Annotated in this window: 57 protein-coding genes and 1 pseudogene (2 of these 58 only partly in view); 7 read left to right on the forward strand and 51 right to left on the reverse strand. The window is 47.0% G+C overall.

The features are described from left to right. The 9 genes from ilvA to EBB54_RS11845 form a co-directional block, all read right to left on the reverse strand. On the reverse strand, positions 1-781 hold the 5' portion of the coding sequence (ilvA, locus tag EBB54_RS11805; RefSeq protein WP_004080953.1) for a threonine ammonia-lyase. 434 nt of this gene lie to the left of the window's left edge; 781 of the gene's 1,215 nt are visible here — the first part of the coding sequence; the start codon lies at positions 779-781; its stop codon lies off the left edge, out of view. A 25-nt stretch (positions 782-806) separates the two neighbouring features. Next, the gene (gene ftsY / locus EBB54_RS11810) at positions 807-1,757 is read right to left on the reverse strand and encodes a signal recognition particle-docking protein FtsY (protein WP_004080955.1); all 951 of its coding nucleotides are present in this window, start codon (positions 1,755-1,757) and stop codon (positions 807-809) included. Positions 1,758-1,916: 159 nt separating this feature from the next. Then, a complete protein-coding gene (gene smc / locus EBB54_RS11815; protein ID WP_125127570.1) occupies positions 1,917-5,477 on the reverse strand; it encodes a chromosome segregation protein SMC in 3,561 nt (1,186 codons plus the stop codon). Positions 5,478-5,491: 14 nt separating this feature from the next. Beyond that, positions 5,492-6,217 carry a ribonuclease III gene (gene rnc, locus EBB54_RS11820; RefSeq protein ID WP_125127571.1) on the reverse strand — a complete coding sequence of 242 codons (726 nt, stop codon included), beginning with the start codon at positions 6,215-6,217 and terminating at the stop codon, positions 5,492-5,494. Between the two features lie 59 nt (positions 6,218-6,276). Further along, positions 6,277-6,507: an acyl carrier protein gene (gene acpP, locus EBB54_RS11825; protein ID WP_044984316.1), complete on the reverse strand. Its 231-nt coding sequence runs from the start codon at positions 6,505-6,507 to the stop codon at positions 6,277-6,279. A gap of 88 nt (positions 6,508-6,595) precedes the next feature. Continuing rightward, a complete protein-coding gene (gene plsX, locus EBB54_RS11830; protein WP_125127572.1) occupies positions 6,596-7,609 on the reverse strand; it encodes a phosphate acyltransferase PlsX in 1,014 nt (337 codons plus the stop codon). 54 nt (positions 7,610-7,663) lie between these two features. Continuing rightward, positions 7,664-8,830, reverse strand: coding sequence for an ABC transporter permease (locus EBB54_RS11835; RefSeq protein ID WP_125127573.1), 1,167 nt, complete (start codon positions 8,828-8,830; stop codon positions 7,664-7,666). Continuing rightward, positions 8,817-9,941: an ABC transporter permease gene (locus EBB54_RS11840; protein ID WP_125127574.1), complete on the reverse strand. Its 1,125-nt coding sequence runs from the start codon at positions 9,939-9,941 to the stop codon at positions 8,817-8,819. Before EBB54_RS11840 ends, EBB54_RS11835 begins: the two co-directional genes overlap by 14 nt. Positions 9,942-9,953: 12 nt before the next feature. After that, the gene (locus EBB54_RS11845) at positions 9,954-10,883 is read right to left on the reverse strand and encodes an ABC transporter ATP-binding protein (RefSeq protein WP_125127575.1); all 930 of its coding nucleotides are present in this window, start codon (positions 10,881-10,883) and stop codon (positions 9,954-9,956) included. 354 nt (positions 10,884-11,237) lie between these two features. On the opposite strand from EBB54_RS11845, the gene EBB54_RS11850 reads away from it, so the two are divergent. The 3 genes and pseudogenes from EBB54_RS11850 (at position 11,238) to EBB54_RS11860 (ending at position 15,110) form a co-directional block, all read left to right on the forward strand. Continuing rightward, on the forward strand, positions 11,238-12,293 hold the full coding sequence (locus tag EBB54_RS11850) for a sensor histidine kinase (protein ID WP_243127632.1): 1,056 nt from the start codon (positions 11,238-11,240) through the stop codon (positions 12,291-12,293). 2 nt (positions 12,294-12,295) lie between these two features. Beyond that, positions 12,296-12,930, forward strand: a pseudogene (locus EBB54_RS11855) (response regulator). 83 nt (positions 12,931-13,013) lie between these two features. Beyond that, positions 13,014-15,110, forward strand: coding sequence for a glycogen debranching protein (locus tag EBB54_RS11860; RefSeq protein WP_125127577.1), 2,097 nt, complete (start codon positions 13,014-13,016; stop codon positions 15,108-15,110). Positions 15,111-15,220: 110 nt separating this feature from the next. Here EBB54_RS11860 and dnaJ read toward each other — a convergent pair whose 3' ends face one another. From dnaJ to hrcA, 4 genes are all read right to left on the reverse strand, one after another. Continuing rightward, positions 15,221-16,399, reverse strand: a complete 1,179-nt coding sequence (gene dnaJ / locus EBB54_RS11865; RefSeq protein WP_004080976.1) for a molecular chaperone DnaJ — start codon at positions 16,397-16,399, stop codon at positions 15,221-15,223. 114 nt (positions 16,400-16,513) lie between these two features. After that, a complete protein-coding gene (dnaK, locus tag EBB54_RS11870; protein ID WP_004080978.1) occupies positions 16,514-18,379 on the reverse strand; it encodes a molecular chaperone DnaK in 1,866 nt (621 codons plus the stop codon). A gap of 44 nt (positions 18,380-18,423) precedes the next feature. Continuing rightward, on the reverse strand, positions 18,424-19,110 hold the full coding sequence (gene grpE, locus EBB54_RS11875; RefSeq protein ID WP_125127578.1) for a nucleotide exchange factor GrpE: 687 nt from the start codon (positions 19,108-19,110) through the stop codon (positions 18,424-18,426). Between the two features lie 29 nt (positions 19,111-19,139). Next, positions 19,140-20,180, reverse strand: coding sequence for a heat-inducible transcriptional repressor HrcA (gene hrcA / locus EBB54_RS11880; RefSeq protein ID WP_331496144.1), 1,041 nt, complete (start codon positions 20,178-20,180; stop codon positions 19,140-19,142). 290 nt (positions 20,181-20,470) lie between these two features. Between hrcA and EBB54_RS11885 the strand changes: the two genes are divergently transcribed. Then, complete coding sequence (locus tag EBB54_RS11885; RefSeq protein WP_243127634.1) at positions 20,471-21,019, forward strand: chromate transporter; 549 nt, start codon at positions 20,471-20,473, stop codon at positions 21,017-21,019. Continuing rightward, positions 21,016-21,570, forward strand: coding sequence for a chromate transporter (locus tag EBB54_RS11890; protein WP_004080986.1), 555 nt, complete (start codon positions 21,016-21,018; stop codon positions 21,568-21,570). Before EBB54_RS11885 ends, EBB54_RS11890 begins: the two co-directional genes overlap by 4 nt. 74 nt (positions 21,571-21,644) lie before the next feature. On the opposite strand, the gene EBB54_RS11895 is transcribed toward EBB54_RS11890, so the two are convergent. The 6 genes from EBB54_RS11895 to EBB54_RS11920 all read right to left on the reverse strand — a co-directional run bounded on the left by EBB54_RS11895 (position 21,645) and on the right by EBB54_RS11920 (position 29,089). Beyond that, positions 21,645-22,811: a M20 family metallopeptidase gene (locus EBB54_RS11895; protein WP_125127579.1), complete on the reverse strand. Its 1,167-nt coding sequence runs from the start codon at positions 22,809-22,811 to the stop codon at positions 21,645-21,647. Between the two features lie 30 nt (positions 22,812-22,841). Further along, positions 22,842-24,092 (reverse strand): coproporphyrinogen-III oxidase family protein, encoded by a 1,251-nt coding sequence (locus tag EBB54_RS11900; protein ID WP_125127580.1) that lies wholly within the window; start codon positions 24,090-24,092, stop codon positions 22,842-22,844. Further along, complete coding sequence (lepA, locus tag EBB54_RS11905; RefSeq protein WP_004081000.1) at positions 24,093-25,907, reverse strand: translation elongation factor 4; 1,815 nt, start codon at positions 25,905-25,907, stop codon at positions 24,093-24,095. Between the two features lie 78 nt (positions 25,908-25,985). Beyond that, complete coding sequence (gene holA / locus EBB54_RS11910) at positions 25,986-26,963, reverse strand: DNA polymerase III subunit delta (RefSeq protein WP_125127581.1); 978 nt, start codon at positions 26,961-26,963, stop codon at positions 25,986-25,988. 27 nt (positions 26,964-26,990) lie between these two features. Then, a complete protein-coding gene (locus tag EBB54_RS11915) occupies positions 26,991-27,341 on the reverse strand; it encodes a type II toxin-antitoxin system HicB family antitoxin (protein WP_125127582.1) in 351 nt (116 codons plus the stop codon). Then, positions 27,338-29,089, reverse strand: a complete 1,752-nt coding sequence (locus EBB54_RS11920) for a ComEC/Rec2 family competence protein (RefSeq protein ID WP_243127635.1) — start codon at positions 29,087-29,089, stop codon at positions 27,338-27,340. The genes EBB54_RS11915 and EBB54_RS11920 overlap by 4 nt, the downstream gene beginning before the upstream one ends. Positions 29,090-29,721: 632 nt before the next feature. Between EBB54_RS11920 and EBB54_RS11925 the strand changes: the two genes are divergently transcribed. Further along, the gene (locus EBB54_RS11925) at positions 29,722-30,636 is read left to right on the forward strand and encodes a hypothetical protein (protein WP_125127583.1); all 915 of its coding nucleotides are present in this window, start codon (positions 29,722-29,724) and stop codon (positions 30,634-30,636) included. 342 nt (positions 30,637-30,978) lie between these two features. Here EBB54_RS11925 and EBB54_RS11930 read toward each other — a convergent pair whose 3' ends face one another. The 9 genes from EBB54_RS11930 to EBB54_RS11970 form a co-directional block, all read right to left on the reverse strand. Further along, complete coding sequence (locus EBB54_RS11930; RefSeq protein ID WP_125127584.1) at positions 30,979-31,503, reverse strand: hypothetical protein; 525 nt, start codon at positions 31,501-31,503, stop codon at positions 30,979-30,981. Positions 31,504-31,537: 34 nt separating this feature from the next. Further along, on the reverse strand, positions 31,538-32,542 hold the full coding sequence (locus EBB54_RS11935) for an amino acid--tRNA ligase-related protein (protein WP_162307121.1): 1,005 nt from the start codon (positions 32,540-32,542) through the stop codon (positions 31,538-31,540). Between the two features lie 33 nt (positions 32,543-32,575). Continuing rightward, positions 32,576-33,736 carry a hypothetical protein gene (locus EBB54_RS11940; protein WP_125127586.1) on the reverse strand — a complete coding sequence of 387 codons (1,161 nt, stop codon included), beginning with the start codon at positions 33,734-33,736 and terminating at the stop codon, positions 32,576-32,578. Positions 33,737-33,740: 4 nt separating this feature from the next. After that, positions 33,741-34,760 carry a S66 family peptidase gene (locus EBB54_RS11945; protein ID WP_162307122.1) on the reverse strand — a complete coding sequence of 340 codons (1,020 nt, stop codon included), beginning with the start codon at positions 34,758-34,760 and terminating at the stop codon, positions 33,741-33,743. A 794-nt stretch (positions 34,761-35,554) separates the two neighbouring features. Continuing rightward, positions 35,555-35,824 (reverse strand): hypothetical protein, encoded by a 270-nt coding sequence (locus tag EBB54_RS11950; protein WP_125127588.1) that lies wholly within the window; start codon positions 35,822-35,824, stop codon positions 35,555-35,557. A 501-nt stretch (positions 35,825-36,325) separates the two neighbouring features. Continuing rightward, the gene (locus EBB54_RS11955; protein WP_125127589.1) at positions 36,326-36,715 is read right to left on the reverse strand and encodes a DUF6262 family protein; all 390 of its coding nucleotides are present in this window, start codon (positions 36,713-36,715) and stop codon (positions 36,326-36,328) included. Further along, complete coding sequence (locus tag EBB54_RS11960) at positions 36,690-38,204, reverse strand: tyrosine-type recombinase/integrase (RefSeq protein WP_125127590.1); 1,515 nt, start codon at positions 38,202-38,204, stop codon at positions 36,690-36,692. The genes EBB54_RS11955 and EBB54_RS11960 overlap by 26 nt, the downstream gene beginning before the upstream one ends. Next, the gene (locus EBB54_RS11965) at positions 38,194-40,161 is read right to left on the reverse strand and encodes a tyrosine-type recombinase/integrase (RefSeq protein ID WP_125127591.1); all 1,968 of its coding nucleotides are present in this window, start codon (positions 40,159-40,161) and stop codon (positions 38,194-38,196) included. Before EBB54_RS11965 ends, EBB54_RS11960 begins: the two co-directional genes overlap by 11 nt. A 13-nt stretch (positions 40,162-40,174) precedes the next feature. Then, positions 40,175-41,332: a tyrosine-type recombinase/integrase gene (locus tag EBB54_RS11970; protein WP_243127636.1), complete on the reverse strand. Its 1,158-nt coding sequence runs from the start codon at positions 41,330-41,332 to the stop codon at positions 40,175-40,177. Between the two features lie 159 nt (positions 41,333-41,491). Between EBB54_RS11970 and EBB54_RS11975 the strand changes: the two genes are divergently transcribed. Beyond that, a complete protein-coding gene (locus EBB54_RS11975; protein ID WP_125127593.1) occupies positions 41,492-42,181 on the forward strand; it encodes a helix-turn-helix domain-containing protein in 690 nt (229 codons plus the stop codon). A 277-nt stretch (positions 42,182-42,458) separates the two neighbouring features. On the opposite strand, the gene EBB54_RS11980 is transcribed toward EBB54_RS11975, so the two are convergent. From EBB54_RS11980 to EBB54_RS12080, 23 genes are all read right to left on the reverse strand, one after another. Further along, the gene (locus EBB54_RS11980; protein WP_125127594.1) at positions 42,459-42,965 is read right to left on the reverse strand and encodes a helix-turn-helix domain-containing protein; all 507 of its coding nucleotides are present in this window, start codon (positions 42,963-42,965) and stop codon (positions 42,459-42,461) included. A gap of 480 nt (positions 42,966-43,445) precedes the next feature. Next, positions 43,446-43,610: a hypothetical protein gene (locus EBB54_RS30155; RefSeq protein ID WP_154677788.1), complete on the reverse strand. Its 165-nt coding sequence runs from the start codon at positions 43,608-43,610 to the stop codon at positions 43,446-43,448. 34 nt (positions 43,611-43,644) lie between these two features. Next, positions 43,645-45,027 (reverse strand): phosphoadenosine phosphosulfate reductase domain-containing protein, encoded by a 1,383-nt coding sequence (locus EBB54_RS11985; protein WP_125127595.1) that lies wholly within the window; start codon positions 45,025-45,027, stop codon positions 43,645-43,647. 23 nt (positions 45,028-45,050) lie between these two features. Further along, complete coding sequence (locus EBB54_RS11990) at positions 45,051-45,284, reverse strand: hypothetical protein (protein ID WP_243127637.1); 234 nt, start codon at positions 45,282-45,284, stop codon at positions 45,051-45,053. Between the two features lie 112 nt (positions 45,285-45,396). Continuing rightward, positions 45,397-46,404: a DUF5688 family protein gene (locus tag EBB54_RS11995; RefSeq protein WP_125127597.1), complete on the reverse strand. Its 1,008-nt coding sequence runs from the start codon at positions 46,402-46,404 to the stop codon at positions 45,397-45,399. A 105-nt stretch (positions 46,405-46,509) separates the two neighbouring features. Continuing rightward, positions 46,510-46,932, reverse strand: a complete 423-nt coding sequence (locus tag EBB54_RS12000) for a hypothetical protein (RefSeq protein WP_125127598.1) — start codon at positions 46,930-46,932, stop codon at positions 46,510-46,512. Positions 46,933-46,950: 18 nt separating this feature from the next. Continuing rightward, positions 46,951-47,295 carry a hypothetical protein gene (locus tag EBB54_RS12005; RefSeq protein ID WP_125127599.1) on the reverse strand — a complete coding sequence of 115 codons (345 nt, stop codon included), beginning with the start codon at positions 47,293-47,295 and terminating at the stop codon, positions 46,951-46,953. A gap of 33 nt (positions 47,296-47,328) precedes the next feature. Next, complete coding sequence (locus EBB54_RS12010; protein ID WP_125127600.1) at positions 47,329-49,497, reverse strand: PcfJ domain-containing protein; 2,169 nt, start codon at positions 49,495-49,497, stop codon at positions 47,329-47,331. A gap of 17 nt (positions 49,498-49,514) precedes the next feature. Then, the gene (locus EBB54_RS12015; protein WP_330554488.1) at positions 49,515-50,060 is read right to left on the reverse strand and encodes a DUF7666 domain-containing protein; all 546 of its coding nucleotides are present in this window, start codon (positions 50,058-50,060) and stop codon (positions 49,515-49,517) included. Continuing rightward, the gene (locus tag EBB54_RS12020; protein WP_125127601.1) at positions 50,032-50,853 is read right to left on the reverse strand and encodes a Cas9 inhibitor AcrIIA9 family protein; all 822 of its coding nucleotides are present in this window, start codon (positions 50,851-50,853) and stop codon (positions 50,032-50,034) included. The genes EBB54_RS12015 and EBB54_RS12020 overlap by 29 nt, the downstream gene beginning before the upstream one ends. A 100-nt stretch (positions 50,854-50,953) precedes the next feature. After that, positions 50,954-51,379: a hypothetical protein gene (locus EBB54_RS12025; RefSeq protein ID WP_125127602.1), complete on the reverse strand. Its 426-nt coding sequence runs from the start codon at positions 51,377-51,379 to the stop codon at positions 50,954-50,956. A 17-nt stretch (positions 51,380-51,396) separates the two neighbouring features. Then, the gene (locus EBB54_RS12030; protein WP_125127603.1) at positions 51,397-51,987 is read right to left on the reverse strand and encodes a hypothetical protein; all 591 of its coding nucleotides are present in this window, start codon (positions 51,985-51,987) and stop codon (positions 51,397-51,399) included. Between the two features lie 4 nt (positions 51,988-51,991). Further along, entirely contained in the window at positions 51,992-52,297 is a 306-nt protein-coding gene (locus tag EBB54_RS12035) for an RNA polymerase sigma factor sigma-70 region 4 domain-containing protein (RefSeq protein WP_125127604.1), read from the reverse strand. A gap of 88 nt (positions 52,298-52,385) precedes the next feature. Beyond that, the gene (locus EBB54_RS12040) at positions 52,386-52,694 is read right to left on the reverse strand and encodes a hypothetical protein (RefSeq protein WP_125127605.1); all 309 of its coding nucleotides are present in this window, start codon (positions 52,692-52,694) and stop codon (positions 52,386-52,388) included. Positions 52,695-52,743: 49 nt separating this feature from the next. Continuing rightward, positions 52,744-53,013, reverse strand: coding sequence for a hypothetical protein (locus tag EBB54_RS12045; protein ID WP_125127606.1), 270 nt, complete (start codon positions 53,011-53,013; stop codon positions 52,744-52,746). Next, a complete protein-coding gene (locus EBB54_RS12050) occupies positions 53,006-53,470 on the reverse strand; it encodes an RNase A-like domain-containing protein (protein ID WP_044984539.1) in 465 nt (154 codons plus the stop codon). The genes EBB54_RS12045 and EBB54_RS12050 overlap by 8 nt, the downstream gene beginning before the upstream one ends. 510 nt (positions 53,471-53,980) lie before the next feature. Further along, on the reverse strand, positions 53,981-54,565 hold the full coding sequence (locus EBB54_RS12055) for a nuclease-related domain-containing protein (RefSeq protein WP_125127607.1): 585 nt from the start codon (positions 54,563-54,565) through the stop codon (positions 53,981-53,983). Beyond that, positions 54,566-55,096, reverse strand: coding sequence for an O-acetyl-ADP-ribose deacetylase (locus EBB54_RS12060; RefSeq protein ID WP_125127608.1), 531 nt, complete (start codon positions 55,094-55,096; stop codon positions 54,566-54,568). A 33-nt stretch (positions 55,097-55,129) separates the two neighbouring features. Continuing rightward, complete coding sequence (locus EBB54_RS12065; protein WP_125127609.1) at positions 55,130-55,360, reverse strand: purine biosynthesis protein PurH; 231 nt, start codon at positions 55,358-55,360, stop codon at positions 55,130-55,132. Positions 55,361-55,429: 69 nt separating this feature from the next. Beyond that, complete coding sequence (locus tag EBB54_RS12070; RefSeq protein ID WP_125127610.1) at positions 55,430-55,840, reverse strand: peptide deformylase; 411 nt, start codon at positions 55,838-55,840, stop codon at positions 55,430-55,432. Beyond that, complete coding sequence (locus EBB54_RS30770) at positions 55,834-55,974, reverse strand: hypothetical protein (RefSeq protein WP_205128754.1); 141 nt, start codon at positions 55,972-55,974, stop codon at positions 55,834-55,836. The genes EBB54_RS12070 and EBB54_RS30770 overlap by 7 nt, the downstream gene beginning before the upstream one ends. Beyond that, entirely contained in the window at positions 55,975-56,151 is a 177-nt protein-coding gene (locus EBB54_RS12075) for a hypothetical protein (RefSeq protein WP_125127611.1), read from the reverse strand. A 61-nt stretch (positions 56,152-56,212) separates the two neighbouring features. Then, a protein-coding gene (locus tag EBB54_RS12080) for a hypothetical protein (RefSeq protein WP_125127612.1) crosses the window boundary here: on the reverse strand, positions 56,213-57,671 show its 3' portion. 2,240 nt of this gene lie beyond the right edge of the window; 1,459 of the gene's 3,699 nt are visible here — the last part of the coding sequence; the start codon falls outside the window, past its right edge; its stop codon occupies positions 56,213-56,215.

Genomic DNA, 57,671 nt, shown 5'->3' on the forward strand with positions numbered 1-57,671 from the left:
CGATCAGCTCGTCGTCCTCCACCAGGAGCATATCGTCCACATTTTCTTTCACATAGGGGAATACATTCTTTCCCACGGCCTTTACGGCAGTACCGTCGGCGATCGTGTTGGCTGTTTCCAGTTCCACCACTTCCCCGGCTTCTAACGCCGCGCTCATGCTGGCCGCTTCGATGGGCTCCACACCCACCACCTTGATCTTCGGATTCAGCATTTTGGCCAGCGTGGACACCCCGCTGATCAGCCCGCCGCCGCCCACCGGGACAAGGATATAGTCTACCGTCGGCAATTCCTGCACAATCTCCATGGCAATGGTGCCCTGTCCGGTTGCCACGTCCAGGTCGTCGAAGGGGTGAACGAAGGTATACCCTTTTTCCTCGGCCAGTTTTGTAGCATACTCACAGGCATCGTCGTACACATCCCCGTACAGGATCACTTCCGCGCCGTAGCTCTTGGTCCGGTTCACCTTGATCAGCGGCGTCACCGTCGGCATGACAATCGTAGCCTTACAGCCAAACGCATTGGCCGCATAGGCCACACCCTGGGCATGGTTTCCGGCGGAGGCGGTGATCAGCCCCCGGCTCCGCTCCTCCTCAGTCAGCGTGCTGATCTTGTAGTAGGCTCCCCGCAGCTTGTAAGCCCCGGTGTGCTGCATATTTTCCGGCTTTAAGAACACCCGTCCGCCGGTCTGCTCGCTCAGATAATCGCTGTATACCAGCTTGGTGGAACTGGTGACCCGCTTCACCACTTCCGTGGCGTCTTCAAATTTTTCCAATGTCATCATTCTGGCATTCTCCTTTCTTTTCCGCTTAATCTTCCGTCTCTTTCTGCTCCTCCTTGTAGAACAAAGCGTTCACAAATTCATCCGCGTCAAATTTCTGCAGGTCGTCAATGGACTCTCCCACGCCGATATATTTCACCGGAATGCCCAGCTCCGCCTGGATTGCCACGGCGATTCCGCCTTTTGCGGTTCCGTCCATCTTGGTCAGGATCACGCCCGTAATGTCCGCCACTTCGTTAAATTCTTTTGCCTGAGCAAGGGCATTCTGCCCTGTGGTCGCGTCCAGTACCACCAGTGTCTCATGATAGGCTTCCGGGTACTCCCGCTCAATGACCCGGTAGATCTTTTTCAGCTCTTCCATCAGGTTCTTCTTATTGTGCAGCCGCCCCGCCGTATCGCACAGCAGGATATCCGCCTTTCTGGCCTTCGCGGCAGCCACCGCGTCAAATACCACCGAAGCAGGGTCCGCCCCTTCCTGGCCGCCGATCATATCCACCTGGGCGCGGTTCGCCCATTCCTTTAGCTGCTCGCCTGCTGCCGCGCGGAAGGTATCCGCCGCCGCCAGAACCACCTTTTTGCGCTCCGCCCGGAACTTCCCCGCCAGCTTCCCGATAGTGGTGGTCTTTCCCACGCCGTTGACGCCGATCACAAACACCACGGACTTCCGGTCCTCAAATTCATAGGCCGTCTCGCCCACGTCCATCTGCTCCTTGATGCTGTCGATCAGAAGCTGCCGGCATTCCATCGGTTCCTTGATGTGTCTCTCCCTGACCTTGGCCTTCAGATCTTCTATGATCTCTTCCGTCGTCCGGACTCCCAGGTCGCCCATGATCAGCGTCTCTTCCAGCTCCTCGTAAAAATCATCGTCGATCTTTGAAAAACCGTGGAAAATGCTGTCCATCCCGGACACGATATTGTCCCTGGTTTTCGTAAGGCCGGACACCAGCCGCTTAAAAAAACCCTGTTTCTCTTCTCCCATCGCATATACCTCCATCTTGTAACCAATTTGCACAGCAAATTGATTGCCTGCTTGCCCGCCATCTGCGAAGCAGATTTTAAATGCGGGCAATACCCGTATCATTTTTTAATCTGATTCTTCCTAAATATAATATCCGGCTTTTAGCCGCTTAAAACAATGCTATTTATCCAATTCATCCTCCAGAAGATCCACCGACACCAGCGTGGACACGCCCTTTTCCTGCATGGTGATCCCATACAGGCGGTCCGCCGCCGTCATAGTCCCTCTTCGGTGGGTGATCACGATAAACTGGGTATTCTCCGTCAGCTTGTGGAGATACTGGGCAAACCGCCCCACGTTGCTGTCGTCCAGAGCCGCCTCAATCTCGTCCAGCAGGCAAAAAGGCGACGGCTTCAAGTTCTGGATCGCGAACAGCAGGGAGATGGCTGTCAGCGCCTTTTCCCCACCGGAGAGCTGCATCATATTCTGCAGCTTCTTTCCCGGCGGCTGGGCGATGATCCGAATGCCTGCCTCCAGGATATCCTCATCCTCCATCAGCTCCAGGGTGCCCTTTCCTCCGCCGAACAACTGCTTAAATACCTGGTCAAATTCCGTGGAGATCAGCGCGAACTGCTCCTGGAACTGCTTTCGCATGGCAATGTCCAGCTCTTCGATGATCTTGATCAGCGTTTCCTCCGCCTCTGCCAGATCGTCGTGCTGGCCTTTGAGAAATTCATAGCGCTCCGAAACCTCTTTAAATTCTTCAATTGCGTTGACATTGACGTTGCCCAGCTTCTTGATCTCGGCTTTCAGGTTCTGAATCTGCCGCTTCATATATCCCAGGTCTGTCAGGTTCGGGTTGCGCAGCTCCCTGGCCCGGCGCAGCGTCAGCTCGTATTCCTCCCACATGTAATTGATGTGTTTCTCCGCAGCCTCGTCATAGGATTCCTTCCGGCTGTTCAGACGGAAGCACTCCTTGTCCAGCTCGGACATATGCTTTGACAAGTCCTCCCGTTTTCCCAAAAAGGTCTTGTGCTTCTGATTCAGCTCGTCCCGCTTTGCCACCTGGCTTTTGATCTCCGCCTGGATCTCGGCAAACAGTTCCCCGGAATTTTCGATGGTCTCGGTCAGCTCCCGGATCTTCTCTTCCTTCTCCTGGATTTCCCCGGACGCGTTTCCCTTGCTGATGTCTACCTCTTTTAACTCTTCCTCGAATTTTGCCGTTTCCTCTTCAATTCTGCTGATATTCTCCAGGATAAATACATTCTGCTGCTCCAGGCTTGCGTAGGAGAGATGCACTTCCTCGGATTTTTTAAGCTGTACGCCCTCCTGCTCCTTGTCCGCCTCCAGTGTCCTCTGAAGCCGTTCGATCTTCTCATTCAGTTCCTGCTCCAGGTTTTTAGACGTCTCCAGCTCCAACTGGATGGATTCCTCATTGTCCCGGATCTCCCCAAGACGCGCTTCCAGAGTCTCCTGCTCCGCCTGATACGTCCTGCGGCGCTCTGAAAGCTCCTTTCGCTTGCCCTGAACCTGCTCCATATTCATCTTGACCGTATTTTCCGCAATGGACGCCTTGCTGAGCCGGTGCTGGATCCGGTCGATCTCGTTGTAGCAGGCGCCCCGGTTCTGCTTGATCTCGTTGACCTCCCGCTCCATCTGGTCCATATCCCGCTTGAGCATGGCGACCGTCTCTTCAAACTCCTGGATCTCCCGCCGCCGGCTTAACAGGTTGCTGGAATTTTTGAACGCCCCTCCGGTCATGGCCCCGCCGGGATTGATCAGATCTCCTTCCAGCGTCACGAGACGTAAGGACTGGCGGTACTTTCTGGCGATGGCGATCCCGGTGTCGATGTGGTCCACCACGATGGTCCTGCCCAGAAGCTGGTCTGCCAGACCCTGAAAACGCTTCTCCACATGGACCAGCGTATTTGCCAGGCCGATTACCCCCTTCTCCTGCAGCGCCTTCTCATCCCGGATGCCGGCATTCCCATGCATGCTGGTGAGGGGAAGAAATGTGGCGCGGCCGAATTTATTGCTCTTTAGAAACTGGATCATCCTCTTGGCCGTTTCCTCCGTATCCGTCACCACGTTCTGGATACTGCCGCCTAAGGCGGTCTCAATGGCAATCTCATATTCCTTTTCCGCCTGGATGATATCCGCCACAACCCCAAGGAGCCCCGGCTCTTTGTCCCGGTTTGCCATCACCTTGCGGATGCTGTTCCCATAGCCGTCGTAGCGCTCGGTAATATTTTTCAGAGATTCCAGCCGGGAAGATTCCCTGTGGTAGGCGGTCTGGCCGAGACGCAGCTTTTCCTGCTTCTCGTTGAGCTCTGTCTGATACGTCTCGATCTTCTGCTCCGTATCCTGGATCTGCCCGGAAAATTCCGCGATCTCCTTCCTGACCCCTGCAAGCTCCGCTTCATAGGCGGCCATGACCTGCTGCTGTTTTTCGCCCTCTCCCAGCGTCTCCAAAAGGAGCCTGTCCAGCTCTGCCTTGCGGACCCGGATCTGTTCCTGGGTGGTATCGTAATGCTGAATCTTGGCCCGGGTAGAGGCACGGTTGTCCAGAAGCTCCATGATCTCCTGCTTGCTGGACTCCACCTCCGCCGTCTGTCCGGCAATCCGGCTCTGCACCGCAACCAGGGCTTCCTTCGCCTCCTGATCCTGTCTGGCCACCTCCAGCAGCCTGCCCCGGACTTCCTCCTGTTCCCTGGAGAGTTCCTTCATCTGGCCCTGCCTGGCCTCAATCTCGATGCGGATGGTATGGAGACGGTTGTCATAGTGCTCGTCGTTCATCCGAACCGTGTTGATCTGCTCCTTTAAGACATTGATCTGGCCTTCCAGCTGCTGCTTTAACAGGGTGGTCTCGTTGAGCTGGCTTTTGGCCTTCTCAATCGAAAAATCAATGGCGTCCACCTCTTCCTCAATGGCGTCATACTCGGCCTTCATCTCTTCATAGCGGGTTTTCGCCTCACCCAGCTCGTCCTCCGCGATCTGAAGCTGCCCTTCGATCTCCTGGGTCTGTTCCTTGATCCGCTCTGTCTCCAGCAGAAACATGTTGATGTCAAAGGTCTTTAATTCTTCCTTTTTTTTCAAATATTCCCTGGCCACCTCGGACTGCCTGGACAGCGGCCCGATCTGTTTTTCCAGCTCGGACAGGATGTCGCTGACACGAAGCAGGTTCTGCCGCTCCTCCTCCAGCTTCTTTAAGGACAGGTTCTTGCGCCGTTTGAATTTTACGATCCCCGCCGCCTCGTCGAAGAGCTCCCTTCTCTCCTCCGGCTTGCCGCTCAAGATCCGGTCGATCTGCCCCTGCCCGATGATGGAATAGCCTTCCTTGCCGATTCCGGTATCATAGAACATCTCGTTGATATCCTTGAGGCGGCATGACGTTCCGTTGAGCAGATATTCACTTTCACCGGAACGGTATAATTTTCTCGTCACGGTGACTTCCTCGTATTCCACCGGAAGCCGGTGGTCCGCATTGTTCAGCGTGATCGCCACAGACGCATAGCTGAGGGCCCGCCTGTTTTCCGTCCCCGAAAAGATCACGTCCTGCATGGTGCCGCCCCGAAGCTGCTTCACACGCTGCTCCCCCAGCACCCATCTGACGGCGTCCGCCACATTACTTTTCCCGCTTCCGTTAGGCCCCACGATCCCCGTGATCCCCTCGTGGAAATCAAACCGGATCCGATTTGCAAAAGATTTGAATCCTTGTACCTCAATGCTTTTTAAATACATGTTCCACCCCTGCTTCAATTGTCACCGGTCTGCCCGGCAAATTGGCTGTCTCCCCGTCCGTCCTTCAGCTTTAATATAGCCTGGTAAGCCGCCTCCTGCTCCGCGGCTTTTTTCGTGCGTCCCTTTCCCGCGCCGCAGCAGGTTTCCCCAATGCGTACTTCCACCCGGAATGCTTTGTTGTGGTCGGGCCCTTCTTCTCCCACCAGGCGGTAGGTGATGCTTTCTCCCATATCCGCCTGGACGATCTCCTGCAAAATGGTCTTGCTATCAAAAAAGAGCTTTTTGTGTTCTAAATCCGACAGGATAAATCTGTGGATAAACTCTTTCGCATTAGTAAAACCACCGTCCAGATAGATCGCCCCGATCAATGCCTCCATGGAATCCGACGTGATGGAATCCCTTCCTCTCCCGCCGGTAGCCTCCTCGCCTTTTCCCAGGAGCAGGTATTCTCCCAGCTGAAGATCACGGGCGCAGAACGCCAGCGACGGCTCGCACACCATGCTTGCCCTGGTCTTCGTCAGTTCCCCTTCGGATATCTTGGGATTCTCCAGAAACAGGAACTCACTGGATACCAGCTCCAGCACCGCATCCCCAAGAAACTCCAGCCGTTCGTTGCACTGGAACTTCGGCAGATGCTTTTCATTGGTGTAGGAACTGTGCATCATGGCCCTGCGCAGCAGAGAGAAATCCCGAAATTCATAGCCGATCTTTTTTTCCAGTTCTTTTAATTTGTCCTTCATCCGTTCCCTTTCTCTGAACAACGAAAAAGCCCGCAAAGGGCTTTCTCACGCTTCGATGACTACTCCACAACCTTTTTGATCTGATCAACCGCATCCTGCACTGTTACAATCTTGTCGGCATCTTCGTTGTCGATCTCGATGTCAAATGCCTCTTCAAGCTCTGTGATGATCTGAAGGATATCCAGCGAATCGGCTGACAGGTCCTCCACAAACTTTGTCTCCGGCTGTACATCGTCCTTCGTAACATTCATAACATCTGCAATAATTTCCTGCAATTTTTCAAATTCCATAATCATCCTTTTCCTTTCTTATCTTTTCCATATCCAGATCTCCTTTGTCTGCCCGGTGCAGCCGCGCTTTCTCTGCAGACTGCCGCTGTTACTCGCCGGCTGCCTGGATGGCCTCCTGGATCTTACCGCTGATCTGCTGTTCCCGGAAGGTCACGCACTGAATAATGGATGTGCATACTTCTGTGGAAGTCGAATTGCCATGGGTCTTCACTACCAGGCCCTTCAGCCCCAGAAGCGGCGCCCCGCCGTACTCGCTGGCATCAAAGTCCTTCAAAGTGGCCTTCAATGCCGGCTTTACAAGGAGTGCCCCCACTTTCGAACGCAGGGAGGTCATCATACCGTCCTTGACCTTGCGGATCAATGTGCCGCCCACGCCTTCGTACAGCTTCAGGATCACATTTCCCACAAATGCCTCGCATACTACGACATCCACTGCGCCGGAGGGTATATCTCTTGCCTCCACGCTTCCTACAAAATTGATATTTCTGCATGCCTTGAGGAGCGGAAAAGTCTCTTTGACCAGTGCGTTTCCTTTTTCTTCCTCCGCGCCGATGTTCACGATCCCTACCTTCGGATTCTTCCTGCCGACGATATGCTCCATATAGATCGAACCCATCTGCGCAAACTGAACCAGATGGGAGGGTCTTGCGTCCACATTGGCTCCGCAGTCGATCAGCAGCGCAGCGCCCTTTGCCGTGGGAATCAGAGGCGCAAGCGGAGCACGCTCCACTCCCTTGATCTTCCCCACCAGAATCTGGCCTCCCGCCAGCACCGCGCCGGAATTGCCTGCAGACACAAAGGCGTCTGCCTCCCCCCGCTTCACCAGCTTCAAAGCCACTACGATCGAGGAGTCCTTCTTGCTGCGGATCGCTGCCACCGGCGGCTCCGCGGTCTCGATCACTTCGGACGCATTTACGATCTCAATCTGCTCCCTGGGGTATGTGTATGCGGATAATCCCTGCCGCAGAACCTCTTCCCGGCCTGTCAGCAGAACCTTGATATCCTTCCGCTTCTGCACGGCTTCTACCGCGCCTTTGATCATCTCCCCCGGCGCGTTGTCGCCGCCCATGGCATCCAGGGCAACCCTTGTCATCTCGGACATATCCATCCCTCCTTGCATTGCTGTTATACATTCTACTAAACATCCATCCAAAAATCAAGAAGAAAAGTGGCCCCTCTTCCATTTTGATATCGCCAGGGTCAGGCACACCAGCGCCGCGACAAACGCCAACTGCATCCCCAGCCCCTGGAGCACGGCCTGTTTTGCTTCCCCTGTCACATTTCCAAATTCCACGATGTAATCATTGACCACCTCATACCAGTACACCGGCAGAAACTGGGACACCGTCTTTACACTCCGGTTCAGCAGTTCCAGAGGCACATATACCCCGCACAGAAAGCACATCCCCATGGACAGGACGGTAACGATTCCGTTCAGCACATTGGCCGAATTTTTCCCGTGCACGAACATGCCCACCAGATAGGAAATGGTCAGAGCGACCAGCATCATCAGCAGGGTATTCAGAAAGAAATATCCCACTCCGCCGCGTTCTGAAAGGATCTCCCGGTACCAGAAAAACGCCCCTGCAATACTCAGCGCCCACAGGCAGATCCCAAACGTGGCAGCCGCTAAAAGCCCTTCCATGTTCTGTCTCCGCCCGGAAACGGCACAGGCGCACATCCGTTTGGGCAGATCCCCTTTGTGGAAGGCGGAGATCACATACCCCATCCCATAGCAGACCACCGACAAAAACAGGTAGGGGATATATCGGAAATAATACCCGTAAGTGGACGTCTCCCCCGATGCCCTGCCGTTATCCAGGACCTCCACTTCGGCCGGCTTTAGCTGTTTCAGAGACTCTGCTGTCTCTTCCTGGGTAAATCCGGCGGCATGGCAGACCCTGGCATCATTCAGGTAGCTGCTGATCTGCTGATCCACGTAGAACGCGGTATAGGAACCGGGCACCTGGGTGACGGAAAGTGATTCTTCTCCCACAATACAATTTTCAAAAAAATCCTCCGGAATCCATACGATATATTCCACGTCCCGGTAAAACAGCGCTTCCTGCAGACGGGCTTTGTCCTGTTTCATCACAGTCACCTCATGGAACTGCTCCAGGTATGCTTTGAGGCCCTGCGCCAGGCTGCCTTTGTCCTCGTCAATGAAGGCGATTCTCACGCTTCGGGCCTGGTAGCCTCCTGCTGCGTCCCCGCCTGCAAGCTTCTGGAACAGCATGGTGAACCCTACAAAAATCACAATATAGAGGAATACCATCCCCAAATTCCGTTTCATGATCTTCATATATCCTTTATATACTGTCATAACGTTCCCTCCTGATCAGTAAAAATGATGCCAACGTCAGGACTGCACATGTCACGACCAGAGTGGCAAGGCATCTGCCAAACCGCACCGGATCGTCATATACGTTGATACAGTAAAGCGCGTCCGTGATCACTGCAGCCGGGTTGATCCTGTTCACAAGCGGCGCATTTTGGTCCACCAGGTACTTCATATCCGCGCTCATCAGGCCGGCCAGGAAGCTGCCGGTCATGGAAATAGCCAGCAGGATGCCCACCTTTACCCCTTCTTTCATCTTTCCAAAGCTTCCGACGGAAATACCCATGGACACGCCGATCATACTGCCGATCAGGGTAACCAAAAGCATCCGGGGCATCTGTCCGTAAAACTCCTGTTTGAGCACAAACCGCAGATATGCCAGTAAAATCAATACATTCAGATAATGCAGAAGAAAACAGGACAGCATTTCCGACAGGATCAGCTTCAATTTGTGAGTAGGTGTCACGCACCGTCTGGCGGCCAGCGTCGTCAGGTTTGCCTGAATCGTAAATACCGCGTCCATCCCGATAAATGCCCCGTACAGGCAGGCCATCGCGATGAGGGCATAGAAGAGCTGTGCATTGTCGTTGGTGGTCCTGCCTCCCAAGGTAACCTGCTCCACCAGCGCCTCATAGTCCCCGATCTGCTCCATAGCCTTCTGCATCCCCTCCGGATGCTTTTCGGCCACAAACTGAAACGTCTGTTTTCCGTTCTGGTAGCTTTCCAGGATGGACTGCAGGATACTCTCGGAAATCCCGCTGCCGGCCACGGTCAGGGTGGGCGTCTCCCCTACGAAATAGATTCCCGACGCCTGTTTCTCATCCAGCGCCCGGCGGGCCTTTTCTTCAGACATCTTCCGGATTTCCACAAACCGGCCCTCGCCCTGTTCCATGGCTTCCAGAAATTCCAGAAATACAGGGTCAGCGTCCGCTTCCTCCACAACGATGGTCTGCACGGTTTCAAAATCTGCCTCTTCGATGTTTCCGAAGGCAACATAGAACAATGTGGCCAGGATCAGCGGGAAAACCAGCGGCCAGAAAACGACATCCATACACTTGATTTTCACAATCAGATGATATTTCATTAAATGCAGCATATTTTTCCCCTCCTAATCCCGAAGCTGCTTCCCTGTGATCTCCAAAAATACGTCGTTGAGCGTGGGAAGCTCGGAAAATACCCTGCCGAACAGGATTTCCTGCTCCTGCAGATAGTTGAGTATGCGGATCAGGTTGTGCTTTGCCCTGGTGCAGCGCACGGTCAGGAGCTGTCTCTCATAATCCACGGCGAATACATGGGGCAGCTCCTCAATGGCATGGAGCTGTTCCTCTGTCAGGGCCACCGCCTCGATGGTCACGGTCTCCCCGGTCTTGATCATCATTTTCAGTTCTTCCTTTGTCCCTACGGCAATACTCCTTCCATGATCCAGGATGGCGATCCGGGTACAGATCTGCTCCACTTCTTCCATGTAGTGGGAGGTATAGATGATGGTGGAGCCCTGCCGGTTCAGCTCCTGGATTCCCTCCAGGATCTTATTCCTGCTCTGAGGATCTACCGCCACCGTAGGCTCATCCATGATGATCAGCCTGGGCTTATGGGCGATTCCGCAGGCAATGTTCAGCCGCCTGAGAAGTCCCCCGGATAATTTGCGGGGCCGTACCTTCCGGTAGTCCTCCAGCCCTGCGAATACGACGGCCTCCTCCACCAGTTCCCTGCGGCGCTGCTTCTCTTTTATGTAGAGTCCGCAGAAGTAATCAATATTTTCGTAGACCGTCAGCTCGTCGAACACCGCCACGTTCTGAAGGACGATCCCGATCTGCTGTTTTATATGATAGCTCTCCGGCGTCATCTCTTCCCCGAAGATACGGATTGTTCCCCTGTCATACTTCAAAAGCGCCAGCATACAGTTGATGGCCGTGGTCTTGCCTGAGCCGTTTGGCCCCAGCAGGCCGAATACCTCCCCCTCCCTTACCTGCAGGTTCAGGTGGTCGAGGGCCAAAAGGTCCCCGTAACGTTTCACAAGGTTTTTGATCTCTACCATAGCTTCACATCCTCCTAATATCTCATTGGCTCACGGCGCTCTGAACCGGGAGCTGTTTCTCACTTTTTGTTTCCATGTAATCAGTATACTCTGTCCTCCACCCGGACAGAAGTGTGCATTGTCACCATTTCCATATGACAGATGTCATATGATTGTTACGTCCGGCCAATAAAGTAACATATGATTTAGTGACTGCCGGCAATCCCTTCATTTTTTCTTTGCCTGATCCCCTGTTTTGTATTATAATAGGAGCATAGCAGGCAGCAGGATACTGACTAACATAAAAGGAGCCGCCTCGTCGGCGGAAGAATGATGCGCTATTTTCATGACACCGGATTATTACTATTATACTGTATGGCTTCCATACTATACTTTCCCGCGAATCCCTTGTTCGTGCTGTCTTTTTTATGCGCCCTGATTGTCTGCTGCGCCTGTTTTTTTCTGGACTCCCCCCTGCTGCGCCTGGGATTGGGAATCCTTTTTCTTTCTGCCTCCCTGCTGTTTCCTCCTTTTTTCTGTTTTTATCCGGTCCTGTCCTATCTGTTTCTGCGTGAACGCCGCTGGCTCTGCCTGTCCTGCATCTGCCCGCTTTTTTTGTACCACCTGGCCTGCTCGATGGACGATGTCATGCTTCCTTTGGGGATGGGCATTTTCGGTTTCCTTCTGGCCGCCCTTTTACAAATCCATACGGCACAGTATGAACGGCTCAGCTTGCAGTACAGGCAGAGTCAGGACGACAGCCGGGAGAATCAGCTCCTCCTGACAGAAAAGAACAAGGCTCTTATAGAAAAGCAGGACTACGAGATCTATACCGCGACCCTCCGGGAGCGAAACCGGATCGCAAGGGAGATCCACGACAATGTGGGCCATGTCCTGTCCCGTTCCATCCTGCTGCTGGGCGCCGCCAGGGCGGTGAACCGTCAGACGGAGCTGCACCCCATGCTGGATCATCTGGACGATTCCCTCAATTCCGCCATGGACAGCATCCGCAGCAGCGTACACGACCTGCACGATGATTCCGTGAATCTGGAGGATACGATCCGCGGCCTGGCCCACGGTTTTACCTTCTGCCCGGTTCTCATACACTACGACATGAGCCTTCTGGTTCCCCGGGAAATCAAATACTGCCTGATCAGCATCACAAAGGAAGCCCTTTCCAACGTGATCAGGCACAGCAATGCCAGCCAGGTCCGAATCACCCTCCAGGAGCATCCTGCCCTCTATCAGCTCTGTGTGGAGGACAACGGAACCCGGATCGCCCCCGGATGCCTGAAGGCCGGAAGCAGCCAGAGCGGGATCGGCCTGACCAACATCCAGGAGCGCATCCAGGCGCTGAACGGAAATCTGCAGATCTCGGCAGATTCCGGATTCCGAATTTTTATTACGATTCCAAAGAAGGAGGATTTATAATCATGAAGCTTGTGATCGTGGATGACGACTGTCTTGTATCCAGCTCCTTAAAGACCATTCTGGAGGCAGGGGGGGGGAAATCACGGTATCCGCCACCGGCACGGACGGAACCGACGCTGTGAAGCTGTATCGGGAGCACCTCCCGGACATCCTCCTGATGGACATCCGGATGAAATCCATGAACGGCTTAGAGGCCACCGCCGAAATACGAAAAGAATTTCCTGACGCAAAAATCCTTTTGCTTACCACCTTTTCTGACGATGAATATATTGTAAAAGCACTGCAGGCAGGCGCAAAAGGGTATCTTTTAAAGCAGGATTACACCAGTCTCCTCCCTGCTCTCAGCGCCGTGGCATCCGGGCAGACCGTGTTCGGCTGCGAAGTCGTTTCCAAACTTCCCGGCCTGTTCCGCAAAGCAGAATACTTTGATTATGCCGCCGCACAGATCAGCGCGCGGGAGCTGGAGATCATCCGTCTCGTTGCGGACGGCCTGAGCAACAAAGAGATTGCGTCAGAATTATTCCTCAGTGAAGGGACCGTTCGGAATTATCTCAGCGATATCCTGGATAAATTAAACCTCCGGGACCGGACACAGGTCGCCGTATTTTATTACCAGCATCAGTCAAATACCCCGTAGCAAATTGACGGGGCATCAAAATTCCGGCGCAGAAGGCTGCGGGTATTTGGCCCTCAAATATACACAAATGAAAGGAGTTTTTTATGAATTCATCAGAAATGACACACATTCACAATGTGCCTTTGGAGCCGCTGGACATCATATCCGGCTTTGAAGTCCGGCCGGGATTTTTCGGCACCATGGGCGCAACCCTCATCCCCTGCGGCGTAAGCTTTACGATCCAGTCTCACGGGGCCACCTCCTGCGAGCTGCTTCTGTTCCACAAGTCAGAGGACGAACCCTACGCCGTCCTGAAATTTCCGGAAAACTACAAGATCGGCTGCGTCTATTCCATGATCGTATTTTACCTGGACATAACGGATGTGGAATATGCCTACCGGCTGGACGGCCCCTTTGACGAAAAGAAGGGATACCGTTTTGACTCCAAGAGAATCCTTCTGGATCCCTATGCCAAGGCCGTATCCGGGCAGAGCAACTGGGGATACAATACGAATTACAACCGCGGATACCGCGCCCGCGTAGTACGAAGCAACTTTGACTGGGGTACCGCATATCATGCCAGCATTCCCATGGAAGACCTGGTGATCTATGAAACCCATGTCAGAGGCTTTACCAAGGACAGCTCCTCCGGAGTCTCCCATCCCGGAACGTTCCGCGGGCTGAGGGAGAAGATCCCCTACCTGAAAGAACTGGGCATCAATGCCGTGGAGCTGATGCCGATCTTTGAATTTGACGAGATGCGGGATGTGCGTGTCGTAAATGACAGAAAACTCCTGGATTACTGGGGGTACAATCCGGTTTGCTTCTTTGCGCCGAATACCAGCTATGCCGCGTTCTCCGAAGACAACCAGGAGGGGCGCGAGTTAAAGCTTTTGATCAAGGCGCTGCATGATAACGGCATGGAGATCATACTGGACGTGGTGTTCAACCACACCGCCGAAGGAAATGAGATGGGCCCCTGCTTTTCCTTCAAGGGCTTTGACAACAATATTTATTATCTGCTGACTCCCGACGGCCATTATTATAATTTCAGCGGCTGCGGAAATACTCTGAACTGCAACCATCCGGTTGTCCAGCAGTTGATCCTGGACTGCCTGCGCTACTGGGCCACCGAGTACCGGATCGACGGTTTCCGGTTCGACCTTGCGACCATCCTGGGCCGCAATGAGGACGGCTCCCCCATGAACCAGCCGCCCCTTCTGCGAAGCCTGGCTTTTGATTCCATCCTTGGAAATGTAAAGCTGATCGCGGAAGCCTGGGATGCCGGCGGCCTCTATCAGGTCGGCTCCTTCCCGTCCTGGAAGCGCTGGGCGGAATGGAACGGACGGTACCGGGATGATATGCGCAGGTTCCTGAAAGGGGATTCCGGCTGCGCGGCCATCGCCGCACAGAGGATCATCGGTTCGCCGGATCTGTATGATCCCATCAACCGCGGGCTGAATGCCTCCATCAACTTCCTGACCTGCCACGACGGCTTTACGCTGTATGACCTCTACAGCTATAACGCGAAGCACAACGAGGACAACGGCTGGAACAATACGGACGGTACGGACGACAACAACAGTTGGAACTGCGGCGCCGAAGGGGAGACGAACGACGAGGGAGTCCATTCCCTGCGTATGCGGATGATCAAAAATGCCTGCGCCGTTCTGCTCTGCAGCCGCGGCACGCCCATGTTCCTTTCCGGAGACGAATTTGGAGATACCAGGTTTGGAAACAACAACCCCTACTGCCAGGACAACATCATTTCCTGGCTGGACTGGACGCTGCTTAAGAAAAATCAGGACTTATTCGGATTTTTCCAGTATATGATCCAGTTCCGGAAGAACCACCCTGTGATCCGCAGGAACCTGGAAGCCAGCCTGACCGGATTTCCCTATGCGAGCATCCACGGTGTCCGTCCGAATGAGCCTGATTACAGTGTGGATTCCCATGTAATCTGTGTCCTGTATGCGGGCTATGATCCTGCAGACGAAAAAGAAGATCTGGTTTACCTTGCCGTAAACACCTACTGGGAGCCTGTTACCCTTACCCTCCCGCCGCTTCCAAACGGTATGAGCTGGAAGATCGCGGTCAACACCGGAGATCCGGGACAGAATTATTTTTCAAAGGGGAATATGCCGGATGCCGGAAATCATATTCTGATGAAAGAACGCTCTGTCATCGTATTGGAAGCCTGACGACGGAACCTGGCGGCGGCAGTGTTTTCTGCGCTGCTATATATAGTGACGGCATGCCCGTCATACCGAAACAGGGGGGCTTTTCACCCCCCTGTCCTGTTATCTTCCTTCTATTCTTCAAATACTTCTTTCATCTTATCCTTAAAGAAGCTCTTCTTTTTTGTCTTTCCTTCCTCCGCCTTCTGGTTGAGGGTATTTCCTGCAAGCTGGTCAAACTTGCGCAGCGCTTCTTTGGCTTCCGCACTTAATTTGTCCGGCGTCTGAATCACCAGTGTCACATAGTGGTCTCCTCTGACCCTGGAATCCCGCAGGGACGGTACTCCTTTGCCCTTTAAGCGCACCTTGGTATCTGTCTTTGTGCCGGGCTTTACCGTATAGATCACCTCACCGTCTACCGTCGCGACCCGGATGTCCCCGCCAAGCGCCGCCTGTGCAAAGGAAATCGGAACTGTGGAGAAAATATGCATCTCCTGACGCTGGAAGATCGGATGTCTGGAGACATTGACCTCCACCAGCAGATCCCCTCTCGGCCCGCCGTTTAAGCCCGGCTCGCCTTTCTCGCGGATGCGGATGCTCTGTCCGTTATCAATACCCGCCGGAATGGATACCTGAATCTTCTTCTTGCTGGATGTATACCCGGTGCCGGAACAGGACGTACATTTTTCCTTGATCACCTTGCCGGAGCCCCCGCAGTTCGGACAGGTCTGTACATTCTGGACGGTCCCGAAAAAGGACTGGGAAGCATAGACGATCTGGCCTTTGCCACCGCATTTTGAACAGGTCTCCGGAGATGTCCCCGGCTTCGCCCCCGTACCGCTGCACGCTGTACAGGAATCCTTCAGGATCAGCTCCAGCTCTTTCTCGCAGCCGAAGATCGCTTCTTCAAATGTAATGCGGATGCTCTTACGGATATTGGCCCCTCTCATAGGGCCGCTGCCCCCGCGGCCGCCTCTCCTGCCGCCTCCGAACAGGTCTCCGAAAATATCTCCGAAGATATCGCTGAAATCCGCACCACTAAAATCAAAACCGCCAAAGCCGCCTGCTCCGCCGGCGCCTCCTTCAAATGCTGCGTGTCCGAACTGATCATACTGGCGGCGTTTTTCCGGATCACTCAGTACCGCATATGCCTCTGATGCCTCTTTAAACTTCTTTTCCGCTTCCGCATCTCCCGGGTTCATGTCGGGATGATATTTCTTCGCCAGAACGCGATATGCTTTTTTTATCGCCCCGTCGTCAGCATCCTTGCCTACGCCAAGCACTTCGTAATAATCTCTTTTTGACTCTGCCATAACAATCTGCCTTTCGTCTGTTTATGTCAATTATAGAATGGTATTTTTCGTACACTATATACTATCCAGGACAGCCATAATCTTGCCGGCTGCCCTGGATGTTCAGGAGCAAATTTATACTTCTTTGTAGTCTCCGTCTACCACATCATCGCCCTGGAAACCTTCCGGTGCAGGACCTGCTTCCGGCATCGGACCGGCGCCTGCCGCACCTGCCGCGCCTGCCTGCTCATACATCTTGGTGAACAGCTTCTGCGCACTCTCCATGAGCTTATCCTTGGCAGCCTTGATCTCCGCAACCTGCGCGTCCGTTGTCTCCTCCGGAGCGGACTTTGCAAGGATATCCTTAAGCGCCTGGCAGTCAGCCTCTACCGCAGCTTTGTCGGAAGCATCCAGCTTGTCGCCTACTTCCTTGATTGCCTTTTCGGTCTGGAATACCATGGCATCCGCTTCGTTCCTTGTATCAATCGCTTCTTTGCGCTTCTTATCCTGTGCTTCAAACGCAGCCGCCTCTTTTACTGCCTTGTCGATATCGTCGTCAGACATATTGGAGCCTGCTGTGATCGTAATATGCTGCTCTTTTCCGGTTCCCAGATCCTTTGCGGAAACATTTACGATACCATTGGCATCGATATCGAATGTAACCTCGATCTGCGGGATTCCGCGCGGAGCCGGCGGGATTCCGTCGAGACGGAACTGTCCGAGGGACTTATTATCCCTTGCGAACTGTCTCTCACCCTGTACAACGTTGATATCAACCGCTGTCTGGTTGTCTGCTGCCGTAGAGAATACCTGGCTCTTCTTGGTCGGAATGGTCGTATTTCTCTCGATCAGTCTGGTAGCAACTCCGCCCATGGTTTCAATGGACAGGGACAATGGGGTAACATCCAGAAGAAGGATATCGCCTGCGCCGGCATCCCCTGCCAGCTTGCCGCCCTGTACGGACGCGCCCAGCGCTACACATTCGTCCGGATTCAGAGATTTGCTCGGTTCTTTTCCTGTCAGGCGCTTCACTTCCTCCTGTACCGCCGGGATACGGGTGGAACCGCCTACCAGCAGTACCTGGCCCAGCTCGGATGCGGTGATTCCCGCGTCAGACAATGCCCGTCTTACCGGTTCTGCGGTCTTTTCTACCAGATCGTGTGTCAGTTCGTCGAATTTTGCCCTTGTCAGGTTCATATCAAAATGCTTCGGTCCTTCGGACGTCGCTGTGATGAACGGAAGGTTGATGTTGGTTGTGGTAGCGGAGGAAAGCTCTTTCTTCGCTTTTTCCGCCGCTTCTTTCAGTCTCTGCAGAGCCATCTTGTCGTTGGACAGATCCACGCCCTCTTTGGACTTGAAGTCAGACAGCATGTAATCTGTCACCTTCTGGTCAAAGTCATCCCCGCCCAGCCTGTTGTTGCCGGCTGTGGAAAGAACCTCAATGACACCGTCACCGATCTCGATGATGGATACGTCGAAGGTACCGCCTCCCAGGTCATATACCATGATCTTCTGTTCTTTTTCGTTGTCCAGTCCGTATGCAAGCGCAGCCGCCGTGGGCTCGTTGATGATACGCTTCACATCCAGGCCAGCGATCTTGCCCGCGTCCTTGGTCGCCTGGCGCTGTGCGTCATTAAAATATGCCGGCACGGTGATTACGGCCTCTGTCACCTTTTCTCCCAGATATCCTTCCGCGTCTGCTTTCAGCTTCTGAAGGATCATCGCGGAGATCTCCTGGGGAGAATATCTCTTGTCGTCGATCGTCACCTTATAGTCAGATCCCATCTCCCTCTTGATGGAAGAAATAGTCTTGTCGGCATTGGTAACCGCCTGACGCTTTGCAGGCTCGCCTACCAGACGTTCTCCTGTCTTTGTGAACGCCACGACTGAAGGCGTTGTCCTCGCGCCTTCCGTGTTCGCGATCACCGCCGGCTGCCCGCCTTCCATTACGGCAACGCAGCTGTTTGTAGTACCCAAGTCAATACCTATGATTTTTCCCATGATCAATTCCTCCTGTTTTTTTCTAAAATTAACTGATAGAATGCTTAGTTTGCTACTTTCACCATGCTGTGCCGTACGACACTGTCATGGTATGTGTATCCTTTCTGGAATTCCTCGGCTATGATATTCTCGCCCAGCTCCTCGTCCTCCACATGCATCACCGCGTTGTGGAAATCCGGATTAAATTCCTGGCCCACTGCTTCGATCGGCTTTACACCGATCTCCTCCAGTGTAGTCATCAACTGTTTGTAAACCTTCTCCATCCCTTCCAGGACCGGATTTTTCTTTTCTTCCTCCGGCACTGCTGCCAGGCCGCGTTCAAAGTTATCCACGACCGGAAGAATTTTATTTATGATATCCTTCGCGCCGATCTCGTACATCTGGGATTTCTCCTTGTCCGTACGCTTGCGGAAGTTATCAAACTCAGCCATCTGACGGGTAAGACGGTCCGTCAGTTCTTCGATCTTTTCGTCTTTTTTATCTTTTTTGTTTTTCTTGCCGAAGAGCTTTCTGCTCTTCTTCCCGCCGTCCGGATCTTCTTCCCCGTCCTCTTCCTCAGACGTTTCCTCCCCGGCGGTGTCTTCGTCTTCTTCGGCAGCTTCCAGAGCTTCCTCCCGGCTGTCCGCTTCTTCCTCCTCGGATTCGGACTGTTCCGCCTGCTCCCTGGCCGCCTGTTCTGCCTTTGCCTTTGCTTCTTCCACAGCTTCCTTTACCATATCTTCCTTACTCATCTTTTCCTCCACCAGCTTCACCTTCCTATTCATCCATCTTTCTTATTGATCGCGTCCAGCTTACTCTGTAAGGTCTTCAGCGTCTTCATAACGTGCTCGTAATCCATACGCTTGGGACCGATGATGCCGATGGTTCCCTTCATCCCGTCCCCCAGATCGTAAGTTGCGGTGACAACGCTGCAGTCGCGCATCGTCTTCACCGGCGCCTCATCACCGATATAGACCTGAATCCCGTGGTTCTCTTCACTGGACAGGGTCTCTGTTACAAGCTCCGCCAGCTGCTGCTTTTCCTCAAATGCATTGAGAATCTCCTGAGCGCTCTGCTTGTCGCTGAGCTCCGGATATTTGAAAATGTTGGTCGCGCCGCTTGTATAGATCTCCATATCATCCTCTACCTGGATGATATCCGCCACCGCGTCCAGAACATCGCTTATGACATTGCTGTGGATGCCGGCCTGCTCTTTGAGCCTGGCGATCAGCCCTAGGTTGATCTCTTCAATGGACATGCCGTTCAATGTGGTATTCAAAAGCATGTTCAGCTTCAGCAGCGTCTCATTGCCGAGCATCTCACCGACGTCTATGATCTTGTTCTTGATCACATTGCCGCTCATCACGATCACCGCCACGATCTGATGGGCGTCTACCGGGGAAAGCTGGATAAACTTCAGGGAGTTCCTCCGGTTCACAGGAGAGGAAACCATGGTCGCGTAATTGGTATTCGCAGCCAGAACCTTCGCCGCCTGCTTGAGCACCTTCTCCACCCGGTCCGTCTTCTCGAGCATCACGCTCTTTAACTCCTCCAGCTCCTGCTCCTTATCCTGCATCAGCATATCCACATATAACCGGTACCCCTTGTCTGAGGGAATCCGTCCGGCGGAAGTATGCGGCTGGAATATATAGCCCAGATCTTCCAGATCCGCCATCTCATTGCGGATCGTCGCAGAACTCAGCTTGAGATCCGTTGACTTCGAAAGGGTTCTGGAACCCACCGGTTCCCCGGTCTCCAGATAATTCTGGATGATAGCCCGTAAGATGGTATGCTTTCTTTCACTCAATTCGGCCGCCATCATATCCCTCCCTTTTTTGTCCCTTAGACCATAATCTGTATTTCGTTTTTTCTATTAGCACTCCCTTGATTTGAGTGCTAACATCTTACGTATATTAAGATAGCACCTTGATTTCCGTTTGTCAACATACTTTATATATTTTTTATCATTTTTTAGCTCCGGGGATTCCTGAATAACTCCCGGGCTCTTTTGATTTTCCCTTGCCATTCCTTCAAAAATATCGTAATATTAATTCTGGAAAAAAACAGCAGCAGGATTTCCTTATACTGGTTCTGCTGCGGGAGGCAGAAAGTATGATAAAAAAGCTATGGGAATTATATGTTACGTTTCTTCGTGTGGGCGGCCTTACGTTCGGAGGCGGTATGGCCATGCTGCCCATGCTGAAGCAGGAAGTCATCGAGAAAAAGGGCTGGACCACAGAAGAAGAGCTGCTGGATATCTATGCCATCGGCCAGTGTACGCCGGGCATCATCGCAGTCAACACATCCACCTACATTGGCTATGAGCAGGCCGGGATCCTCGGGGCCATATCCGGTACGCTGGGCATGGTCACCCCTTCCCTGGTCATCATTACCCTGATCGCGACGATCCTAAACCGCTTTATCGCGGAGCCCCTGGTCGTCCACGCCCTGTCCGGCATCCGGGTTGCGGTCTGCGCCATGATGCTCAACACGGTCATCTCCCTTGCAAAGGCCGGGATCAAGAATAAGCTGGGCATCCTTTTGTTCCTGGCCGGGTTTCTTCTCGCCACATTCTCACCGATTCCGACCATCGTGCTGGTGGTCTGCGCGGCTGCCACCGGAATCTGTGTCCATTTGAGAAAGGAGCGTGCCGAATCATGATTTATCTGACCCTGTTTATCGAATTTTTCAAAATCGGTCTGTTCTCCATCGGCGGCGGCATGGCAACCGTTCCGTTTCTGATGGATCTGGCCCGGAAGTATCCCTGGTTCACCGCGTCCGAGCTGGCGGACATGATCGCCATCAGCGAAAGCACGCCCGGGCCCATCGGAATCAACATGGCGACTTACGCAGGCTTCCATGCCGCGGGAATCCCGGGCGCCGTACTGGCGACTCTGAGCCTGGTTTCTCCTGCTATCATTATCATTGTCATAATCGCAAAATTTATGTCTGATTTCAGCGAAAACAAATATGTCCGTTTTGCATTTTACGGAATCCGCCCGATGATCGCGGCGCTGATCGGATATGCCGTGTGGCAGATCGCCGTCATCACTTTTGCGGACCTGTCACAGCCGAAGCCAGTCTTTCACTATTCTTCCATCGGCATCTGCCTTGCGATTTTCCTGCTGCTGCAGTGGAAGCCATTAAAAAAGCTCCACCCAATCCTCTGGATTGGCTGCGGAGCCCTGCTTGGTATTTTATTTCGTCTCTGAACGGCCCGGACGCCGCCGGTTTCCGCCGATGCATGGATGCTCCCGTGCACCGGCGGGACTGGCCCGTTAAGGCTTCACAGGTTCTTTACCAGTTCCTTCAGTACATTTTCACAGCGCAGAATATCTGCAACCGGCACGTATTCCTGAGGCTTATGGGCCAGTTCCAGGTCACCCGGTCCATAGGACATACAGTTTCTGTTTCCCCATGTTCCCGCGATCACCGCCGTGTCCGTATAACCCGGAAATACCCCTGTTTCCGCAGGCCGTCCGTTCACCGCCCGGCAGGCATCCTGGAGCTTCCTGTACAGCTCTGACGTCTCATCCATCTCAATCGAAGGCCGGTCTCCGGTCACCTCAAACGTCACTTTGGTCTTTGGAACTGTCCTCTGGGCATGATCGGCCGCTTTTTTCACCATCTCTTCCCCATCCCCTCTCGTATAGGGCGGGACCAGCCGCATATCCACGGTAAACCTGCACTGCTCGGACACCGCATAGGGCTGGCTTCCCCCCGAGATCCGTCCAAAGGAGACCGTAGAGGCCCCCATCTGCGGATGCTGCGCCATCTCTGCAAATTCCCTTCGGAGACCGCCGATGACCTCTGCCGCCGCTGCAATGGCGTCCGCCCCTTTCCAGGGGGTAGCCGCGTGTGCCGTGATTCCCTCCGCGGTAATCTCAAACCAGAGCCGCCCCTTGTGGGCAGCCTGCACTTCCCCGTTGGTTGGCTCCATGTCCAGCACCAGGGAGTCCTTTGCCACCCATCCGGATTGGATCACTTTTTCCGCACCGGCCATATGGCCCTCTTCATCCACTGTGCCGATCAGCTTCAATGTACGCCCCTGCACGGCTCCTTCCGTGAAAAGCTCCGCCGCGCTTTGAAATGCCGACAGGGCGCAGGCAAACCCGGACTTCATGTCGCAGGCGCCCCGTCCGTACAGCTTTCCTTCCCTGATCTCCCCGGAAAACGGGTTTTCTTCCCATCCATTGCCGGCCGGAACCGTGTCCATATGGCAGATAAATACCAGCTCCGGAACACGCTCCTTCCCCGGAAGGGTAAGCATGACATTGTTCCTGCCCGGCAGTACTTCCTCTGTCCGGATCGTAACACGGTCATTGAACTGTTTCAGCTTTTCCCCAAAAGACAGAAGGAACTGTTCCATTCCGTTCTCACCGGCTCCCGGATTCGTGCTGTCGATCCGCACCATCTGCTGTGTAAGCTCCACCGCGCTCTGCTTTTGCTCCATTTTTTTCACTTCCTTTGTTTAGATTCTATGTCAAAACAGAAACTGCGCAAATACATAGTTGCTGATATGGATTCCGCTTTCGGTCAGCCGGACCCGATCCTCCGTGATTTCCAGCAGGCCGTTTTTCTCCATCTTATATAACGGCTCCCCATATACCTGGTCCATCGGAATGCCGAATAAACGGAGAAATTCGGATTTGCTCACGCCACACATCATCCGCAGCCCGAGAAACATAAATTCCTCCATCTCATCCTTCACAGTCAGCTCTTCCCTTTCCTCCCAGAAGTTCTCTGCCGGTCCGGCCCCGGACAGATATCCCGTCAGGTCAAAGCTGCGGCAAAATCTCGTGTTCCGGATCAGCGAGGAGGCTCCCAGCCCGATCCCTAAGTATTCCTTCCTCTGCCAATATCCCATATTATGCCTGCACTCACAGCCCGGCTTTGCATAATTCGAAATCTCGTATCTGCTGTAGCCGTATTCCTGTAAGATTGCTGCCGTGTCCTCATACATCCGGCGCTCCGTCTCTTCATCGGGCAGCCTGGGAATCCGGACTCCTGCCGGCGGCTTGTAAACGTGCGCCCAGCTCTCCCCTTCATGTTCCCTCTGGTCCGCCGTGGCTTCTTTTTCTTCCTCTCCATTCCCGGAGCGCATACATTCCGATGCCTCCCCGTACATGTCATAAAATGGGGTCCCTTCCTCAATGATCAGGCTGTACACGGACAGGTGTTCCGGCGAAAGCTCCGCCGTTTTTCGCAGCGTCTCTTCCCAGCTTTTTGGCGTCTGGCCCGGGATTGCAAAGATCAGATCTATATTCGCATTGTCTATGCCTGCCCCGCGAACCATCTCCCAGGTATCCAGAAACTGCCGGTAGTCGTGGATTCTACCCAGCATCCGCAGCTCCTCATCTTTCGCAGACTGCAGTCCGATGGAAACCCGGTTCACTCCGGCCGCTTTCCACGCCCGGATTTTTTCTTCAGTTACGGTTCCCGGATTGGCCTCAATGGTGATCTCCGCGCCGGTATCCACCGTGAAGTTCTCCCGCAGCGCGGCGAATATGTCCTGAATCTGCCCGGGAGATAAAATCGAGGGGGTTCCTCCGCCTGTAAAAATCGTAGAAACCCGGTAATCAGCAAACCACTTCCTGTAACTTCTGATCTCCCTGACCAGAGCATCCACGTATTGCTCCCTGACCGCTTCGTCTGCGGGTCCTGACAGGAAGTCGCAGTAAGCGCATTTCCGGATGCAGAACGGGATATGCACATACAATTCCAATTCTCTCACTTAATCCTCGTCCAGCTTCAGCACACTCATAAATGCTTTCTGCGGGATTTCTACATTTCCCACCTGGCGCATCCGCTTTTTTCCTTCCTTCTGCTTTTCCAGCAGCTTCTTCTTCCGGGTGATGTCGCCTCCGTAGCACTTTGCCAGCACGTCCTTTCTCAGCGCCTTGACCGTCTCCCTTGCAATGATCTTGCTCCCGATGGCCGCCTGGATCGGAATCTCGAAAAGCTGCCGCGGAATCTCTGCCTTTAACTTTTCGCACATCTTTCTTCCCCGCTCGTAGGCGGTCCCGCTGTGAACGATGAAGGACAGTGCGTCCACCTCTTCCTTATTGATCAGGATATCCAGCTTCACAAGCTCTGACCGCTCATAGCCCAGCAGCTCGTAGTCAAAGGAAGCATACCCTCTGGACCGGGATTTGAGCGCGTCAAAAAAGTCGTAGATGATCTCGTTGAGGGGCAGATGATAATGCAGCACCGCTCGTTTTTCTTCGATGTATTCCATGCTCTGGTAAGCCCCCCGGCGCTCCTGGCACAAGTCCATGATGGCCCCGATAAATTCCGACGTGACCATGATCTCCGCTTTCACCAGCGGCTCCTCCATATACTCAATCTCCGCCGGATCCGGCAGGTTGGTGGGGTTGGTCAGGTCCATGACCTCGCCGTTGGTCTTATGCACCTTGTAAATTACGCTGGGAGCCGTTGTCACCAGATCCAGGTTGTACTCCCGCTCCAGCCGCTCCTGGATGATCTCCAGATGCAGAAGCCCCAGGAAACCGCAGCGGAATCCAAAGCCCAGAGCTACCGAGGTCTCCGGCTCGAACTGCAGGGCCGCGTCATTGAGCTGCAGCTTTTCTAAGGCGTCCCGCAGATCCGGATATTTTGCCCCGTCCGCAGGGTACATGCCGCAGTACACCATAGGGTTCACTTTTTTATATCCGGGAAGCGGTTCTGCGCAGGGACGCCTGGCATCCGTCACCGTATCCCCTACCCGGGTATCTTTTACATTTTTCAGGCTGGCGGTGATGTATCCGACCATACCTGCGCTCAATTCGTCGCAGGGAATGAACTGGCCTGCGCCGAAGTACCCCACCTCCACCACCTCTGCCTTTGCACCGGTGGCCATCATCAGGATCTGCGTCCCCTTCCGGATCTGCCCTTCCTTGATACGGCAGAATACGATCACTCCCCGGTAGGAATCATACACGGAGTCAAAAATCAATGCCTGCAGGGGCGCTTGTGGATCTCCTTTTGGCGCCGGGATCTGCCGGATGATCTCTTCCAGCACGTCGTCCACATTCAGGCCGGTCTTTGCGGAGATCAGCGGCGCTTCCTGGGCATCCAGGCCGATCACATCCTCAATCTCTTCCCGGACCCGGTCCGGCTCCGCGCTGGGCAGGTCAATCTTGTTGATCACAGGCATCACATCCAGGTCATGATCCAGCGCCAGGTAGACGTTGGCCAGAGTCTGGGCCTCCACCCCCTGGGCCGCATCCACCACCAGGATGGCCCCGTCGCAGGCCGCCAGGCTCCGTGAAACCTCATAGTTAAAGTCCACATGTCCCGGCGTATCGATCAGGTTGAAAATGTATTCCTCCCCGTTCTTTGCCTGATACACCGTACGCACCGCCTGGGCCTTGATGGTGATCCCCCGTTCCCGCTCCAGATCCATGTTGTCCAGCACCTGGGACTGCATCTCCCTGCTGGTCAGAAGCCCGGTCTTCTCAATGATCCGGTCCGCCAGTGTTGACTTGCCATGGTCAATATGGGCAATAATACAAAAATTCCGTATTTTACTCTGTTCTATTTCTGCCACGTCTCTTCCTCCTGAATCTCTTTTCTGTTTTTATGGCAATTCGGGACAGCAGACTAAAAATCGATCCGCTGTCCTGAATCATGACGAATATTTTACAAGAAACAACTCCACGGCCAGATGGTCCGTAAGCTTTCCGGTCTTTACGGACTGCTCCAGCACTGCCCCCTCCTCCAGGATCGCCCTCAGCTCCCTGGTGGGAAAATGCTTTGCCTGGTCCATGTACTTCCCGGCCACAAAGGGATGCAGCCCGGCCTTGGATGCGATCTCTTTTCTTCCATAGCCGGATTTTAAAAGCCCCTTGACCTGGAGCAGAATCCGGTACTGCCGGATCATCAGAAACAAGATCCGCATGGGCGGCTCCTTCAAGGCCAGAAGGTCGTAGTACAGCTCCAGCGCCCTCCGCTGCTTCTTCTGCGCCACCGCGTCCACCATGTCAAAAATGTGATTGGAGATCTGGGTCACGCAGACCGCGTCCACATCCTCCTTTGTAATGGTGTCCCGGCCCAGGGTGTAGCAGAACAGCTTCTCCAGCTCCTTCGTGATATTCTCCATATCGGTTCCTGTCTTGTTCAGGAAATATGCGATCGTCTGCTCCCCGGCCTGCCTGTTTTCATTCCTGACAAGCCCTGCGACCCAGCGCTTCAATGTACCTTCGTCCTGAAAGCCCAGCTCCACCGCGCGTCCCTTCGCCTTCACAGTCTTATAAAGCCTGCTCCGCTTGTCCACCTCATTTTCTACGAAGAGGAAGCAGGCGCTCTCTGGCATCTCCTTGATATAATCCGCCAGATCGTTTCCCCCGCTTTTGAAAAATCCGGTGTTCTCAAATACGATCAGCCTTCTCTCTGCAAAAAACGGCATGGTCTCCGCCAGGTCGATGACTTCCCGGATCTCTGTGCCCTTCCCTTCGTAACAGGCATAATTCATGGTATCCCCTTCGGGAAGCAGGGCCCTGGTCAGGCGGTCCCTGTACTGCCTCTTCAGATAGCCCTCCTCCCCAAAGAGAAGGTAAACCTGCTTCAATTGTCCTGTCTTTAAATCCTCATTCAAACTTTTCATAGCTTCTATATTATATAGGAAAACTTTCTATTTTGCAAAGCATTTCCTCACATATGCGCTAATCGCATGTTCTACAAAGGAATTTAAGGAAATCCCCTTGCTGGCGGCACAGATCGCCGCCTTTTTGTGAAGGATCGAAGCCACACGGATATTAAAGCTTCCTTTATAGACCTTTTCCGGCTCCGTCTTCGCTTCCCTGCAGTCTTCCAGATACTCATCCAGCATCTGGTGGAACGAATCCTCCAGCTCCTGTACATTGGTTCCCTGAAATAAAATCAGGCTCCTGATCCCCAGCACTTTTCCGTAAAAACAGCGATCCTCATTGGAATACTCAATGGAATCATAATACCCCTTATACTCCATACAATTCTTCATCATCGTCTCCTCCTTATCATGCGGGCTACCCAAATAAACCGTTTGATCTCCACCTCCTTTCCGTCTGTTTTCACGGTCACTGCCCCGCATTCCTGGGTGCTGTATATACGGCACCCCAAATTTTCCAGCCGTTCCACGGTCTCCCGGTGGGGATGCCCGTACCGGTTATCCCGCCCGGCGGATATAAATCCGATGGCCGGAGCGGCTTTTTTCAGAAATGCCTCCGACGTGGAATGTTTCGATCCGTGGTGTGCCACTTTCAGGATATCGCATTTTTTCAGCCATTCACTCTCTGTCAGCGCCGCCTCGCCGGCCCCTTCCACATCCCCGGTAAAAAGCATGTCAAATTCCCCATATTCCAAGGCAAGCACCATAGACGAGGCATTGCCTGTCTCTCCCCGGTAATCGGCGGCCGGGGAGAGGCAGGTCAGCTCCATTCCGTGATCCAGAACCTTCCCGCCTTCCCGGATCGTCACTACCTCCGTTCCCCAGCCTGCTGCCTTCCCGGCCAGTTCCAGAAGGGCCTCATCCAGCACATGCTCGTCGGGCAGCACCAGCGTCTTGATGCGTACCCCCATAGACTGGTTTTCCAAAAGCTCCTCCACCCCGTTGATATGGTCCCCGTCCCCGTGAGACAAAAATACGTAGTCCAGCGTCCCCACACCCCGGGATTTCAAAAAAGGCTCGATCCGGTATGTTCCCGCATTTGACACATCCGTGCTTCCGCCGTCAACCAGACAATGCATGCCCGACGGGGTTCGGATATACAGGCTGTCTCCCTGTCCCACATCCAGCATGGTCACCTGCAATTCCCCCGTCTTTCCGTGGCTTCCCGCGCAGATCAGGCAGAACGCCGCCGGCAGGAGGAGCAGCACGGTTCTCACCAAGTATACCCTAAGGGCATCCCCCAATGCATGTCCCTGCGGGACAGACGGACTTCGTCCGATCAGGTATATCCCCCGCCTTCCCTCTTCTGTTCCCGTGCGATCCTGGTTACGAGAGGAGCCTTCCGCTTCTTTCTCACGTTCCTTTCGGTTCCTAATACAAAATGCCCCGGCCATACACCCTGCCGCCAGAAGCACGTAATAGACCGCCATCCAGAAGATTCCCGGCTGTCCGGTTATGATTCTGGCTCCGGGCAGCTCCATGGACAGGCCGCAGCCCCATTCATAGAACCACAGTATTCCTTTGCAGACCAAAAGGAGCGCCCTTCCGCCTCCGGCCCACAGACAGGCCAATACAGAACCGGCAATCCCTGCCCCCAAAACGACGGACATAAGCGGAACCACCAGCAGGTTCAGCAGCAGGGAATACAGAGGAAATTCAAAGTAACACCAAAGCATCACCGGAAGCAGCATAAGGTGGATAGACAGCCCGGCGCAGAACGGCTTCGGAACCGCATGAAATCCGTCCACCACCGGATATACCAGCGCGATCCCCAGGATTGCCCCGAAAGACAGCAGAAATCCCGCATCCAGCAGGTACAATGGCTGCCACAGCACAATCACCGCTGCCGCCGCCGACAGGCTGGTGGGCAGGTCGTAGGTCCGCCCGGACATGTCCGCGCCCATCCGCACCAAAAACATGGTCAGCGCGCGCAGGCTGGACACCCCGGGGCCAACCATCAGCGTATAGAGAAGTAAAAACAGGGCCCCGGCGCTTCCTGCCAGAAAAAATGACAGACCTGCTTTTCGCAGCAGCTTATAAAATCCGATTCCAAGAAAGGACATATGGAGACCGGATATCGCCATAATATGTACTTCCTTCTCTGTAGTATTGAAAAATCAAGCTTTTTACACGATACACGGTGTTTATATTGTTCACTATGAAATAAGATTTTGGCATTCTATTTAAATACTCTTTGTTTCTAAATATACCTTCTCTTATAAATAATAAGGATTTTATACCTGTATTTCTGTAAAAATAATTTACTTTTTAACAAGTCCCAAATATTTTCACAAATTGTCCAGTCCTGTAGATACGTGTTAGCGAAAACGCTAGGTGTAAGTAATGTCATTCTGAAGAAGAATTTTCCTGTTTCATCGAATCTACATTAGGTTCATTCCATACATTAATTCCTTCTTTCATGCCTGCTACTACTAATTACTACTGATTATCCATCTTTACCTTGTTTTATATCAGGAAATAATGTTAGAATACTTTTAATACCTAAAGAAACACAGCATAAATATCTGCTGGTTTTCTTAAAAACTTGATAAAATGGGATAATACTGATAATTAGGTTCATTAATCAGCATTTCCCTAACTATTATATTTATTTATATTTATAAACCAACTACAAGTGTAAATTCCAATAGCATCTTCTTAATTAATGGTATATAATTAGATATTATATTACCAACGATTGGAGGATAAATACGATATGACAAGTAAAAATTTTAGAAATACAGAATTCGGTTGGTGGCTATTTGAAAACAAAGCATATGAATATTACGCTACACAACTAGAAAAACAAATGAAACTTTTTGATACTCTATACGATAAAAATAAAGCATATATTAGTTTTTCAGGATATAAAATAATGGTATTTGAGGTGCGTTCTGGAAGTATTTTCTTGATTATTGATGAGGAAAACAACGGAGGAAATTCATTTGTTCAAAAAAAATTAATTCATGAATATTGTGAGATGTTTAATCTTTATAAAAATGATTATAAACTAACACAATACAATATATTTTTGCTTCATCGCTATATCGAAAAAGTATGTGAAAAAATAAAATATGGATTTGAAAGATATACCCATTTATTTAACAAGCATAAATTAATGAATACTAATCTAGGATTTTTAAAAATCGGGATACATAATTCATTCTCTGTTGCTGAATTAAATAAATTGATTGATGCATACAATCGACTATATTCAATAATCTATTGTATTTGTCAATATGGATATGAAGAAGTATCACAAATGAATATTGATGAAACAGAAAAATCTCAAAGCATGATTCTTGAAAGTATTAACATAGGATCATCCGGATTCTTTATTTCAGTTGCTTCTCAAGTAGTGGCAGCGGCTATAGTTGCTTTGGGAAAGGCACTAATTTCAAATGATCAAAATACGTATAATAGCCATAAGCAAGAATTAAAGGATATAGCATATAAAGAGTCTAGAGAGGTTGGAGAAAGAGTTGATGAATTAATTCAACACTGGGACAATTTAGAAAGATTGAGGGAAAATCACAGAGTTCCAACTCATATTATTGATCAAAGAATATCTCAAATTGCTGATGAAATAGCAGAATTACAAGGAACACAACACATCGATTTGTTAATATAAAAATCTGTAGTTCTGTAGCCAAGAAAAGGGGTTATAATACATAATAATGGGACAATATTTACAAGGTATTCTTCCTTTCTATGATAGAAGTATCTCTAGTTTAGCATAAATAAAATTTGCATAATTTTTGGTAATGTAAAATAGTTTGGCTCTTTGTCAAGTTAGTCGTAAACGGTAGATACCGTTTACAGTTAATCGAACTTTTCCATGCTGAATTCAACTAATATGTGGAAAGAACCTATCTACTGTTTACTTAATACTCAGCACTTACTACTTAAGAAATATGGCAAGTAATCCATAGATTACTTGCCACAAAAATAATCTGTATAAAATTTTTCTACCTTACATTATCTCTATGTTAATACATAATTCCTGAATCACATTAAATATTGAATCATTTAAACCACAATATTTAACTAACTCATCTCCAACAAATTGAAATTTTTCATATCCTCCTATGGGTCCAGGAATATTTATTGTTTTTTCTTTTATTATATGTTCCCAAATATCATCTAAATTCACTTTCAATCGTAAACGGTCTTCATTAGTAAGCGCATAATATGCTGACACATAAAGTAAAAGCTGCCGCTTTTCAGTTTGTATCCAATCACGTATTATATTACACAAACGGTCTCTCTCTTCTAAGACATCTTTTTCGCTTATCTCAATTGACTCTAATATTAATAAACCTTCTTTATCCCATAATGAGTTACTGACAACATTTTTATATGCGTGTAACAAATTCTCGCAATCTTTTCCCCGCTCAACAGAAAGCTTATCCATATACATCAACGAAACAACATATCCCATTGCCTCTGGAATTCTAAAATTCTTTAATAACTTTTCAAAATATTCTTTATTTTTCATATTATTATCATAGCTCCTTTCACAAAAAACTTATTTATATTTCTCCAATTTGAAACCTATTTCTTGTAAATACTTCAACACTCCGAATATCTTGTATATTTAATAACCACATTAAATAACGTTCAACTCCCATCCCAAAGCCTGATGTTTGTAAAGGATACTGCCTCTTCATATCAACATACCATTTGTAATCATCAACCGACAAACCATGTTCATCCAAAGCACATAATAAACTATTTGCTTCAAAATGCCTTTGACCTGCACCAACCACTTCTCCTATACCAAATAGCAAATCAGCATTAAGCGCAAATCCACTCTGTGGATTAAATGCTTGATAAAATGGAACCGCCATTCTATCCCAACATTCTATCCATATAAATTCCCCCAACTTTTCCATTAAAATTTTTTCACCTTTTGGTGATATGCGAAAACTTCCACTTTCACATCTTTTTAACGCATTACTATATCCTTCCAATGTTTTACATGCCTCTTTGTAGGAAATGCTTTGAAATACAAACTCCTTACTAAGTAATGAATGAACTCGATTTTCAATACCAGGAATATCATTCAAATCGTCTTTCAGATTTCTCCAAATAAACTTAGTTATATATTTTACATACTGTTCCACTAATCTTTTGACGTCCTCAAGTGTACCCACGATTTCCGCTTCAGCATGATTAAACTGCGCCAAATGTCGATCATCTGGTTCTTCATCACGAAAAGAATGCCCATAAAAAAAACTTCCTACTTTACTAGAGCGGCATGTATACTCAAGATGAAATTGTGCAGAGTCAGTTAACTTAGTAGATCTATTCTTAACTTGAATAACAACAGGTTCCGAATCACTTCCTGGTTCCATTGGACTTGATGCAGCTCCTGTTGTCGCCGGAACCGGAACATACTGCATTCCTTTATCTGCAAAAAACATAAAAGTCGCTTTAGCAATTTCATTATGCAGTTTCACCAAAGTGAAAAATTCTGAACTAACTGACTCATTAACTTGATTTGCATACCGCTCTTTCCAATTATCCTTAATCATATCATCCTTGCCTTTCTCCATATTCTAACATTTTTAATCTTTTGCTAACCAATCAAAAACTATACTAAGTACACAAGAAATACCGATTGGCAAAAACAAAAAACCGCTCACCGTTTTTCCACACGCAATTAATATTCCAGCTAATATACATATTGCTATACTTGTAATTATTGGAATTCTTTTTCTATAATATGAATAAAAATGAAAGATTTTAAATAAAAATCTTTTTATTGGAAAACGTACCGTTGCTTCTTCTCGGAATCTCCTCAACTGTTCAGGATAATTTGTTGCAAGTACTTCGACCATAGCTCTTAACGAGACTATAGTAACGTATAATACTTCTCCATGTAATTTAGTATTAAATGTCTTAATTTCATCTTTTTTTACCCACCCATTAGTTTCAGGTGCAATATACTCAATAATTTTGGGGATACATTGCTGAACTTTTGAATCATTAGGCAAACATTTTATAAGATCTATCAGAACATATGCTGTAATTCCTCTACCATGTTGCCAATGAACAACATCCTCATTTTCTACCCTACTGGAAATAAGCCACTTAGTCATTGCAATATATGTGTCTTTATATTTTTTATATTCTTCTTTATTACAAATTGTTGATAAATATAGCGCAACTAGTCCAGTATGATTTGCCTGATTCTTAACTGCAATATAATTTTCACCAAAGCACTCCCAATACTTCTTAATACGTTCAATAACCTTATCATGTGGCACAGACCTACCACTTCTCCTAATATATTGCTCCTCATAAGGATATAATGCTATTAATGTAGGAAGGACATGCCAAAAAAAATCTAATCTAGATTTTTCATTTGGATAGTTCAAATCATGATCCAACTCATCAAAAAAGCCATCAAGATACTTGTCATCTGCTAATTTATCAAACTCTCCAATCTTTAGTCCAACTTCCAAACGGGTAAGCCAATGCGGATCTCCTTTTTGGACGTGATCCTCTAACCATCTTGTAGCTTTCTTAAACGCAGGATTTGTATGATTATAGTTTAATGCATACATAAGTTGTATTGCCTGTGAAGTAAGCGTAACTCTGTCTTCACTTCTTAGACCCCAAGAACCATTCCTATTTTGATATGAAAGTATCCTTGTCAAAGCTAAAGAAAAATTATGCTCTTGTTCAGTAGATAAAAGGATACGTCTTGCATCTTCTGATTCCATGCTTCTACCTCTTAATATATTCATATTTAAATGGTTTGTTATATTCCAACTTCATAGAATCAGCATCTAGCACTGCACTAGTGAAAAGCGGAATCGTAGCTATTGGACTGATATGACCAAAAGGTAATCCATACAGAATAGGAATCTTCGTATCACTTGTAGCCTCTAAAAGCATAGTTGACAAACTATTCACACTGTTTTCATTCCACATTTTTTGTCCAATTACAATCCCTGATAACTCTTTAAATACACCCATATTTGTATAATCAGTTACAAAAGAACGCCATTTTTTTTCATCAAATTCATCATCAACAGTTTCAATAACCATTATTGAATTCTTAAAACACGGCCAAAACTTTGTTCCACGCAAACGCTCTAACGCTTCTATACAGCCACCTAAAACAATACCTCTTGCTTGTCCCTGCCTAATAACCTTATGAAAAGTCGGACAAAAAGTATTTCTTTCCCTCGGAGGAAGCGCCCAATCATTCCCTTTAGCTAGTAACGAATCACACGGTGAAACCTCATAACTCGTTTTCTCATCCAAAATCTGTAGAAATGACTCTTTACTCAATTGTGGCGGAACAGGATATTCTGACATTTCTGTCATAAGAGTTGGCCCGTAAAATACCACTTGTTGAGACATAATTCCTATTGCATGCAACAAGACAGTTATATCTGAATAACCTATAAATCCTTTCCTGTTTGCACGTATTATTTCCCAATCTAAATAAGGCAAAATTTCTGCAGAATAATCACCTCCAATTGTTGCCATTACAAGAGACACTTCTTCATCTGCATACATGTTATTAATATCCTCGGCACGTTTTATCGCAGAAGCAGAAGTAACACCATCTTTAGTAGAAACATATTTTCCACGTTTCACATTGAATCCCATATGCTCCAAGCATTTTACCCCTCTCTCAAAACGATTTGAAAATAAAGCCGGTGCTGGTGCAGATGGAGTAACCAAACCGATTCCTATTTTTGATTCTTCAGACACGTTTTCTTTCATTCCATTCATTCCTTCCTGCATTTCATACTATCCACTTATAAAATACTTATCTAATTAATTTTAAACTTCCTTTTTCTTTTTGTCAACCAATCTTTTACTAGAACTGCAATTAGTCTTTTGTCAAAATCATATAATATTCCGCCAATTGTATGCACAATTTAGAAGCAAATTTATATTACAAAGGATAGGATAGATTATATTAATTATCTCTGCATAGCAGCAATTAATTCTTAATGAATTTATACAATTTAATGCAAAAGACTAATTGCAGTTACTAGAACAGCTCTGAAAGGTAAATTCTATTATAATCTGTCTGGGAACCTCAAATTTTTTTGAGTTTTCCATGGAAATCGGAAAGTTATCCACATTCATTGGCCCCCATTTCTACAACTACTAACTTTTTTGTGGATAAAATTTTCATTTCCCCCTTGGCAGGCATCACTTCCTTTGCTATACTTATCTCAGTTGACTGGTACGCTATGCGTATCAGTTCTGGGTATATCTTCTGGTTCCGTTAGTTGCCGTCCAAAGCTGGCTAACAGTTCGGAAGATATATTTTTCTGCTTCTTTTTAATCCCCCTTGCTTTCAGGCAGAACCATTCATACAGCTGTTTCACCATATCCGATATCTGTGTCATCAGGTAATGGTTCTTCATCGCCGTGGCATCCCAGCTGCAGGCATGGGTGATGTCCCCCTGCCAGTTCTTCTGCCGGTTGAAACCTTCATTCTCAATTTTCCACCTCTTCCTTCCTGCTCCTGCCAGCTTTTCCGCATTCTTTTTGGTGATCCGGATGCTCGTCAGCTACTGGAAATCCGTCCGCCCAGCCTCCCCTTTTATCATTTTCTCTTCCCAGAATCGCAACATGTTCACCGATTTCCCATTATAATCGATATCGTTAACGAATTCTGCATGACCTTCCTTCCCTTTTTCCGGAACCTTTTCATATTCCTCCGTAATGCCCGAAATGCTGCCTGTCTGATAACGGATTATAAAATCCCAGCCGTTATCCCAGCAGATGTCCATCATTGGTTCCGATGCATACAGACTGTCCGCCAGCAGTAGGATGGGCAACCTCGGGAATTCCTTTTTTATCTTCCCCGCCAACCTTTTGAAAGCTTTTGTCTCACAATCCTGCTTGCGCTTCTCATCCAGACAGAATGGTTCTGTAGGCGGATATATGGATCGGCTCCTTTGCGAAAAACTTTTTTCTTTTATTTTACCATTTCCTCACAAAGAACGCTATTCTCAACAAAATTAGTGCGAATTATTTTTTCCTTTCAAGACTGTTACTAAATATCAATGATACAATACACTAGAGCCATAAACTTTAAACTGGAAAGCTTTTTGTTAAACCGCATATTGTCATCTCTCACTAACGCCTTTTCCTGTCATGTATGCCTTTTTATTGAATTTCTGTTCGTAAGACTATGATTTTGCTATTCTTTCTCCCCTGCACTTCATAGTGCAAATCTTAGAAATCCTTATAAAACTCGTTGGTAACAACACCTAAGCAGAATTTCACCACAGGTCAATGTTCTTTATAAGTTTACCCTGTACTCCTTCCAAGATAATTTATAACCCTTTAATAAATGCCACTTCCTTCTTCTTAAGTGCCTTCTTCAACTTTTCATTTTCTGCCTTCAAATCCTTATTTTCCTTCTGGGATTTTTCATACTCTATTTTTATCAGTTCATTCTGCCGTTCCAATGCATAATCCAGAATCACCTTCTTCTTCTGGTGAAATGCCTTGCCCTCCTGCTGCTGCCTCGCTTCATTCAAGAATTTACTTACCGTCGGATTCTTATAAAAGAATGCCCTCGACAGTCCCGTTTTCCGGACCAGATCACAGACCAGGAGCTGTTCTTCCTTCTCCAGCATTTCTTTGATTGTCCGGATCGCACAATCAATCTTTTCCTTACTTGCTTTCTGGTTCGATTCAACCATTTTGGAATACTTGCTCATATCCATCCCACTCCTTGATAATTTCACTCAATATCTCATCCATTGTCTTTCTCAATTCTTCCGTTTCCTTTACCATCAGCTTTCCGCTTGCCCGCCGATACCGATAAACAGTATACACTCCCCTGTGCCCCAATAAATGTGCAATGGCGGCATCATCCAAATGCAGCTCCACAAGCTTCATGCCATAGCAGTGCCGGAATAAATGTGTAGCAAAGCCCATTCGCTCTCCGTTATCCTTGCAGATGTCATTTTCATGAATCAACGCATACACGCGGCTTTTCAACATGGAATATTGAAACGGCAGGGAAGGATTCGATTCATTTACAAAAATATACTCGGTTTCCCCATACCTTTCATAGGTATATTCCATTGATTTCTGGATTAACTTGGCCACATCATCCGGAACTGGTTTTTCATAATAGGAAGTCTTTACCTGATACATCCGGACGATATAGTGGCCGTTTTCCTGGTATAAGCAGTCTGTACGTAGGGTAAGGGTATCGGAAATCCTCCCGCCAAGCATCTGATGCAGGATCAACGCACGTGCCGTTTGTTCTTCCATATTGACGATATAATAATTCAACCGCTTTATTTCCTCATCGGAATAGGTTTTGAATACGACTTCGGGCGCTTTCGGCATATCCTGCTTGATAAACAATCTTCCTAACTTGGGCTTGTCAATTACTTTCCCGACCTGCAGCAGCATATCTTTTAAATTTGCCATCTCGGTTTTTAGATTTCTTTCCTGACCTCTTTCCAGATTGATGTAGGTCAAATATTCCTCGATATTTAACCGCCCTACCTCTCCCAAGCTTGTGATTTCCGGATTCCTCTCTGCAAGGAACTCTGAAAACCGCCTTACCGCACGTATCTCCCCCTGGAGCGAACCTACGGATAAATATTTAATCCGGATATAAGATGCCCGTTTTACCTCTTCCCTGATTGTTTCCTGCCTGATTCCTGTAAATTTTATCGTCCTTATGATATCTATCGGATTCTGTCTGACCTCAAATCCCAGATTTTCCAGATTCCATACATCTTTTTCCCACTCCGGCCGTTTATCCTCCGGCTCCAGGAACTGAAACAGAAGGCGCAAATACTTTACCGGTCCTGCCTCCTCCTGTAAATTTCTCCCCATACTTTTCATAAAATGCTTCCGTGTGATCTGATATCCATGGTCTAAGAGCCATGCCTTAAATTTCTTAACAAGAACCTCTTCCGGTACTGCCCGGAAGCTGTCCAGCAGAGGATATTTCTCTTTCATAAATCTGGCAACCACATTGTAGAGGATAATATCCGCATCTACGGTAGTCATACTCAGCTTGTTTCCACGGCTCCGAATGAACGCTTCCACTTCCTTTTTCTGCCCTTCCGCTTCCAAAAGCTCTAAATTGTAAAAATGCCGCTCTATAACCCGGATACTCTTTTCAGAAGCATTTCCTTTTCTTTGATAACAGGGGAGCTCTTTTATGTAAACCCTAATTTCCATCTTTTCCACTTCCTTCTTTCCATTCACTTACCAGACTTTTCTGCTCTTTATAATATTGTTCACTGGAACAGTCTACATGCCTCTGGATACAGTCAATATACCGCCGTGTCATATTTTCATGCTTATGTCCAAGGAATTCCCGGATCGCCTGAATGGAAGCACCATGTTCGTATAATGCAGTGGCTACGCTATGCCGGTAATCATGCGTTTGGAACACATGCTCTCCGCATTTGATTCCCAATTCATTACACCAGTCCACCATTTCATGCCAGTAATGTGTTGATAAATACGGGCCTCCTTTCGAGTTTTGAAATACATAGGAATCCAACCCGATTTTTCTTCGTTCTATGTATACCATCATACTCCGGTACAGCAGCATTGGGATTGGGATTACCTTTTCCATCTTCATCTTATGCTGGTTAATCCGAAGCCAGGCAACCCCTTCCTTCAGATAATATCCTTCCCGTTTTATAGAGCATACTTCATTAATCCGTAATCCAAGGCACCATAAATGCAGATACATAAGCCGCATATCTTCCGGCAGCCCTTTTAAATTCTTAAAGATCTCCGTCACCGTATTCTGCGGCACAGACCGGTAATGATGCGGTACTGATTCCCGCTTCATATAATACTCCGGGTAAAATGGAACCTTGCTATAGTATCCCCTTGCTGTTAGGAATCTGAAAAAGCAGTGAATCTCAGCCACTTTATCATTAAAAGTTATAATTTCAACATCTTCTTCCTGTAACAGCCTCATATACCAATCAATCTCTGTTGCCGTCAGTTTCTCTACTTTCAGTTTCTCTTTATCCAGAAACCGCAGGAAAGCCTTTGTAATATATACCCGGGCCCAAATGTTTTGGACAGAATAACTCGTTACCCCAAGCTGATATTTGATGTACATTTTCAGATACTCACGGTTATCCTTGTCCAATATATCCAGAAATGAGATCCGTTTTACCGGCCTGGTGGGATCATAACGGGACGCATCAAACTGAAAACGCTCCAAATACCATACGTTTGCTTCCCAGTTTATGTCCTTGGACTGTACGAAAAGGATTCTCTGTGCCTTATCCACAATCTGGTGATATCTGTTGTTTATAAGAGGCACCTCTTTTGCTTTACCTACATAATCATCAATCTGATCCTGCTCTAACCGTGTAAGATCCGAAATTCCTTTGTCTATGCAATACATATATAAAAAATGCAGAGGCGCAAGATACCCCCGCCTCAATTCACGATCTGATGAGCTTTCCAATGCATAATTTAGTACCGTAAAAACCTGGTATTTTAGCCTCTGAGATGTATGAATGGAGAAATCCCAGATAAACCCTTTGGTATTCCTGCAATAATAAAATTCCTTTGCCAATTGATAATCCGGATGATATCCCAAATAAATTCTTTTTTCTTCATACTTTAGCCGGATCCTGCCTGCCCTTATGCCGTCACTTCTCTTTTCAAGATCAAATAACTTTAGTTTATCTAAACCTTTCAGATACCAGGGGCGAATTCTCGTATTTATCGTTTTCTCCAGATATTGTTCGTAACTTACCCGCACATCCCAGTCAATCTCTTCCAAGCTGTGTATCCCATTCTCTGTCAAAAATGTATACGCCTTGTTCTTAAGAGTCTGTTCTACCGTACCGCATTCTTCCATCTCTTCTTTTAATTTTACAAATTCTTTCTCCTTATGAAATTCCCTCCAGTCCCGTAAAGTTTTTTGGTATGCCCCAATCAAGTATTTAGCCTGAATTCCTTGTTCCTGAAGCCATAACATATACGAGTCAACCAGACCATCCTCTATCTCCAGTACATCATATATATTTTGCAGGCACAAATACTCTACTCCGCGTTTTATAAATCGTTCTTCCCTTGCCGGGCACTCTTCAATCTGTCTTTTTAAATATTCGATATTCTTTTTTTCTTCCTGAAAATAACTAACTGCTGCCATTGCCATATTTCACCCACTCCTATAACAATTTATCCGCCATATACAATGCTGCATTTTTACGGAAAAGCTCTTCGCTTGCCTCAACCAGTTCTTCATTACTAATATTCAGATAATTAATAGTCGTCTGCAGATTCCTATGCCCTAATGCCTGGCTGATCAATTCCAGACTCCACCCATTCTTCCGGCGCTCGTTTGCAAAGTAATGTCTGAGCATATGAGAGGTAACTTTAATCTGCGTCTTCTCTTGCAACCGACGAAGCATGGCATTAACGGCATCTTCCGTCAATGCACGTCCGGCATTCTCACCGGATAAGGTAATAAACAAATATTCTGACTCTTTCAGCAGATTTCTATATTTAGCATAGTAAAAGAGCAAAATATCAAATGTATCTTTACTAACCTTGGCCCACCGGTCCTCCTCATACTTCGCCCGCACTTCATTTTCATTGTCCATTCTTGGTTCGACACGTATCCGGCATCCCTGATAATCAATATCCTCAACATACCGCACCCCTAGAAGTTCACCAATCCGAAAACCAGTTTCAGCTAATAAAAGGAGCAATAACTGATCCCTGCAATTCGTACACGCATCTAAAAGGATGATAATGTTTTTTCTTTCAATTGATCTCCCTTTCGACGAAACCGCATTCAAATATCCATCAAATGAACGGCATACCTTTGTCCTTTTAATACCTATGGCATTCGTGTAGGAGACGGTCTTGTCTGAAAGCACCAGCAATGAGCCAAATTGCTCATACTCCATTTCAAGGAATTGATAGAAGCCAAACACATCATGTAAATATGCATTGCAGGTCCCATTATCCGGAATTTTCCTTAATTCACCGGAAATATGCTTTCCACCTTTAATCCAATAGAGAAAGTTCTGAAAAAATTCCATCTGCGCACTGTAAGTCATCTGATAAACATCTTCAAACTGTCTCCCTTGTTCCTTCAGATACCCCATGAAATAGGATAAAGAAAACGCAATCCGCTTTACCGTATTGGGGGAGCGATTAGAAGTTGTTTTATGTTTCAAATATTTTGTCGGATATACGCAGATACTGGCGTCTTCTGTCCGCCGGATCAAAAAATAAACTTTTCCATCATATCTCACATTTCCAACCTCATAAGCTTTCAAATCGCATCCCCTTCCTTTTACTGTATCAACATTATACACACTTCTTCTTTCCAATGTCAATTATTATTGATATAGATTATTAAATATTGATTTCGTTGTTTTTAATAATATCTATAGAAATCAAAAAATTTTTTTCTACATAAATCTCTGATTGATTGTTCCATTCCCACATGATATAGTGAAACCGGAGGTTTTATTATGAACGGTCAATTTGATAAATCAGCACTCTCAATACTTCTCAAAAGGGCGCTGGGAAACCGAACGCAAAAAAGTTTTGCCGAAGATATACAAATAAGCAAGGAGCACCTCTCCCGTTTAGTTAACCAGAAACGGGACACTCCGCCTAACATAGATACCTTAAATAAAATTGCCTTAAACTCACAAAACAGAGTATCTGTACGTGAGTTACTTTCTGCCTGCGGCTACGATCCAAACACCCTGGCTGTCCCTGCCGCCACCAACCATATGATGGAAGCAATCATGCTGGCATTATCACATTCTCCATATGCATTTTCCAAGCATTCCTGTGACAGCACTGATTTTTACCAAATGATATTGCAGTTTTCAGACGGTCCCCTTCACCGTTGGTATTTTCATTTTCTTCCAGATAATACTTTTGCGGCTGCCGACCATGAGCTTGCTACAAACCTTTTATATTTAATATCTAAAGAAATGGAACCGAACAACAAGATAAGCTTTGTTACTTCCATTCCTTTACTGTTTCAATACTATATGGAACACCGGCCATACAATTTGGATTTAAACTTTTCTTTAATCCTGATCAACGAATATACTCTAACTGTTTCAAAGGAAATCGTACTTCAAACTGCCTGTTCTTTACAAACAGATGCTCTTGACAACTATACATTTTCATCAAGCCCGGAATAATTCCGGGTTTTACTTTAATACTTCTAACACCTAAAATTCTAAATGATAGTGAAGATTTACCACTCTTTGCTATTATCCTTTTATAATAAATAGACATTACTCACTATATTTCTGTAACTTTTATCAAACTTATTAGAAATCTTTAAAGTTTAGTCTGCTAAAATCTTCAATATCTAGTGTAAAACACTTGATAATTAACACAAAACAGGTTAGACAAGAACGCTCGTTCCCATCTAACCTGTTTTCATTTTTCCAAATCAAAAAGCTACAAATATAATCAATTTGCACCAAATAATACTTTATGATACTCTTCTTCCAATTTGAAATACTGCTTTATTAATCTCTCTCCTCTAATATCCAATTCCACCTGTTTTACTGTTGTTCCAGAAGGTACATGTGATAAATCTAATTCCGGAAAATCAAGCGCCTCATTTCTAGCCTCTAAAACCGGTTCCAAAGCTTTTCTCAATCGATTAAGTCTCTCACGATTTATATTCCAGTCTTCTGTCAATTCCCTTAAATTTTCTATTTCCATCTCAAAATTATCCAAAATTCCTTCCGGATAGATTAATTTATGTCTAATAGGAAATTCCATACCAAAAAAATCATTTGGTGAAATCCCATATAAAAGAAATATCTGCTCTAATTCACGCGCATCTGGACTTGAAGAATTATCTTCCATACGACAATATTTACTCTTACTGATATTAAGATAATCCGCAACCTTTTGTTGACTATATCCCACCTCATGTCTCAAAACACGCAGTTTGTTTCCTATATCCATATTATTTCTCCCTTCTTAAAAGTATTCATTTTTGACTATTTTTGTATTTATCATCTCAAAATAATATTGTTTTGTTTCATTTTTGACTATATCATGAAATTTCCTTTTTGTCAATAAAATCTTAATCTAATTTATTCTTCATATAAACTTCGCTTCGAATGCAGATTCATGTACATTCCGATCAGCGTGTGCCATTCGCATGAAGTTTTAGAGCCAGTGGCACGAAGAGAGAGCCAATGGGATATATGATTACAATATAAATATTTATCAAGGGCAACTCCGCCAATTCATGCCCTAAGCGTAATATATTCTAAATTTCAGATAATTCTATGTTATCTTAAATATCCAGTCTTCCTCAACCTCCACTTCATTCTCCCGCAGATACCTTTCCACACACGGGCCGGACATACACAGCCTCATATTGATCTCCCAGCGCTGCGCCTCTCCATGCTCCTTTTCAAACTGCTCACACCACTGTTCCTATATATTAGACGCAATCCGTATTTTCCTGCAGTCAAACCTATATCCTTCCTCTACCGGCATCTGAAATTCCTCTGCTACCTTCCTGTAAAATGCAACCATGTTCAGATTGGGATAAAATGCATCTATCGTCTCCTGCTTCACTTCCCTGATTCTTCTCGCCATCTGCTTCTCTCCTTTTTCACAATATCGTCCCTCTTTAACAAGGCCCGCCTTCCGCACCGTGAAAGGCTCCTGCCGGATACATCCAGTTATCCTTTACATAAACCGAATCCGTAGAGAATTCCCCCGTCATCAGGCTGTGCAGTGCTTCCTGATCACCGTGATAGACACAGGACCTTGCGTTCCCCACAAAGGTATCCAGATCACAGTGATTATCCAGCGTAAACCCAAGGATCTCTTCATCTTGCTTCAGCATTTTATAATCTTCCGGATATAATTCCCGAATTCCCGCAAACAGCTTCGGTGTAGAGAAGATGCACATTGCACAGCTGCAGCGGTTCCATCCGGCGCGGTAACAGGGATGGGGATTCACCTTATGCCTTTTTAAAACCTCCCAGACATCTTTTTCCGAATAATCAATGACCGGACGCCACTGGTGTACGATCCGGTGTGCCTTTGCCTCTGCATTTGTCCTGTGGATTTCCATCTCGTTATATTTGCTCCGCCCGGCCGACTCCCCTCTGCGCTCTCCGGACACAATCAGCAGGCAGGTATCCTTCTTTGTCTTCTCCAGGCTTGCCGTCACGCTGTCCTGCACGGAAGCTTTGAGACTCCCGCTGCACCAGCGTCCCTGATGGGTTCCTCCCTTTGCCGGAAATTTTAGCCGTCTGCCTCCTATCTTTTCCAAATGCTCCAGGCTGTCCAGATTTCGGAGCACCGTATCTGCTACCATAATCTTTAAATAGGCAGAGCACCACCGCCTGCTTAAATCTCCGGTTTTCATGGGAAATTTCATACGGTACCCAAACTGCTCCAGCTGTTTTTCCATATCTTCTGCAGACTTTTCCTTCAGTTTCAGGCACTCCTTATATTTCTTTGACAAAGGGCACTGCCAGATCTCCTGTGTATCCGGTTCCTGCCATTCAATCGGCTCTGACGCGCCGATACGGTATAATTCTCCGAAAAAGCCGTTCTTTCTCCAGGATACCCTGAGCGGTACCTGCTCTGCCTCTGAAAAAGCATGGATATAACTGGAGGTACAGCGCCAGTCCATCCTTCTTGCCGGATGCCCGCCGTCAATGTCATGATGCCAGAATTCTATCTTCTGTTTGGGTACGCCAAGCTCTAACAGCTTATAGTAACAGGCGATACTGTCCTTTCCTCCTGAAATCAGGAGAATGATCAAATCATAACTTTCCAGCGGCAGTAACTCCTCCAACAGAACTTTCTCCATGTACTTTGAATCCCTGCGCCCCGGCACCCTCGGCCTGATTCTTTTTCCGGTTCCATATATTGGGACATCCGGTTTTCCATAGATAACAGGCATATCTTTCGTACAATCAGCATCCCGGATAAAATCCGGCTGGAATAAGGAAAGCTGCCCGTTGGACTGCTGGAAATACGTTTCTTTTTTCTTCAATCTATCCACCCCATTCCCAAAGCCTATTCCAGGCAATCCTCCTTCACCAAAAGGGCTGTCTTCCTTTCCCCGGAAAAATATGATTTCCCATTGTAGATCCACGTGCTCCCGCAGGGTGCGGTCAATGCGCCGATGATTCTTCTCCACCCTGAAGGCATGGACGTATACAGTTCCACATCCTTTTTCATGGCAAATTCTATAATCCTGTCAAACTTATCCATAGCATTCCTTTCCCGTAATACCTTCTCTGTATTCATTTGAAAAGAAAGACGGAGCCTATGCCCCGCCTTTCTGACCGCTTTATATCTTAATTCTAAATTCATTTTTCTGACTGCCTAAAAGCAGTTCCTTTACAGGAACAGGTCCCTCTTATGCGAACACAGGCGCTTTCCCCATATCGAATTCCCTATTTGTTGTGACAGGAGTTCTTACCTGATTTCTTCTTTCTGCATTTTCAAATACTCCTTTTGCACGGTCATAATACTGCACCTTATCTGACAATTTATCACATAGCTCCACCTCGTTTTCATTAATCTCTTTGACCATCTGCGATAATCCTGATGTATCCATAATTCCTATGTCTGGCACAAGTAAAGTTTCATGTATGGAAGATGGCAATATATAAAAGTCAGAGCCTATGATCTCTCCTACTCTTTTCATCAGATCCTTCTGAAGAATCATAGAAGCTCCGTTTCTCATACTATTATTCGTCAGGCATAATATTGGTGCTTCCGCTATTTCCGGATGCCATTCTGTTTTCCCATCTAAAAGATTTCTGATGCTTCCATCACCCGTCATTATGGAAGAAATATAAGCATCCATCTCGAAAAGAACCGCCCGTTCTGCTCTCTCTGAAAGGAGTGCATCCTCATGGATCTGCCTTAAGCTTATTTTCCATTCCTCTATCAGCTGTTTTACAATAGGCATATTGAATGTTTGCTCTTCGTTCTCACAAATCGTCACACAATAAACCGCTGCAAAATCCCCATGCAATGTGTATGCCTTATCCTTCAGCCAATCCCGGTTTAATTCCAGATCACAAAGTTTTATCTTCAATTTATTCTTTATCGCTTCATAATCTTTCACATAACGCAAATCAGATAAGCATTTCGGATTATCATATTTAACCCGCAAATCAGCAATCCACTTTACACAAGTCTCAAGACTCTTTCCTGACCTATAATCATTATAAGCCCCTTCTAAAAGAATACTCGGAACTAAAATATCACCTTGACGCCTAATCAAAAGAGCTGGAATTTTTCTTCCATTTTCTTTTATACTCTCTACAACAGATACTTGTGCACTTTCAAAGGTCTGCGGCAGATACAGCCGCACATTTTCAGCCGCATAATTAATAAATTCATTTCTATTCATCATATATTCTTCCTACCTTTACTGTTTTCAAAGAAAAGGAAAGGGAAATTGATTCTCTTTTCTCCTTCCCTTTCCACGTTTCATTGCCTTTTTAGATTTCCATGCATCCTAATAGTTTTTCGCAAATCCCTTCAGATACAAATTGTAGTCTTTCTCCCTCGTTATGAACCTGATCCAGTATTCTGCAGCCTTCCCGTTCATGAAAAAGTCATACTCATCTTCACTCACAGATGAAGATGGATGAGCCCTACAAAATTTTCTTAAGGATTCCAGATTATGAAGCTGCGTCACCAGACAGCGGTAAATATCCTGTGATTCCCGGTGAAACTCCTTCGTCCAAAGTTTACTTCTGCATGGAAAATAGATCCCCTGCCATCCACCGCTGTTATAATATGCGCGGATATGCCCGATCTGGGCATCCGGATACTTCCCTGAACTTAAAGAATCCGGTGCTTCTGAGCAATGCTCGAACACATCAGGGAAATTGCAGGTCTCCTTCAGCTCAAACAACATATTTTCTTTTTTATCCATATAAAAATCCCTCTTTCTCTATGCGGCATGGCCGGTTTTCTGCCTGCTGTCGCCTAAAGCAAGGCAATACCCCTTGCCTGTCTCTGCCTGAATCTCTGCCAGTTCCCTACGGCTTACCAGAACCGCAAGCTCATTTTTTACCACACCTTCCAGAATCCGGTCTCGTTCATAGGGAAACGGACAGTATCTGTGATACTGCTCCTCCATCTTAAGATAAATCTCCTGAAAAGAAAGCGTTCCCTTCCCCGTAAACAGCCTTAAGATTTCTTCTCTCATGTGTGTCTGCTCTTTTCTTAATTTCAGCAGATACTCTTTTCCTGCCGTCTCAACCATATCATTCGTTCCCCGTCCTTTCTTTTTCAATTTGTACCGTCATAAGCCAGCCTAAAAATTCTGTTATGCAGCTTCTCTTACCGTATCCGGAATCTCCATCAGATCCGCTTCCAGAATGTCTGCAAGATACTGTCCTCCAAAGAGGCCGCCATTGATCTTCACTTTCTTCTTCCGCATTTCGGCATAGGACTCTATCCGGATCTCCCGGCTCTTTTCCGCCAGCGTAACATCATCCCTGGTAAGCCTTTTCTGGACAACTGCCTGCCATTTCCGTAAGAATTCCGATGCCTCTTCAATATCCTTCTTCTGCCGGTCATACTCGGTACGCTTCTGCCGTATCACACCGCCCGGCTCCACCTCCAGCGTATAGTAAGGTTGATCCGGCTGTTTTGTCTTCCTTAAGAACAGAATATAACTCTCCTGACTATTGATCCGATCGAAATACTCCTTCTTCTTGTCAATACAGTGGTGTAATGCCTGTCCTTCTTCCAAAATATCCTTGATCGTTCTCGGTGCAAGAATTGTATACGTCTTATTCGAGTATTCATATTTCTCCTGTAACCTTGGAAGAATATCGTTGATGTAAGGAAACTCTTCTTCCAGTTCTCCCGCCGTTACCGACAGTTCATTCTTCTGTATATATTCCACCAGTTTCCCATGCCTCTGATACAGCCTGGATACCCTGTAGACAATCTCATCATATACATTCATCTTGACACGCTTTGCCATAGATAGGTAATCTTTCCAGGTAATCAGCACCTGGCGGATACTATCATTTGTTCCTACATTCTGGCGGACAAGATAATTTTTTACCTGTACATAACTCATCCGGTCATGGATAAATGCAAGGTCTTTTGGCAGAATATCATTTTTGACAAACCAGGCGATCAGCTCATCCGTCAAACTGATATTTTCTTTCTTCTCCTGCTGTAGCCAATATAAAACATTGATATCGCCTTCTGATTTTCGTAATCTTTTCAGTTTGGCATTATCAATTTCCAGTTTTTTAGCCAGCCCGCCTTTTGCATCTCTCCAAACTAATTTCTCTGGATCTTTTACCAGTTCTTCTGGCAATTTGGGAAGACCCGCTTTTAAAATCTGCTCTAATACCGGGATCATTTTCCATGCATTCAGATATTTACGGGGATTTAAAACCGGATTTTTTTGTATCCACTGTATGAGCCCGGTCTTTTTTAATTCCCGCCGTCCTAAATCGTACAAAGTCCTTGGGTATACCTTTCCATGCAAAAGCAGAGGATAATAATCGAAAAGGCCAACTCTGCGGAAGTAATTGTCACCGCTTATCCAACGCGCGCCCCTATTTTTAAAATCCCCATAATAATATGGATCTTCCTGGAACTGGTCATCATAAAATATACGCTTCGTTTCATAAAAACATATTTCCCGGTTTTTGAAATCTCCCTTTCCAAGAATCATCCGCGCCTCAAACAGCCTTAAGATAACCCCTTTTCTGCAGCGCTGGATTAAATATGCAGCTTTACTTTCTGTCCAGATAGATCCGGATTTGTCTACAGATTTAAACTGAATTTCCTGTCCGCATTTGCTGCAGATTCCCTTCTTGTTATATCTGGGAGCATGGATTGGGACCATCCTGCCGCAATGGGTACAATACCCTTCTGTCGCGCCGCCTTTTTTATATTTGTAGAAAATATAATGTTCAGGAATTACCTTCTTAAGGAGCCACCGTTCCCAATCTTTCGGAAGTTTCGGCACCTGCTTCATGGTCTCATCCCATACATCCGTTATTTTTTTATAACGGGCAGCCAGCTGGCGCTCCCGTATCCCTTCCTGATAGCAGACCAGTGTTCCATAATCGCCTGTTATTGTTTCCAGATATCTGCAGACAAGTTTTTCATCTTTTCTGCTGATGTATGTCCCTGAATCATACATATACCGTGGCCAGTCAAGATTTTGCAGCATGGACTTTCTCCATTTTCCGGTATCTGTCTCAAACGTGATAAAATCATCGGCTCTTTTGTCGATATATACCACATAGACCGGATATTTCGCTCCTGCCCGTACAAACTGGGCCAGGAACACGGAAATAATCAAATACCCTTTTTCCTCCTTCACCCGCAGATACCTGCCATATTTGTATTTTTTATTCGTTCCCCAGTGATCGGATGGAACCGGCTGATCCTGTTTGGCAATCTGTTTCAGATATGGAGTAAATTCCGGGGGATTCAGTGTCATTAATTCTTTTTTCTTCATGCCTTCCACTTCCCTTCTCATTTTCCATAAGCATCATAAAATTTGTGCGGATGCCAGCGTTTCCCGTCGATGTTTATCAGTGCAATCTCTTCAATCTCAGGGCTGTTCTGCTCTTCCTTCAGGATTAATAAAAAATCTCCTTTTTCCCCTGCTGCTCTTGGATTCTTCCCGCGGACTACCCCGTATCCGTTGCAGGCCGTACCTGTTTCTTTCTTTACCCCGTAGTTCCACTGGCGTTTCGGATGTTCTACCATATAAACTGCCGCCTCAAAAAGCATCTGCTCCAACGAAAGACGTCGTATCAGGCGCATTTCTGTACAGGATATCTTGCTGTCTACCGCATCCTCATCCAGATCTCCGCCTGCATCCACCTCATAATAAACAGAGTTGCGCCAGTCGGAATAATAGTGGAAACAATCCAGCGGATTTTCTGCACAATGGAACCCATTTTTTACACAGTTCGCCTCCTCCGTCCGGTTTATCTTATCCTCTCGGAACTGGAAACCAAGACAGGTCAGATCCTTACGGAATCCTTTAAATGCTCTCACTCTTTTCCTCTCCATTTGTTTCTTCGTTTTTTTCTGCCATCATGTCAAACAAGGACATCTGGATCGGCTTTTCTACAGATTTCTTTGCCCCTTTCGCCTGCCCTGTTGTTTCCGGTTCCTTTTCCGGCTTCTCTTCTCCTTTTTCCGCGGTCTTTTCTGTTTTTTCTTCCGATACGTCTTTTGCTGATGAACTCCCGGATGAAGCGCTCTTTTTCTTGCGTTCCTCCTTCTTTTTCAGGGAATTCAGCCGCTTTTTCGTTTCTGCTTTCCGCGCTTTTGCCTCCGTCGCTTCATCATCCAGGGCATAATACGCATCCGCCCACTGATATACCTGCGTCTCCGATATTCCCATACCGATAGACTGGTGAGCGCTATCCGCCCGGCGGTTCGGATTCTTTTTTCCGCCAAATCTGGTATCATGCTCTTTTTCTGCCATCTGATACGCCTGCTCCATGATATAGTTCATGCATTTCTGGAGCGTTTTCTGCTTCTTTAATACCTGGATTCCAAACATAGGGTCTTCTTCTGCCTTTTTCATCAGATATCTGCCTACAATATCCGTAAAAAGCTGGTCTTTCATATGCCACATCTCTTCCTGCAGCTTTTCCGTCGCAGAAGCATAGTCTTTTTCAGACAGCGGGATTTCCGCAAGCTGGAACCTCTTCCCCTTGATAAAATCCTCCACGTCCTGCTCCGGCACCAGCCACTGGGCCGCTAACACCTTAAGCTCTGAAAAATTCTGCGAGTTCCTGAGATGCACTGCCATTGCATTCAATTCTTCCGTATTGTTGATCAGTTTCTCATACACGGCTGTTTCCTCCTTAAATTCATCTTTAAAAAATTCTCTTACCTATTTGGTTTTTACGCTGCCGGGTGCAAAAATGGAGAGTCCGCTGACTCTCCATCTGTTATGCTGCATTCTCCTGTCTGAGCATTTTCTCTTCCATCTCTTCCATTTCCCGTTCCACTTCCTCTGCAATCCTCCTGCGCTCCTTATCGTCCTCTTCCAAAAGCCCTACCAGTTCTACCAGGATGCGGGTACACCATTTGTTTGACTTCCATTTATCCGAAAGCTTTCTGGTCTCTTCTATGAGGGCTTCGTAGTCCGGCTCCGTCATTTCCCTGTTCCGGTACTTTTTATATACCTCATAGCATTCCTTCATGACGACCGGAACCGGTATTTTTGCCGCTTCATCCAGATTGGAAAGAAGCCCCATCAGCATCCGGTGATAATCGTGCCTTTTGCAGAGCTCTTCAATCCCCATCTGTTCTCTCCCCAGATACAGGGACATAAAATCATTAAATATTTCCGCTATTTTACTCTGGTCTACCATTCGTTTTCTCCTTTCCCTTATGTAACTGCCAGGTCATAAATACTCATCTGCCCTTCCACCTGCCAGTCTTCCTGATGATCCTCCTGCCTTTTCTCAGGAACCGCTGCCTGCTTTAACGGGAGGCCCTGCAGCTTTTTTGCCGTTTCTACAATCAAACCCGTCAGCATACCCGGACTTCCATATTCCCTCAGAACTACCAGGTTATCTTCTGCAAGTGCATCTGCAAGCCCCATCACCTTCCCGGAAACTTCCAGTACACGGGTACCCTTCTTTTGTTTCGGCGTCAGCTTTGGAAGGACGGCCTGCATATACCGGTATTCTTCCATTGCCAAGTACTCCTGCACCGCGCATTGTGCCTGTGTCCGGATCTCGTCCGCACATGCCATGAAGCTTTTCGGCACTTCCGGCGGGATCGTCAATCTTTCATCTGCTCCCTTAACATCCAGCTTTTTCCGGATCTCCAAAAGCTCCTTCCGGATCCGGTCCAAAACCACCCCGTCCGTGCACATGCCGGCAGCATCACCATAGGCATATACCTTTTCCCATTCATAAGACAGCCGGACAAACTCCTGCTCCCATGCTCCGGGCGACTTTGCCTGCGCCATCATTTTCCTATTCCCCCTTCTTGCTCTTTGCCTTTTCAATCCTTCTTTTTACCGTGGACGGATAGCAGCCAAACGCATTGGAGATCTCTTCCAGCGTATACCCTTCTTTCCGCATCCGGTACATCAGATTCCCCATTGTTTCTTTTTCCATAACCTCCACATCTTCAACCTTTAATTTTTTTCTAAAAATCTTCCTGCTGACCGGATGCTCCGGCCCATATTTATAGATCAGTTTCGCCTCCGTCACATCCACATCGCAGAAAATCGCAATCAGTAAACAATAATAGCCGCTGTCCTCATTCCAAATCGACATCGCACACCTCCTTTACGGATGACCGTGCCGGCATATCCTCTGGTTACGGGCAGAAAAGCTTTCTTCCTGGCGCTGTCCTTAGCGTTTACTACCGCAAATGTTCGTCAAGCACCCGAAGAATCCCATCCACGCCGTTATGCTGAATCTCTTTAAGCATAAGATCCAGGCTGACATACGACAGCATGTTCTTTACAAATTCCTCCTCCCTGTGGACGCTTAAAAATACAAAAATAACTTCATACAGCCCATGTTTTGCCAGGCATTTGATGATATTTCTTGCCGTCACCATATTCATGTGTTCGTCACCCGGCGTACAGATCAGATGCCAGTATCCGCTGTATCTGCTGATCCATTTCAAAAGCTTTCTGCTCCTTCTTCCTTTCCTGTTTCCAATCATCTTTCTCCCTCCTGTAAGGCATAAATACAGGAAATTGCCATTTTCTTTATCACGCCGCTCTTTTCTGTGCCTTTACTAACACTTCCATCAGATACTGGTCTGAGTCTGTATGCAGTACAACGCCGTCAAACTCCGCACCGAGCATCTGCAGGTCTTTTTTGCTTCCCTCCTTTACGAATTTTACGATCCCAAAATCCTTCCGTTCACAGGAAGCAATGTATAAGTTCTTGTCCGCATCCAGATAAAACCGGATCTTTGCACCCTTTACAATGTCGTACCTGCCGGCCATCAGCACCAACAGCTTCATTTTCTTAACCACGCTGTCTCTCCTGTCTCTCAAATATGGGATAACTGGTCAGGATCCGGAATCCCCAGTCTGTATCCGCATCTTTTACAAGTACCAGGCAGGCTTTCCTTAGATTCTCTTCCAGCTTCTCCTCGCCTTTCCGGAATCCATAGCCTACTGTCCGGGGGAACTGCCCGACCAGCGAAATCCAGTCGCTGCCGCTGTATTTCAGCCATGCGGTAATGCTGGAATCGAAAAACTGATGCATGATCCCGCTTACCACTGCATTTGCTACTTCCACGTCCCAATAGGATGTTGCATAGCGGATATCTTCTTTCGTCAGCCTGGTCTTTAATGCCAGAAGCTGGATATCCGTATGCTTCCTCAGCGTATGGCCGCCATATAATCCTACCCGGTCAAGGTTCCTCCGAATCGTCTGTAAGGTATTCTCAATCATTTCCTCCGGAACATCAGCAAATAGATCAACCATATGTACTCCTTTCCTTTCACGGACATGCAGATACTGATATCCCGGCGGATACCAGTGCGCCCAAAACATTCCCCTGGACTGCTTTATCGCATGCCTGGCAACAAAAAAAGAAGAAAATTTTCCCCCTTCTTCTGTACAGACTGCAAACTTTTCTGTTATCCGCCTTTTCTTTCTGTATTTACCGGTGCCATTCATTCGGATTAGCACGCTCCTCCTTTCTGTTTATTTGCAGGGCAATCCTAAAACGCAAAAAAAGACACCAAAAACCCATTCTGAATTTTTGATGTCTTTTTTGTCTTTTGTCAGGCTAAGCCTTAAATTTATCTTCCAGTCATCTTCTGGAACAAATACATTTACTGCTGCATTTTAAGAACACTCATGCACAAAAATCTAATCCATTTACACTATAACACAATATATAGCTATAGTCAAGATAAATATATCTATATATTGTGTTTCAAATTAATATAACCACTGATTCATACGGCTTTTTGTTACGATTTTGGCCAATTACTGTAATAACTCTTTGATCGCAGCAACAGCACTGTTATTTAAAGAATGATGTGCCCTCCCATGCAGCGCCTGATCGATCCCTTCAAAGGATTCCAAAACCATATCATTATGTACCGGACTATTATTGTTTAACAACAGCACATACCCGTCAACCCAGACACGAATCCCAGAATCTTTCAGAAACCGGGCTAAAATGTATACCTGGCGCCGAACCTGTTTTATTGGATTGCGCACCTGCTTTTCATAGGTATTCCCGCCCCTGCTGACTTTATATTTTGTCCATTCATAATCATCTTCTTTGCCCGTAAGCGTGCCGCTATAATTCTTTACTTCGATAATAAATACACCTCTGCGGTTGATAATAACATTATCTAATTCTGTTGCTTTTTCCTTGTATTTCACACAGACATTCATAAGCAGTATATCTTCTTTCTGTAAAACCTGCTTTATTATCTCTGCTGCTTCCTTTTCGCCCCGCTTTCCTGCCCTGACTCCCGGCGCTTCATAGGTTTTATAAAATAATACCGCTATAATAACAAGAAAAGCAAAGCATCCTATCCCGATAAATATAAAAATCTCCATTTATTTGTCCATTTCTGTTTCCCAGACCGCATGGTCATATGCAGCAAGGGTTTCCCGATCAAACAGGACAAATCTCACAATGTCCATTTGATCCCTATGTTCTTCACAGAACTTCCGGACTGTTCGGACAGCCGCAAGCGCGGCTCTGTCTACCGGATAACGGTACACCCCTGTTGAGATGGAAGGGAATGCGATTGTCCGAATCCCATGAGTAACTGCTGTCTGCAGGGAATTCCAGTACGCATTTTCAAGAAGCTGTTCTTCCCCGTCCTGCCCGCCGCGCCAGACAGGGCCTACCGTATGGATCACATATCTGCATGGCAGACGGTAAGCTCCGGTAACCTTTGCCTCCCCTGTTTTACAGCCATGAAGCGTCCGGCATTCAGCCAAAAGCTCACGTCCGGCGGCACGGTGGATCGCGCCGTCCACACCCCCGCCTCCAAGCAGGCTGTTGTTCGCCGCATTTACGATTGCTTCCAGATCATCCACTTTTGTAATATCTCCCTGAACTGTCTGTATCCTGTATCCCATAGAATTTCTCCTGATAAAATATAATTGTATCTCCTATTTCTGATAACTGCACCCGGTTCTGTCCGGCCTTTCACCGCCCCTTATATACCTCGCGCTGAACTCCATATTAATCTGGCGCAGTTCCTTCTTACCCTCAATATAATCCTGATAAATTTCAGCCAGGCCAGCCATGCAGCCGTCACAGGCTGCCGTAATGTTTCCAAGAGAATCCGCAACAATTTTCCCGCGCTCCTCTTTTGTCGTCTCCGAAATCAAATACCCCACTTCCAAATGTACCTCCTGATTGTCTTAATCTTTGGCAGATCATGCCTCTTTATCCGCCCCAGGCTATGGCTATATCACCCTTCCGGAAAGATGGTCTATTTCGTGCTGCACGATCTGAGCAGGCCAGTCTTTTAACTTCATCTTCTGCTTTTTCCAATTGAAATCGAAATACTCCACTTCGATTTCCTGATAGCACTTTGTTTTCCGGACCCCGTCAAGGGACAGGCAGCCTTCTTCCGTTTCATAAATCCCTCTTTTCCAAACCAGCACCGGATTAAACATCACAATGTCGATGACTCCCTTGTTCACAATAATGATATTCTTCTTCACGCCAATCATATTGGCGGCCATGCCGACACAGCGGTCCCGGTTGGCATTCAAGGTATCCTTAAGGTCTCTTCCCACCTGCAGATCAGCCTTGGTTGCCGGTTCTGATTTCTGTCCCAAAAAGAATACATCCCTTACAACCTGTTTCACCATGATTCTTTATCCTCTCCTGCTCTCTTTGCATACCTCTTCAAATAGGACATCTGCCAGGAAATATACGTTTTACATCCAATGTCTAATCTCTTCTCTGTCACTCCATTGGCATTTAACGGTTTATACCGCTTCATCTACAGATAGGATTTTTTCAGCTTAACAGCAAGCTTCACTGATTTTGTTGGACCACTTGTGGTAAATACAGCCGCATGTTTTCCATTTAAATCCCAGCCATCTAACAGAGTCAGAACCACATTTGGCGTAACTCTGCACCAGAGCAGATAACATTCCTCAAAAGTGATAACTTCCAATCATCTGTCTTAGTTGAAATCTACTCACCCTTCCTACTTTAATTCTTCATAATCTTTTTCTTTACTCTATATTTTCAAACGCTATATCTTCACCAAAAAGTTCTTCCATGACTTTTTTCCAAGCAGTATTATATGCAATAAGCAAATTACTATAGTACTTTTTCTTCAATTCTCCATCTAATATATTTTTCTCTAACTCTAATGCTTCCTCATCTGTTCTTGCCAAAAACGGAATATACAAATAATTTGTTTTAGATAATTCAAGGATAATAGGAACTACAAAATCATCATTCACATAATATCTAAGAAGCGATGCAAAATTTATATTTCTTATCTTTGTGTATGTAGCCATTTTACGAAAAAACAAATCATCACATAATAGAGTCGCCTTTTCTCTAGCTGCCAGAATAAATGCATCCAAATGAATTAAGTGCAAACGTAATGCTGCTATAAACTGCTCTCCATTTATATCTTTTCCTATTGTGAATCCAATTCTTTCGTCATCGGAAATTACCATAGTTTCACATTCCGTACAAAAATCAATAATTCTTTCCCAAATTTCTACATAAGACAAATTATCTTCAATTAAAGTAAGCTGATTATCTATATTAACCAACCTTCCACCCGACATGAGATTTGTCTCCTTTGCCTTGCTATATCTTTCTGCAAAGAAATCCATATATGATTCTGGTAAGATCAAACTATCTTTTACTGCATTTAGTAGATTCAACAGGTTCATAGAGCTTAATAATACCATTGTTGACAAGGCTGGAACATATTTTTGATTTTCCTCATTCTCATACGTTGGATATCCCGTATAAAATGCTTGATCCTTTGCGTGTAATAGCATATTTAATGCATCAACATATCTGTCATAGTCACCGTTTATGAATGAATCAATTGGCAATCCTGTTTCATTTTCCTTAAAATGATAGAAATTCAGCAATGATTCTGTTTGCTCTGTTCTATCTGTTATTGACTTTATTTTTTCTAACAATTCTTCGGGCTTTTCTGAAGATAATACCAAAACAGTCCCATCAAATTTGTCTGGATGCTGATTTATCTTTTTAAAAATAAATCCTACAGCAAAATCAGCTCTCGAACATATCTTTATAACTTTAAAGTTAATTCCATCAATTTTTATTACCTGCCTTAACCCACTACCCTGAATTTTTAAAAACAAGGGATCGCTTGATGTTATATGTTCGACATCCATGCTTCGATTATTTATATCAGTAAACTCAGTTTCCGAATCAAGACATAATACCTTAATTTCAGGATGTCGAGAATCCACAGGATTATTTTCTTCAAGAGTAACCACTGAATTCCCTTTTACTCTTTTTAATTCACTCTCATCATGGTATCTATTGAGTTTTTGATTATAATACCCAAAATAACTTTTATATATTTCATAATCCACTGTATCATTCAAGTAATAAAGTGCTTTATAAGCATATAGATCAGCCTCCTCTGTTTTTCCTAAACGTAACATTGCAGAAGCCACTGCCATACAATAGTCT

The organism is Schaedlerella arabinosiphila (assembly GCF_003885045.1).
In the GTDB taxonomy this organism is placed as follows: Bacteria; Bacillota; Clostridia; order Lachnospirales; family Lachnospiraceae; genus Schaedlerella; species Schaedlerella arabinosiphila.

Bases quoted from the DNA above. Each gene is read 5' to 3' on its own strand.
- EBB54_RS11845 (WP_125127575.1), bottom strand. From the start codon at position 10,883: ATGGTAGAGATCAAAAACCTTGTGAAACGTTACGGGGACCTTTTGGCC.
- EBB54_RS11885 (WP_243127634.1), top strand. From the start codon at position 20,471: ATGATAAAAAAGCTATGGGAATTATATGTTACGTTTCTTCGTGTGGGC.
- EBB54_RS30770 (WP_205128754.1), bottom strand. From the start codon at position 55,974: ATGAAGCGGTATAAACCGTTAAATGCCAATGGAGTGACAGAGAAGAGA.
- EBB54_RS11935 (WP_162307121.1), bottom strand. From the start codon at position 32,542: ATGATTAAGGATAATTGGAAAGAGCGGTATGCAAATCAAGTTAATGAG.
- EBB54_RS11915 (WP_125127582.1), bottom strand. From the start codon at position 27,341: ATGATGAAGAATTGTATGGAGTATAAGGGGTATTATGATTCCATTGAG.
- EBB54_RS12030 (WP_125127603.1), bottom strand. From the start codon at position 51,987: ATGATGGCGCAGGCAAAGTCGCCCGGAGCATGGGAGCAGGAGTTTGTC.
- ftsY (WP_004080955.1), bottom strand. From the start codon at position 1,757: ATGGGAGAAGAGAAACAGGGTTTTTTTAAGCGGCTGGTGTCCGGCCTT.
- EBB54_RS12060 (WP_125127608.1), bottom strand. From the start codon at position 55,096: ATGGGATACAGGATACAGACAGTTCAGGGAGATATTACAAAAGTGGAT.
- EBB54_RS11940 (WP_125127586.1), bottom strand. From the start codon at position 33,736: ATGGAATCAGAAGATGCAAGACGTATCCTTTTATCTACTGAACAAGAG.
- EBB54_RS12055 (WP_125127607.1), bottom strand. From the start codon at position 54,565: ATGGAGATTTTTATATTTATCGGGATAGGATGCTTTGCTTTTCTTGTT.
- holA (WP_125127581.1), bottom strand. From the start codon at position 26,963: ATGAAAAGTTTGAATGAGGATTTAAAGACAGGACAATTGAAGCAGGTT.
- EBB54_RS11980 (WP_125127594.1), bottom strand. From the start codon at position 42,965: ATGGATATAGGAAACAAACTGCGTGTTTTGAGACATGAGGTGGGATAT.
- EBB54_RS12035 (WP_125127604.1), bottom strand. From the start codon at position 52,297: ATGTCGATTTGGAATGAGGACAGCGGCTATTATTGTTTACTGATTGCG.
- EBB54_RS30155 (WP_154677788.1), bottom strand. From the start codon at position 43,610: ATGGCGAGAAGAATCAGGGAAGTGAAGCAGGAGACGATAGATGCATTT.
- EBB54_RS11895 (WP_125127579.1), bottom strand. From the start codon at position 22,811: ATGGAGCAAAAGCAGAGCGCGGTGGAGCTTACACAGCAGATGGTGCGG.
- EBB54_RS11965 (WP_125127591.1), bottom strand. From the start codon at position 40,161: ATGGCAATGGCAGCAGTTAGTTATTTTCAGGAAGAAAAAAAGAATATC.
- dnaK (WP_004080978.1), bottom strand. From the start codon at position 18,379: ATGGGAAAAATCATAGGTATTGACTTGGGTACTACAAACAGCTGCGTT.
- acpP (WP_044984316.1), bottom strand. From the start codon at position 6,507: ATGGAATTTGAAAAATTGCAGGAAATTATTGCAGATGTTATGAATGTT.
- rnc (WP_125127571.1), bottom strand. From the start codon at position 6,217: ATGAAGGACAAATTAAAAGAACTGGAAAAAAAGATCGGCTATGAATTT.
- EBB54_RS12040 (WP_125127605.1), bottom strand. From the start codon at position 52,694: ATGATTGGAAACAGGAAAGGAAGAAGGAGCAGAAAGCTTTTGAAATGG.
- plsX (WP_125127572.1), bottom strand. From the start codon at position 7,609: ATGTCCGAGATGACAAGGGTTGCCCTGGATGCCATGGGCGGCGACAAC.
- EBB54_RS12010 (WP_125127600.1), bottom strand. From the start codon at position 49,497: ATGAAGAAAAAAGAATTAATGACACTGAATCCCCCGGAATTTACTCCA.
- EBB54_RS11955 (WP_125127589.1), bottom strand. From the start codon at position 36,715: ATGAGCAAGTATTCCAAAATGGTTGAATCGAACCAGAAAGCAAGTAAG.
- EBB54_RS12050 (WP_044984539.1), bottom strand. From the start codon at position 53,470: ATGGTTGATCTATTTGCTGATGTTCCGGAGGAAATGATTGAGAATACC.
- EBB54_RS11930 (WP_125127584.1), bottom strand. From the start codon at position 31,503: ATGAAAAATAAAGAATATTTTGAAAAGTTATTAAAGAATTTTAGAATT.
- EBB54_RS11920 (WP_243127635.1), bottom strand. From the start codon at position 29,089: ATGGCGATATCCGGTCTCCATATGTCCTTTCTTGGAATCGGATTTTAT.
- hrcA (WP_331496144.1), bottom strand. From the start codon at position 20,180: ATGATGGCGGCCGAATTGAGTGAAAGAAAGCATACCATCTTACGGGCT.
- EBB54_RS11835 (WP_125127573.1), bottom strand. From the start codon at position 8,830: ATGACAGTATATAAAGGATATATGAAGATCATGAAACGGAATTTGGGG.
- EBB54_RS11990 (WP_243127637.1), bottom strand. From the start codon at position 45,284: ATGAATACAGAGAAGGTATTACGGGAAAGGAATGCTATGGATAAGTTT.
- EBB54_RS11860 (WP_125127577.1), top strand. From the start codon at position 13,014: ATGAATTCATCAGAAATGACACACATTCACAATGTGCCTTTGGAGCCG.
- EBB54_RS11925 (WP_125127583.1), top strand. From the start codon at position 29,722: ATGACAAGTAAAAATTTTAGAAATACAGAATTCGGTTGGTGGCTATTT.
- EBB54_RS12015 (WP_330554488.1), bottom strand. From the start codon at position 50,060: ATGGAGAGGAAAAGAGTGAGAGCATTTAAAGGATTCCGTAAGGATCTG.
- dnaJ (WP_004080976.1), bottom strand. From the start codon at position 16,399: ATGGCAGAGTCAAAAAGAGATTATTACGAAGTGCTTGGCGTAGGCAAG.
- EBB54_RS12070 (WP_125127610.1), bottom strand. From the start codon at position 55,840: ATGGTGAAACAGGTTGTAAGGGATGTATTCTTTTTGGGACAGAAATCA.
- EBB54_RS12000 (WP_125127598.1), bottom strand. From the start codon at position 46,932: ATGGATAAAAAAGAAAATATGTTGTTTGAGCTGAAGGAGACCTGCAAT.
- EBB54_RS12025 (WP_125127602.1), bottom strand. From the start codon at position 51,379: ATGGTAGACCAGAGTAAAATAGCGGAAATATTTAATGATTTTATGTCC.
- EBB54_RS11975 (WP_125127593.1), top strand. From the start codon at position 41,492: ATGAACGGTCAATTTGATAAATCAGCACTCTCAATACTTCTCAAAAGG.
- EBB54_RS11945 (WP_162307122.1), bottom strand. From the start codon at position 34,760: ATGAATGGAATGAAAGAAAACGTGTCTGAAGAATCAAAAATAGGAATC.
- EBB54_RS11960 (WP_125127590.1), bottom strand. From the start codon at position 38,204: ATGGAAATTAGGGTTTACATAAAAGAGCTCCCCTGTTATCAAAGAAAA.
- grpE (WP_125127578.1), bottom strand. From the start codon at position 19,110: ATGAGTAAGGAAGATATGGTAAAGGAAGCTGTGGAAGAAGCAAAGGCA.
- EBB54_RS11850 (WP_243127632.1), top strand. From the start codon at position 11,238: ATGGCTTCCATACTATACTTTCCCGCGAATCCCTTGTTCGTGCTGTCT.
- EBB54_RS11840 (WP_125127574.1), bottom strand. From the start codon at position 9,941: ATGCTGCATTTAATGAAATATCATCTGATTGTGAAAATCAAGTGTATG.
- EBB54_RS11995 (WP_125127597.1), bottom strand. From the start codon at position 46,404: ATGATGAATAGAAATGAATTTATTAATTATGCGGCTGAAAATGTGCGG.
- EBB54_RS11890 (WP_004080986.1), top strand. From the start codon at position 21,016: ATGATTTATCTGACCCTGTTTATCGAATTTTTCAAAATCGGTCTGTTC.
- smc (WP_125127570.1), bottom strand. From the start codon at position 5,477: ATGTATTTAAAAAGCATTGAGGTACAAGGATTCAAATCTTTTGCAAAT.